The sequence below is a fragment of the Paenibacillus sp. MMS18-CY102 genome (genome assembly GCF_009789195.1).
GTDB lineage: Bacteria > Bacillota > Bacilli > Paenibacillales > Paenibacillaceae > Paenibacillus_T.
The window spans coordinates 57,672-115,342 of the sequence record NZ_WSTC01000015.1 but is presented as its reverse complement, the minus strand read 5'-3'; the positions used below and the strand labels follow the sequence as shown (position 1 = coordinate 115,342).

Sequence of the window (57,671 nt, the reverse complement as noted above, 5' to 3'; positions counted from 1 at the left end):
GGAGCGGCGTGCGCATTTGATTGTAACGGCGGCCGTGCTGCCGGCAGTTTTGTTTGCCGTGGCGATGAATTACATTTTGCCCGTACTCGGCGTTTATCGGATGTGGCGGTATAACGTGTGGTCCATCCCGGTTGGGTTCGGCATATTTGTCGTATCCTTGTTCAAATATGGGTTTCTCGGCGTCCAGCTCATGATTGAGCGCCGCCGTTTAGATTCCTCCATGCGGGCGATTACGAGCGGGACGGCGATGATGAATCATGCCATTAAGAATGATATCGCCAAAATCAAGCTGTTCGCTGAACATATGGGACGGTCAACCGCGGGAGCGGGCAACCGGGAGGATGCAGCGGTCATTGTACGCGCAGCAGAGCATATAGAGGCGATGATTCGAAGCGTTCACGAGCGGACGCAGGAGCTTGTTTTAAGCCCGGAAGTTGTGAATGTGGAAGAGCTTGTGCGAAGGCAGACCGAAGCCGTTACAGTGGCGGCTGAAGCTGCTGGCGTACATATCATCTATCAAGAAGAGCATGCTGGGATTGAAGTATTTGCCGACGTTGCGCAGACGGAGGAAGCCATCCACAATGTGCTCCGTAACGCGTTGGAAGCGATGCCTAGAGGCGGGCAACTGACGATTATAGTTTCAGGCGGCAAACGAGGGGCGATGGTCGCTATTCGAGATACGGGCAGCGGCATCGAGCGGCATAATTTGCTGAAAGTAACGGAGCCGTTCTTTACGACGAAGAGCGGCAAAGAAATGAATTTTGGGCTCGGCCTTGCTTATAGCAGCCAGCTTATGAACCGACAAGGCGGAGAACTGCGCATTGCGAGTGAATGGGGGAGCGGAACAGAAGTTACCTTCTCGTTCCCGTCGTTGAAACGTTCAATCAAGCGCAGGCAGGCGGCTGCAGCAGGGAAAAGCGCAGAGAAAGCCAGGGGATGCGAAGAAGGAGTGAGGCAATGAACGGGCAGCAGCAATCCATGCAGGCGAAAGAAGGGGAAATTCGTGTCATGCTCGTTGAGGATGATCCCGAGTGGCGGCGAGGGCTGTCCCTTTATTTAAGTGCGGAACCTAATCTTGCGGTTATAGCAGAGACAGGCGATCCTGAGCAGGTTGTGGCATTATGTACGAGCGCGAATCCTGATGTGATTTTACTCGATATTATGATGGCGGATACTCCAGCGGGGCTACGGCTAGCGTCGGAGCTGCCGGCGATTACCTTTGCACGAATCATTATGCTGACATCGATGGAAGATGGCGCGTTCGTGTCGGAGGCGCTGCGCGCAGGGGCTGTTAACTATATTGTAAAGTCGAATTATGCGGACATTCCACATGCGATTCGCCAAGCGGCGGCGGACCGTTCGGCCATTGATGCCTCGGCGGCAAGGCTGGTGTTAGAGGAGCTTAGGCGACTTAAGAAAGTAGAGAGAGAGTACGAGGTCGACCAATTTAAGCGTCAAGTAACGCCGGCCGAGGCGCAGGTGCTATCGATGATTCATGAGGGTTATAGCCAATCGCAGATCGCTGAGCGGTCGTTCTTATCGCTTCGTACTGTGAAAAATCACGTAGGCAATATTTTGCGCAAAATCGGTGTAGGAACCAGTAAAGAAGCGGCTGAGAAAGCGAAGGATATGGGGCTGTTTTAGCTGCAGAATCAACTGGTACCAGGCAAAGTTAGTACTATTCCCATTGGCAGGCGCGAGTAGAATAGGAAGTGTTAGGACTTGGTCCTAAACTTTCATCCCGAACGGGAGGCGCTTGTAATGGAACTATGGAAAAAGCATTGGACGACAGCGTTGGGCGCGCTGTTCGTATTGGCAGCGTTCATTTCGCTCTTTAAATATTCGGCGGATCAAGGCTGGCTCACAGACCCGATTAAAGTAGGAGCTGGCTTAATCATTGGTGCAGCGGCTGCTGCGATTGGCGTGAAGCTTCATCGCAATGGAACGGCATATGGGCTAGCCGGAGAGCTTGGCACGGGGCTAGGGGCAGCAATCGGATACACAACAGCAGCGTATGCGGGCATCTACACGACGTTATGGGAATCGATGACGGTGTTAGTCGTTATGACGGCGATAACGACTGCCGTTGCCGCTTATGCATATCGGTTTAATTCCCGCATTTTGATGATGGTATCGCTGCTTGGATCAATGGTTGCGCCGCTCGCCATGCGCCCTGAGACGGATCAAGTGCTGCAGCTGTTCCTTTATTTGCTCGTGATGAACAGTGTTGTGTTTGCCATTAGCGTCATGAAAGGCTGGATTGAGCTGCGTTTAACGGCATTCGTATTTACTTGGCTGTTGTACGGCGTATATTATATTCATTTCTTGCCAGAGTCGGATAATTGGTGGAGCATGCTGATGCGGTATGCGATTGCAGCATTTGTGTTCTACTTGATAGCGTTCTACATTGCGGCATGGCGGGAGCGCAGCAGCCTTGCAGGCGTAAATGTATATTTCAGCTTCGCAAACACAGTACTGTTTGGGGCATGGGCAGCTGCGCTGCTTCCTGAGCAAGGTGCGATGACGGTTCTATTGCTCCTAATCGGCGGGTTATACGGTGTGCTTGCGCTTGTTATCTATCGTTTCCGAATGGCAGCTGTATCTGCTGCTACAGGCCATATCCATGCGGCGTTAGCAGCCATTGCATTGCTGCTTGGGCTGTCGGGCCTTGGATCAGGCTCCGATTACCGCCCGCTCGTAGGCGCTTTCGTATGGACAGCTATCGCAACCGTTATGGTACTTGTGGGCCGTAAGCTTCGCTCGGATTGGTTAATTCTTGGCGGCTCGTTCGTATGGTTCTTTACGGGCATTTATTGGTTTGCCCATGCATGGGATGTGCCAAGGCTCAATCCGCTGGGCGGCCTCTATATTCCGTTCTTGAACGGTGGAGCGATTGCTTGGGTTGCGCTAGCAGCCTTTGGCTTCTATGTATCCAGACAGGTTAAATATAAAGCGCTCGATCAAGAGTCGGCTTCAATCGTTGCTGTGATGTACGCTGTCTTCAGCCATATTATCGTTGGTGGCTTGCTGACGGTTCAGATCACCAATGTATATGAGGAATACGACGTGGCAGGCAGTGTTCAGCTGGCATTGTCGGCCGCATGGGGCATCTACGCATTGCTGCTGTTTTTATGGGGAGCCTACAGCCGCCAACGCCCGTTCCGATGGATTGGTTCGATTGTAATCGTACTGGTCGCGCTTAAAGCGATTCTGATCGATCTAAGCGGCGAGAGCTCGCTGTACAAAATCATCGTGTTCCTGTTGCTCGGCGCGATTTCGTTCGGCATTAGCTGGGTTAATGGGAAGTGGCAGGCGAAGCCGGAGCAGCAATAGGCATAAACTATAATTCCGATAGCATTTATATCTTTGTCTTCAACGGCCATTTGTGGTACAACTGATAATAGATTGAGAATTTATTGTGTGTATAGAAGAGGAGTGTCAATTACTATTATGGCAGACGTAAAAAAAATCGCAGTTCTCGGCGGCGACGGCATTGGACCAGAGGTAGTCGGGGAAGCGCTTAAAGTGCTCAAAAAAACGGAAGAGCTGTTCGGCTACCAATTCGAGACGGAGCACGGCCTGTTCGGCGGTATCGCAATCGACGAGAAAGGTACGCCGCTTCCGCAAGAAACGCTTGAAATTTGCCAAAAAGCGGACGCTGTATTGCTCGGAGCAGTTGGCGGCCCTAAATGGGATAACAATTCAAAAGAGCTTCGTCCAGAAACAGGCCTGCTCGGCATTCGTAAAGCGCTTGGCTTGTTCTCGAACATCCGCCCTGCGAACGTATTCGATTGCTTGAAGGAAGCTTCGACGCTGAAACCAGAAGTGCTTGAAGGCACGGACCTAATCGTTGTGCGCGAGCTGACGGGCGGCATTTATTTCGGCGAGAAATTCCGTCGTGAAACTGCGAATGGCGAAGAAGCAGTCGATACTTGCGCATATAACGTACAAGAAGTTGAGCGTATCGTTCGCCAAGCGTTCGAAATCGCACAAACACGCCGCAAAAAGCTGGCGTCGGTTGATAAAGCAAACGTACTTGAAACGTCCCGCCTGTGGCGTGAAGTTGTAAACCGGATCGCGCCAGAATATCCAGACGTAGAGCTTGAGCATGTACTCGTAGACAACTGCGCAATGCAATTGCTCCGCCGTCCGTCGAGCTTCGACGTTATCGTAACAGAGAACATGTTCGGCGATATCCTGAGCGACGAAGCAGCAATGCTGACGGGCTCGATCGGCATGCTCTCCTCTGCATCGCTGGGCGAAGGCAGCTTCGGCCTGTACGAGCCAGTACACGGCTCGGCGCCTGACATCGCTGGACAAGGCATCTCGAACCCAATCGCTACGATCCTGTCTGTAGCGCTCATGTTCCGCCTGACGTTCGGTTACCATGAAGCAGCACAACGCATTGAAGATGCGGTTAAATCGGTTCTCGATGCGGGCCACCGTACAGGTGACATCGCAGTCGATAAGAGCAAAGCGATCGGCACGGCAGCGATGGGTGACCTGATCGTTGCAGCGATGGGCAACTAATATTTAATTATAATAATTATTAATAAATAACGAATACAATATTGACTTCATTCCATTCTGGTGGTACCATTCATCTAGGAAGCAAGTCAATAGACATTCACTCAAATTACGCCACTGGCGTCAAGGAGGTTCTTTTATTATGGCAGATCGTTTGGTAGGTCGTTTGGCACCAGATTTCACGTTGGAAACAGTATCCGGTGATGGAGAGCAATTCGGTAAAGCATCCCTGTCTGATTACAAAGGCAAATGGCTCGTATTCTTCTTCTATCCGCTTGATTTCACGTTCGTATGCCCAACGGAAATTACAGCACTTAGCGATGCATACGCACAATTCAAAGACCTGAACACAGAAGTGCTCGGCGTTAGCACGGACAGTATCCATAGCCACCGCGCTTGGATTCGTACGGACAAAAACGACAACGGCCTGGGCAAGCTGAACTTCCCACTGGCTGCTGACATCACGAAGAGCGCAGCACGCGATTATGGCGTACTGATCGAAGAAGAAGGCATCGCATTGCGCGGCCTGTTCATCATCAACCCAGAAGGCGAGCTCGTATACCAAGTGGTTAACCACAACAATGTAGGCCGCAGCGTAGAAGAAACGCTTCGCGTTCTGCAAGCTCTGCAATCCGGTGGCCTATGCCCAATCAACTGGAAGCCAGGCGAGAAAACGCTCGTAGCACAATAATATCGGCTTATGCCACGAATAAAAGCCCGCGCCTTGTGTGCGGGCTTTTTTATAACCTGTCTATTATTGGTTCCCGTATTTTGCAGGAATTTCGTGGGTGAGGATCGAATACGTTAGGGGTAAGTTTCAATAAAGTGCATATCGGGTAATCGCTGTACAACTGCTAAGCCAATGAATGTCCAGTGAACGTATACCTTTAAGGGGTGAGATGCCGATGAGTTTCTGTTGTGGAGCCAGCATGATTGGCACGAAAGGAACGCTTAAGCATTTCCGGACTCATATTCATAATGTACCGATCTTGTTCTGTCCGGTATGCCAGTCAGTAGAAGTTCACCATATGATTGAGAACGAGTACGAAATTCTGGCAGAATTCGCGCATGGCGATGGCGCGTCCGAAATTGATTTTCAAGATTATGTCGAGAAGGATACGAATTTATTGTTCGAGAACTGCGTGAACAACGAGAATGAGGATCCGCTTGATGTAGTAATCAGCCAGATCGACATGGCGCTTGATTTGCTCGCCATTGCGAAGCAGATCGACGATACGCAGTGGAGTAATGACCTGAAGAAGCGACTAGGCGTGTTGAGCGCAAGACGAACGAAATTACGCCAACGGCAGACGTCCTAAGGTAAAGTTCAGAGCCTCCGGTTGCGGAGGCTTTTTTTTATGCTATGAGCGCTGCACCCCCTCAAGGGTGAGGGGGCAGACGAAAGATATGGATGAGGTGAAACGGTTGCTGCTTGTACTATTCAAACGGTTCATCAGCAAGATAAGCGGCGATCGTCCGTCTACGGACAGTTCAGCCACGTCGCCAGAAGAAACCATCGAACAGATAAGGCGTGGTGACGAACAGCTAAGAGCGGCGTTCATCGCGCAATATGAGCCTTATATCCTCAAAGTAACGAGCCGGTTTTGCAAGCGATATATTGATCCAATTCAAAATGAAGAATATAGCGTAGCACTTATTGCTTTCAATGAAGCTATTGATGGTTTTAATGAGGCCGCGGGCCGTTCCTTTCTTGGGTTCGCTGAGACGGTTATTCGCCGACGGCTTATTGATTATGTGCGCAAGGAGCAACGCCACTGGCAGTCCGTGCCTTATAGCGCGTTTGACCGCGAGGACGAAGACCAACTGACTAGCAATCCGATTGAGACGGCACAAGCAATGCATAAGCATGAGCAGGACCGTGTCAAGGAGGATCGCAAGCAGGAAATTCAAACATTCGCTGCGTTGCTTGGCCAATATGGGATTTCGTTCTCCGACTTGGCTGACCAAGCGCCTAAACATGCAGATACACGGGGAATGCTGTTTGCTATTGGCAAATTGGCAGCAAGCGACCCGCTCTTATATAACCCGATCCTCGAGAAGGGGCGCCTGCCGGTTTCTGAATTAGCCGGGCAAGCGGGCGTTTCCCGCAAAACGATTGAACGCAATCGTAAATACATAATGGCACTCGTCTTGCTGGTAATGGGCGAGTATCCCTATTTGAGAGCCTATATCACGCATACGGACGCGCCGCAGGTTTCTTTGGCAGGCCGAGCACAATCGTCGAAGGAGGTGAAGCTGTGAGCAGCAAAGGGATTGTAATGGAGATATCCGAGAAGCATTACATTATTTTGACACAAGATGGGCAGTTTCAAAAAATTTCACGCGCTCCCGGCTCCGGTTTCGATATCGGCGATGAGGTGGAAGGCATCCGGAGAAGAAAACGTCCACGGCGCGCCATCGGCGCTTGGATCGCAGGAGCAGTCGCACTGCTGCTGTTGTTCCCGATGTTCATGGTGCCTAGAACCCAAGCAGCGCCAGTCGTCGCTTATGTAACGTTGGATGTAAATCCAAGCATTGAGATGGGAATCGATAATAAAGAACGCGTTCGCGAGTTGAGGGGCCTAAACGTTCAAGGTTCTCAGGTCATTATCGATGTTGCGTATAAAGGGCTAAACGCTGCAGCGGTAGCAGCGGAAATTGTCGATTTGGCATCCAAATCGGGTACGAACGGCTCAAGCGATGGCCGCGACATCGTCATTACAAGCATTATGCTGGATGGCAAAGCAAAGGATCCCGAGCGATTCGAAGCGGAGCTCGATTCGGATATTCATAAGGCGGTAACCGAGAAGCTGCACGCTGGCGAGCCGCAAGCATTGGCAGGCGGCATGCCTAACGATGACGGCGTGACGGTGCTTTCTGCCCCCCAAGAAGTTCGTGAGGAAGCTGAGAAAAACGGTGTTTCAGCTGGGAAAATGGCGGTTTATTTATTAGTGAAGAGCGAGAACCCGGACGTGCAGCTAGACACTCTTAAGACGCAATCGATCAAGGAGTGGACAGCTCCTGTAGGCGGCATTCATCGTATCGTTCACCCCGAGCTGCCAGCGAATGCGGGCCAACAATCCGATCTTCCGACTAATAAAGGAGATGAACCGCCGAGCAAAGAAAAGAGGCTCCTGCATGCAGAAGCTCGCCAGAAGTGGGAAAAGCAACGTTTGAAAGCGCTCTTGAAACAAGAAAAAACCAATGCTGCCAGCAATGGGGACAATAAAGATACAAAAACAGATAACGGCAAGAAGGAGGAACAAGGGGAAAAGGAGAACCTTAATACAAACAAGCAGGCGCCAGCACAACCAAAAACTACCGGTAAAACAGATCAGCCCAAAGGCAACGGGAAAGACACAAATCCAAAAAATCAAAACCGTGATGATGGCCGCTCAGATTCCAATCACACGAACAACAGCTCTACGAAGGCGCAGCGGCCCCATCATAACGAGGAGGGCCGCCCGGACAACCAGCAACGCGGCTATGGCAGGGATAACGATCACAGCAACAGCTCCGGCCGCAATAATGATCGCCAGAATTCCAGCAGGGATAAGGATAATGACCGCGGCGACAGTGACAACAAGGATCAAGGCAACAACCGCAATGACAGCAATAGCAATCGTAACAACGGCAATAATAAAAATAATCATAACGATAAAAGCAAGGAGAATCGCCAAGACAAGCGAGATTGAAAAGCAAATGCCTAACAAGTTATTATAAAATACGATTTCTTCCATTGTTTTTCGACAGGATCTCCGATTGACAACGGTTACAATTTCATCCATCATATTGATTACCAAGTTTATGGCTATCGTGGTGGTGTCCTGCTGGAATGGCTTGAATTGGCGAGGAGAGCGGAGGCGAATGGGGATGGACATGTTCCTTATTAAGACGCCGTCTGATGCAGTAAGCGTCCGTCAACAAGGACGGGAGATTGCGAAGAAGATCGGCTTTGGCACGGTGGATCAGACGCGAATCGCTTTTACCATATCAGAATTGGCTATGCAGCTCGTAGATTCACCTGCACAAGGCCATATGGTTATTAAAGCCATAAACCGCAACAAGCTGGAGCTTGGCATAGAGGTCAGGCTCTACGACCATGAAACTGGCGCCAAACGATGGGATTCGGACTGGATGAACAAGTGGGTTGATGATCTCGAAGTGAAGCATGACGATACGAGAGGAACGACGATTACGTTTCGCAGATGGTTGCCGCCGTCCTACGGTTATGAAAGACAGGCTGGTCCGTCCGTTCTTGCTGCTGGGGAGGAGTAATTATGCAGGCTATTCGAAAGCGCTATTTTCCGGCGCTTGCCGAATATATTCGCAGCGGGAGTGAAGCTTCACTATTTCAAGCAACTGAGCTTGGCAAGATGCTTGGCAATGTTCATCCCGAGGAGATTATTGCGGTACACGACGAATGTATGCAGACACTAGTCCTTAATGTAGAGTCCGAGGAAGGCATTCGGCTCTATAATCGCTCGTTTATGTTTTTGATCGAGCTGATGGTCGCTTATCGATTCAGGAACGATACGGAAAAGACAACTGAGCAGAAGTTTACAGAAATGAGGGAAATGCTATTTAAGTCGCATCGCTCATCAGAGCGGGTGAAAAACAAGTATGAGAACGTGCTGCAGCATATGGATTCTGGCATCGCTTTGTTTGATTCCAATGGAACGTTAACCTTCGTGAACCTGATGCTGGCGCGCATGCTGGACATTCCACGAAAGACGCTGGTCGGCCGTACGATTCGCGGGCTTATGCTCCATCCGAAGCTCACGCGCAGCACGCGCAAAATGATTGTTCGGCTGTACAAGGAAGCGATTTTGCGCCGGAACCGGTATTTTGAGTTTCAGGATAACGCAGGCAGGCATTTCCTTGTGACAGTTACATACGGTGACCAGCTTGAAGGCGATATATTAATTAGCATCAAAGACGTGTCGGAATACAAGCAGATTGAGCAAACGGCATACCAGAACGACAAGCTTGCAATGCTAGGCAAAATCGCTGCCGCCATCGCCCATGAAATCCGCAACCCACTCACGTCGATACGTGGATTTATTCAGTTGCTAAGGCCGCATCTGTTGCAGCTTGGCAAGGACGAATATGCGCGCATTATCGTCGCGGAGATCGATCGGGCGAACGACATTATTTATGAGTTCCTTAATTCCTCGAAGCCAACTGCGCCGATGAAGCAAGAGGTATCAATAAATGCGCTTCTTAAGGAAGTCATTTTGTTGACGGAGAGCGAGGCGCTCATGCGGGGATGCCTAATCCAGCTAGAGGCATACGAGGAGACGCTGCTCGTGTCGATTGACGTGAAGCAGGTGAAGCAGGTTATATTGAACATTATGAAAAACTCGCTGGACGCCATTGAAGAAATCAACGGTTCCAGAAATGGCCGGATTGATGTTATCGTACAGCGAACGCCGGAAGGTGTCGAAATTACGCTGCGCGATAATGGCAAAGGGATGGACAGAACGACGCTCGGAAGGCTGTTCGATCCATTCTTCACGACGAAGGAAGCGGGGACTGGGCTAGGGCTGTCAGTAAGCTATCGAATCATCCGAAACCACGGAGGTACGATTCGAGTCGATAGCGTGCCGGATGAGGGAACTTCGTTTATGATCCATTTGCCATTGATCTCATAAAGCATTAGAATCGGGATAGTATTCCCCCGATTCTTTTTTTTATAGCTTGAGTACGAAAGGATGAAGATACGATGGGCTTTACGTTTACATACGGTGCGGATTCGGCGAATGCCAATCAAGTGAATGTTGTTGTTAAATTAATTAGCAGTGAGGAGCTCAATCAGCCAACTGGCAATAAGGTATGGGTGCATGCCAAAATCGACGATGAGCTTCGGAAGCTGCATGGCCGCGGCTTGTTTAAGGGGAACCGTGGCCAGAAGGAGACGATCGCAACGCTAGGGCTGCATACGGGCGACTACGCCGTTTTCGTGGGCTACGGAGGGCAAGCGACGGCGGATGGATTGCGCGAAGCGGCAGCAAGCGCGTCGAAGGCGATCCGCAAGCTGCGGGCGAAGACGGTTCAAGTGCTGCTGCCTAAGCATGTCATTGACGGTACAGCAGATTGTAATCCGGAGCGGGCCGCCCAATCGCTGACAGAAGGCTTCATGCTAGGGTGGTATGAGCGTCCAAAGCGCAAACGCGAGCATGAAGTGGGTTCAGATTCAATCGGCGTTCGTTTCGTGCCAGAGGAAGGCATTGAGCAGGATGATGCTGCGGCAGCACGCTGGTCCTATGGCATTAAGCGCGGCCAGCTATTCGCAGACGGCGTTATATTCGCTCGTGATTTGACCAATATGCCTGGCAATGAGCTTATTCCAGAAGGGCTTGCGGAATATGCGGAGGAGATCGCACACCGCTATGGCTTTGATGTAGAGATCATTGACGAATTTACAGCAATTGATCAAGGGATGGGCGGCCTCATTGGCGTCGGCAAAGGCAGCGTTCATCCGCCGCGCATGATTGTGCTTCATTATCAAGGGGCAGAGGACAGCAGCGATGTATGGGGAATCGTCGGCAAGGGCATTACGTTCGACACAGGCGGCATCTCCTTGAAACGCGCAGAAGGCATGGAAGAAATGATTGGCGATATGGGCGGCGCAGCGGCTGTTCTTGGCACGATGCGAATTATTGGCGAGCTGAAGCCGCGTGTGAATGTGCTCGCAGTTATCGCGGCTGCTGAGAATATGCCTTCAGACAGGTCCATGAAGCCGGGCGACGTTCTAGTGACGATGAGCGGGCTGACCGTAGAAGTCGTTAACACAGATGCAGAGGGCAGGCTGGTGCTCGCGGATGCAATGACGACGGCGATTCGGCGCGGTGCGACACATCTGGTCGACGTCGCGACGTTAACGGGAGCGGTTGAGGTTGCGTTAGGCAATGTTGCAACAGGCGCAGTAACGAACAACGAGGCGCTCTTGCAGGAAGTTATCCGGGCGGGCCGTTCGTCGGGCGAACGAATCTGGCCGTTCCCTTCCTATCCGGAATATCGCAAGCAGATCGAGAGCGATGCAGCGGATTTGAAAAACAGTGGCGGCCGTTACGGCGGCACGATTACAGGCGGCCTGTTCATCGGCGCATTCGTCGAGGATCGCCCATGGGTGCATCTGGACATCGCAGGCACCTCGTGGCTGAAGGCAGCCCGCGGCTGGGAGTCCAAAGGCGCGACGGGCGTCATGGTTCGGACATTGGCCGAATTGCTGGCTACCCGCCAATAGTTAAGAGTAGGGATCGTCTGCAGCGTGTAGGCTGCGGACGGTCCTTTTGCTATAAAAGGCAGGATGGTCGCGCATAAGAGCCTAAGGAGGTAACGATGAAAGGAAAGTATAGCGTATTGGCCAGCATTGTTATGGCGATGTTGGTTGCTTCAATGGACAGCACGATTGTGAATACAACGATGCCGGTTATTGCGGAGGAGCTTGGCGGGATCGAGCTTTATGCTTGGACGTTTGCAAGCTATATGATTTTATCGACGGTATTGGCGCCTGTTGCCGGGCGGTTGTCTGATTTGTTCGGGCGCAAAAAGGTGTTCGCGGCAGGCATCGTCCTGTTTCTGCTTGGTTCGATGTTGTGCGGCAGCGCAGATACGATGCTGATGCTCGTTTTGTTCCGCGCAGTCCAAGGCATTGGGGCAGGGATTATGAATCCGTTTCCGATTATTATCGCAGGCGATTTGTTCCCGGTAGAGAAGCGAGGATCGATCCAAGCGATGTTTACGGCAATGTGGGGGTTATCGGCGGTCATTGCACCGCTGCTCGGCTCGGTCTTTGTGGAATTTTCGAGCTGGCGATGGGTGTTTTATGTAAACTTGCCGATCTGCATTCTGTCTTTGCTGCTGCTGTTGCCTTACCAAGAGCAGTACGAGCCGAAGCGGGCAAAGATCGATTATGGCGGAGCTATTATTTTTACGGCGGCGATCGGGCTGTTACTACTGCCTACCGTTGTCGAATCGGGCAGATACTTGTACCTTGCAGGGGGGATTTTGCTGCTCGTTCTGTTTTATTGGCATGAGAAACGCCAGGCCTCGCCGCTTATCCCATTCACCTTGTTCCGCAACAAGCAGGTGGCCTGGATGAACGTGAACTCATTGTTGACTTATGGAGCGTTGTTCGGCGCTTCGAGCTACTTGCCGATGTTTTTGCAGCATCAAGGCTATTCGCTTTTCCTGAGCGGTGTAGCGATGCTGGGCATGTCATTCGGTTGGATGGCTTGCAGCGTCCCGGCAGGCAAGTGGATCGGGCGGTACGGCTACCGAAAGCTCATACTAGCCGGCAATGCTATTCTAGTCGTGTCAGGCCTCTGGTTTATGCTGTTATCGGCCTCCACGGGATTTTGGTTTGTGTTTCTCGGATCTATTCTGTTCGGCTTAGCCTTCGGCATGCTGTCGACGGTGTCCGTCATTGGTTCACAACAGCTCGTTGGGCCAACAGAAAAAGGCATCTCGGCATCGTTGCAAATGTTTTCCCGCAATATCGGGACTGCGGTCGGCGTGACCATTATGGGATCGATGCTTTCGGGCGCAACGGATTTGCTTGTCGGCTATCGCCATATGTTTATTTATGGGCTCATTTTTAGCATGCTTGCCCTGCTATGCGCGATCTTCGTAAGCGGCCGCATTGCAAAATCTGTCATTACGGAAGTCTAAAAGAGTCGATTAATGTTTTGCGTTCCGCACTTATTTCAAGTATGATGATAACAAAAAGAACTCATGTTCAACGATAAGGAGTAACAATCGGATGACTTCGAAAACTAGCCACTGCAAAATTGTCGACTGCACGATCCGTGATGGCGGACTCGTTAATAACTGGGACTTCAGCATTGAGTTCGTTCAGCACTTGTATAATAGCTTGAACGAAGCTGGCGTTGATTACATGGAGATTGGTTACAAAAACTCGCCTAAGCTGCTGAAAGGTGCAGATAGTGCTGGCCCTTGGCGTTTCTTGGACGATGATTTCCTTCGGAAAGTTATTCCGAACAAAGGCCACACGAAGCTTTCGGCGCTTGTCGATATCGGCCGCGTAGACGAGAACGATATCTTGCCACGCAGCGAGAGCTTGCTCGACCTGATCCGCGTAGCTTGCTATATTCAAGATGTGGACAAAGCGCTTGAGCTGGTAAAAGTATTCCACGATCGCGGTTATGAAACGACGCTCAACATTATGGCGCTCTCCAACGTTATGGAGAACCAACTAATCGAAGCGTTCGAGCTGATCCGTGAAAGCGTAGTTGACGTTGTTTACATCGTTGACTCGTACGGCAGCTTGAAGCCTAACGATATGGCATACCTCGTTGACAAGTTCAAGGAGCACCTGCCGAACAAACGCCTCGGCTCGCATACGCATAACAACTTGCAGCTTGCATTCGCGAACACGATTATTGCCGCAGAGAAAGGCGTAGAGCTGCTCGACGCTTCCGTATACGGCATGGGCCGTGCAGCAGGCAACTGCAACACAGAACTTCTCGTAGCGCATCTGCCTAACGCGAAGTACAACGTGCGTCCTGTGCTCGACATGATCGAGAAGCACATGCTTCCGCTTCGCGAGAAAGAAGAGTGGGGCTACATTATGGAGTACATGGTAACAGGCATGCTGGACGAGCATCCGCGCTCGGCTATGGCACAACGCGACAGCAGCGACAATCGTGATAAAGTGGTCGACTTCTATGATCGTCTGACGACGCCAGAAATCGCACACAGCAAATAAGCACGAAACAATAGAAAAAGGACACATCTGCCGCTCGACCGAGCTTTCTCGGTGAGTTGGCGGGGTGTCCTTTTTTGTATGAATCGGAAATCGGGTTGCCGGGGCTTAGAGCGCAATAAGCTCATCGTCGCCACGAAGCACGCAGGCTTGCTTGGGGACATTAGCATGAAAATAAGCTTTCCCCTGGAACGTGCGCCCATCAGCCGCGAGGGCGGTTACCGATACTAAGATATGTTCACTGCTGTAGTAGTGGTCAAGCAGTGACGCCGGCCCTGCTCCCGTTACGTCGATATACCATAGTTTAGAACCATGCTCCGTGATGAGCACAAGCTCAGCTGACGTTAGTGCTAGCTCTATTGTTGTTGCTTCGCTGTGATCAGCGAGCGTAATTTGTTGAATTTGGAATGTTTCCATCAGGCTTCGCATGCCCCTCTCCGTTGTTTATTCGATTGTATAAGCCCCTTCATGTTTTTGCAACATATGCAATTGGCGTCGCGTCTAACGATTGTAGACCAAATATAGGGGGTTGTCTTAAATGATGGAAAGGGCTAAACGAGGCGGATTGTTCGTGTTGCTGATTGTGTTCGTCATGCTGGTGCAAGCTTGCTCTTCTTCTTCAGAAGAGGACAAATCGGATAATGGCACATCATCCGAAGCAACGGCAACCGATTCTGCTTCCGTTTCTAAGGAGTTAGAGAAAAAGAGCGATTCCCGCGGCGAATCAGCTCCAGCGACAGAGGAAGCAGCTCCGGACCGAAGTGAAGAGCCGACGTCTGCCGAAGGATCGACGAACGGGGAGCAAGGCAACCTGCCAGATGCAGGAACGCTAACGGCAGGTGAGTGGGATGATAATGCGAAGTGGAGCACATGGAACAAGCTGATGGCGTCGCATGAAGGGGAAGAGAATCGCCCGTATTGGCGGTTTTATGATTTTCGCAGGCTGGAAGTGAAGGTAAAGGCAGACGGCAAGCCGGTCGCTGATGCAGCTGTTGTGCTAACTAGCAAGGATGGGCAGCAGGCATGGGCGGCACGGACGAATGCAGCAGGCGTCGCATATATGTTCCCGACTATATTCATAGAGCAGGGCGGTGACCGTAAGTATTCCCTGACTGTCACGGCAGGCCAACAAAAGAAGCAGTTCGAGAATGTGGAGCTAAAGCAGGGGCGTTCGATGGACGTAAGCTTCGACGAGGCGATGAGGCCTTCCGCGCTCGTTGATTTGATGCTCGTCGTCGACACGACGGGGTCGATGTCCGATGAGTTGCGTTACTTGGAATCCGAACTGAAGGATGTCGTCACGCGCGTATCCGAGCAAAATAACGGGCAGCTCGACATTCGAGTAAGCCCGAACTTTTATCGGGATGAGCATGATGATTATGTTGTGCGGCCATTCCCGTTTACGCGAGATATTGATAAAGCAGTTGGGCAGATTGCGGAACAAGAAGCGTTTGGCGGCGGAGATTTCCCTGAAGCGGTGGAGTCAGCGCTCGGCAATGCGATAGAGGGCCATGAGTGGAGCAAGGAGGCGCTCGCGCGGCTGATGTTCGTCGTCTTGGATGCGCCCCCGCACCATGAGCCACAGGTGTTGAAGAAGCTGCAAAGCCTAACGGAGAAAGCAGCAGAGCAGGGCATTCGGATTATTCCGATCGCATCGAGCGGCGTCGATATTGCGACAGAACATCTGATGCGTTATATGGCGGTATCGACAGGCGGAACGTATTTGTTTCTGACGGACCATAGCGGGGTTGGTGGCGAGCATTTGAAGCCGGCTGTTGGGGAGTACGAGGTGCGCGCGCTGAACGATTTGATGGTGGATATTATTACACGCTATTGCCGTTCTTAAGAAGAACGGCGGCGGATGAAGTAGGCATCCTCTAGCGTCGGCTGCTGCTCTTCAAAGCATGGCGATGGCGGTTCAGCCGCCATAAACCGGACAATAAAGCCATCGTCAATGGAAGGCTTAACATCAATGATGCTGGTGGGGGCCATCTTGCGGTACGTATCGGCATCAGCTGGCCCTTCCCAGACGCGAAGCGGGAGGCTGGCAAGCCAGTCAGCAGCAGAGCTGTCGAACTTGGGGCGGCCTTCGTCCATCCACACGATGCGCTGGGCCCAGCCTTCCCATTCGTTCAGCTCATGCGTAGACACAATAACGACGCGGTCTCGCGCATAAGCAGCGAGATAGCGTATGAACCGGAGCCGTTCGATTGCATCCATTGCATTGAGCGGCTCATCGAGCATCATGTAGGAAGGATTGCCAATCCACGCTTGCGCAAGAGCGATCCGTTGACGGATGCCGTGCGCAAGCGTTTTGATTTTGCGGGAGCGGTAAGGCTCCAGTTGGAAGGCTTCTAGCACGCGGCTAGCTTCGACAGAGCCGCTGAACCCTTTGAGCTGCTCCATATAGCGAAGCAGCTTGGAAGCCGTCAACTGCTCGTACAGCTCAACGCCAGTAGGTACGAAGCCGATCTGGGAGCGGATCTCCGGCAGATGGCGGGACGTGGTCCAGCCATCGTAGCTGATCGTTCCGCTCAGCGGCAACTCTGCTGTCGCGAGCAACTGAAGCAGCGAGGTTTTGCCTGCACCGTTGCGTCCGACCAACAAGGTAATGCCAGGGCGGAATGTTAATCGCGGGATGTTGAGGCGAAACGGCGACTTGCCGCCCCGTCGCCAATCGACGTGATGCAAATCGAGCAGCATAGGGCTGCACCTCCTTCGGAAATCATTTAATTTCGCGGATGCCGAGGCTGCGGCGATAAGCCATAACGAGCAGCATAAGGCCAGCGGCCATTGCAGCAAGCTGGATTTTATCTTCCCATATGCGATACAACTCGAAGTCGGCGAATCCAAGGCCATAGTTCCAAATAAACCAGAGTACTAGCCCCCAAGCGAGTGCTGGCTTTAATCCTTTGCGAAGCATAACATTGGCGACTACACCGCTAATCAACAGATAAAGGGACATCCAGCCCGTTAGAAAAGCTAGCGCATTAAACCGGTGGTCTGTCCACTCCATATAGACGGTTGCTGCTAGGCCGAGAATGACATTAAGCGCGGTAACAATGAGCGAGCGGGTTAGCAGCAGCAGCGCTGGCGGGTATGGCGAGATGCTCTCGATCATTCGCATTTCGCGGTTCCAGGTTCGGAAGCTATACAGCATGCCGCCTAGTAGTGCTGCTGGCATTAGAATTGTAAACCAGCCTACTGCACGGTCGGCTGCTGCTAGCCCAAGGCGGTCCACCATAAATAGAAGCATCACGAACAATGCGGCACTCGCTGCCCAATACGCACGGGAGTAAGCGATAATTTGGCTTCTCATTAACCGGCCGAGCGATACGGCCTGCTTGCGGGAAGTGGCGATTGGCTGCTCTTTTACAGGCTGCGAAGCGTGCATCACTTCATTGAATGCGGGTTGAAGTGAAAGCAGCAAGCGAGCAGTATCACTGGACGTCACTGGCTTCACCGTATAAGGCGCCAAGGTGCCATCCATTTCGGACTCAAGCTGTTTTAATTCATCATCGTTTGGCATGCTCATGCTGTTTTCCCCCTCTCGATGGTTGGGTATTTTCTTTGTCTGGCTTTAGCCTGTCTTTCAGCTTGCGAAGCCCTTTATACAAATGGGTTTTGACAGAACCAAGCGGAAGCTGAAGCGTCTCTGCGATGTCTTGCAGCTTCAAGTCTTGGAAGAAACGAAGCATGACAACCTGCTTCTGTACATCAGGCAGCTCATCAAGCGAACGGATGATTTCTTGCCTTGTCTCTTGCCGTTCGGCTAACTCGACTACGGAAGTTTGCGTATCCCGCTGTTCTGGCATTTCGGCCATTAGGCGATTATCCGTATGGTACTGCGCGCTTTTCCAATAGTCACGGCACAAATTAAGGGCGACTCGGTAAAGCCACGCTTGCGCGTTATCGGGTACGGAGCGTTCCTTGAGTTGCTTGATGAAACGAAGAAACGTTTCTTGTACGAAGTCTTCCGCCTTCTGGACATCCCGCAGCTGGCGCTGCAAGTAACCGGATAACGGTGCATGATGGCGCTGAACGAAGGCTTCGAAGCAGGCTTGTTCGCCACGCGCCATCCCTTGTACTAATTCGTCGTCGGTCATCGGTTCATCTCCTCGTTCCAAGCCATATTCCAGTCCTCCATCGTAATTGTCAGGTTGCCCGGAAGCGTTAGCCCCCGCGTCCATAGTTTGCTTAGCACTTGCTTCACCTGGTTCGTGCGGCCAGCTTCAAGTGCTTGGTCGATCTGTGCTTTAATAGCAAGCCATTGCTCGGAATCAGATAATAGGCTAATTGGCCGTGCATCGGGCTGTTCAGCGTCGTGCATATACCGAACTGCGTTTCGAATGTCATAGATCATCGACAGCGGCTGCGATGTTGCTGGATCCAGAAGCGTCCAGTCTGCCGCGTTCGTATCGAGATCATGAAATAAGAGCATGTTTGCTGCGAGCCGCAAATCAGAGTCATACATGCCGTTTACTGAGCCGGAGAGCAGAAGCGTATCGTTTTTGAGCATTTCGCCATATCCTCCGCCGACAGGCATTACTGTGAAAATAGGCGCTGTCCAGATTTGCTGGACAGGGTGCAGGCCCGGCAGCCAGCCGGCGTAATAATGCTCAATTTGCTCCAGCTCGAATAGCAGCAAGCTGCTGCGCTTGAAATCGCCATCTGTCGTAACAATCGTGGTAGCATCGCTGTTGTGCCGAAGCTCCTTGAAATGCCCGCCGATGATGTCAATGGACTGGGCGCGGGAGCCTTTGAACCGTTGCACGTTGGCGAAAGCGGATTTTGTGCCGGGAGCATCCGATGCATGTGCCTCCCATGCTGGCAGTGTGGCAAACAGCTGTTCATCGAATCCTTTCATTGTGACGTCGAAGTCTGCTGAGAGATGCGAGGTAACATCCGTCCGATTCACGTAATTGCCAGGGCCTCCGCGTGCCGTACTGCCTTTATAGAACAAGCTGTCTCCTCCTGGGAGCGGATACCAGCCCACAGTTCCAGGCAAGTAAAGCGAGCCGCCGTGGATGAAACTCCAATAGCCTTCTGAGTTATTCGTTCTTGCCCAGTCCAAAAGCTTTCCTTCATATCGAAATTCAATCGTGCCAACGGATGCATTGCCAGCAATTGGCGGGATGGTCACGAATACGCGCTCGCCGCTACGGTTCCAATCTACGGGATGTCCGTCCCATTGAATCGACTGGATTGCCATAGCGGGGTGGAGCAGGAATGCTAAGCGATTCGGTTGAAGCCAAGCGACCTTCTCCACCTCGGGCGAAGCTGGCAACGGTGCGCCGTTGTGCAGCGGGACAGTAACTGTCACATCGCTCCGCAAACGATCAGAAGGCATCCGTTCCGCAACAATCGAGACGGAAGATAGCTGAAATTGATACGGCTCATGCGGCGAAATTGCCTCGTACGATGGAGCAGTGCTCCTTATTAGAGCGACGCGATCTAGCCGTTCCATCCATAAATGGGCGTAAGGCAGCGCGGCGGCGATCGAGAGCAGCAATGCAACGGCCGCAGCTGTGGCCGGATGCCTTCGGTTGTGCATGCTTGGGCGTACGCGGCGAACAGCCGCTGTAGCCAGCGTAAGGAGGAACAAGCCGAATGCCGCTACAAATAGCGCGAGCTTGGCATATTCACTCCAATATAGGGACGGCGTCCAACCGTCATTACCGAATGAGGTGCTATCGTTAAGGAGATGCGATAGCATGAATGCTTTGAGCATATACCAGTCGGTTTCGGGCAAGGCATAGATTTGCAGGAAGAATGCGCCGAATACCCACCCGAGAAAGGCGACAGGCAGGGCGAAGCGGGATGGCATTAGTGCACCGATTGCCATGCCGAGCGCAAGCGTGATGCCGTAGGTCATTCCGTAATGCAACAGTATCCATCCCAGCTCATAGGCGATGGCGTTTCCCGAGAGCCCGAATCGGGCGGCAGCAATCGCATCCCCTGCTGAGATAAAGCCGATAAATAGGCCCATATACAGGAGACCGGCAGTAAATTTGGCGGCGACGAGCAAGGCGTTAGGCAACGGCGAACCGAACGACCAGTCAAAGTTGCCGCTTAGCAGGTCACGGCGCATAAGCAGCACTCCTAGCAAGGCAGGCAATACGGCAGTCAACGACTGTACGACAGCATGCTGCTGGGAGGCATCGCCATAGAAATTAGGCGGGATGTCCGCGCCAGCAGGAAGTGTGAGTGACATAAACACCCAAATGCCTGCTCCAAGCGGAAGAATCATCGGCCAGCGCAGGCGAAAAAGCAGCTTGCATTCCAGCGCGACGTGCAGCATAGCCGACCGAATATAAAGGAGTAAGAGGCTAGCTAGCGTATAAGAGTGATGATTTTCTCTGTTCATAATCATTGTTGTAATTTACTTGAACTGATCAATGCCAAGTAGCCTTCTTCCATGGATGGTTCTGTTTCTATCGCATAGGGATGGGGCATCGACATCGATAACGCGCGGCATTCTAGCCCTTCGAAGGTGCGTTTGGCTGCAATAATGCCCGCAGCAGGCTGCCGCCGCCATTCCGATTCCGATGTTTCCCAGCGCCATACCTGCCCTTTGGCGTGAGAGGCAAGCTCCTCTTTGCCTCCGCTATATAACAGTCTGCCCTCGCAGAGCACATGGATATCGCGGCAAATGCCCACATCGCTCAGGACATGCGTCGAGAGAATAACGGCTTTCGTCTGGGACAGCTCAGCCAATACGCTGCGCAGCTTCACTCGCTCCTCGGGATCGAGCCCTGCGGTTGGCTCATCGACAATTAGCACATCAGGGCCGCAGGCGATTGCTTGCGCGATTCCGAGCCGTTTGACCATGCCGGACGAGTAGTTGCGTACCGCCCAGTCCATTGTCTCGGTGAGCCCGACCGCCGCTAAGGCGGCTTCTGAGGCCGAGGCGGCAACGCGTGCGGACACGCCGCGCATCATAACCGAGTGCTTAACGGTCTCGATGCCGGACAGCTGGGCGTGCATGCGGAACGCTTGTGGGACGAAGCCGATATGCTGGCGCGAGCGGTAGCCATGCCTTACGGACAAGCCGTGAAGCTCGGCGTCGCCTGTCGTCGGTGCGAGCAAGCCTGCAAGCATGCGGAGCAATGTAGATTTGCCGGCGCCATTGGGCCCTAACAGCCCGTGCATGCCGGGACCGAACGAGACGGAAATCGGGTGAAGCGCCCAGCCGGATTTATATCGTTTGCCAAGTCGATTGGCGGTTAGCATGTAATCCCTCCTGCTTCATTCAACGAGAGGTTCAAGCAAAAAGATTCGAGAAGAAGCTTCTTGAGAAACCGAATAGTGGGAAACGCTTCTAGACAATGTGTTTGGTTTACGCCAAACTTAATTATATCAGAGGAAATCAGGATGTTGAATCTTAGGGAAAGACGGAGAAATGAGGGGCATGAAATGGGATGGAACATCTCGCCGCTGGGTGATCGAGCGCTTATCGCGGAGTGGGAGGAAGCGGGGGAAGCTGGAGACTGGAGACTGATGGCTGCTGCAGCAGATATGCTACGAGACAATAAGCTACACGGCATTATCGACGTCATTCCTGCTTATGCCACAGTTACGGTCGTATACGATCCGATCTTAATTGCTTTAGGGAGGCCAGATGGCTGCGAACCATACGCGCTGATAGCGAGCATGATAGGCAAAATGCTGGCGAATGTGGCTGCCGTGCAGCGGCCAGATGTTCGCCACATGGAAATTCCGGTCTGCTATGGCGGCAGCATGGGACCGGATCTGGAGGAGGCGGCCGCGCGCAGCGGATTGCGCGCGGAGCAGTTTATTCGAGCGCATGCGGAAGCCGTGTATACGGTAGCGCTCGTCGGTTTTGTGCCCGGCTTCCCGTATATGGCGGGATTGCCGGAGATTCTTGCTCAGCCGCGCCTAAGCAGCCCAAGGCCGCGGGTCCCCGCGGGCTCGGTCGGCATTGGCGGCGGGCAAACGGGCATTTACCCGCTGGCTGTGCCAGGCGGGTGGCAGTTGATCGGCCGAACGCCGCTACGGCTGTTCGATGCGAGGCGGGAGCAGCCAGCGCTGCTGCGCGCTGGCGATCAGGTGCAGTTCGTGCCGATTGATGAGGCACGCTTCCGCGAGCTGGAGCGGGAAGGGGGAGGAGAATGAGCTTATACATCGCTAAGCCTGGGCTATATACGACGATACAGGACTTAGGGCGCGACGGGCACCGGGCAGCCGGCTTGTCCAGCGGCGGCGCAATGGACCCATATGCAATGCGCGTAGCGAATATGCTCGTCGGTAACGATGAGTCAGCAGCAGGCCTTGAGCTGACGCTTATGGGACCGACAATGACAGCGGCGACGGACCTGCTGGTCGCCGTTACCGGCGCCGATATGGCGCCACAGCTAGACGGCCGCGAGCTTGCGATGTGGCGGCCGGTACACGTGCCGGCCGGCGCGACGCTAACGTTCGGCGCGGCGCGACTTGGCTGCCGCGCATACGTCGCGGCAGCCGGCGGCATCGGCACGCCGCCGGCGCTTGGCAGCCGCAGCACGGACGTGCGCGCCGCCATCGGCGGCATCGCCGGTCGGCCGCTGCGCGCCGGCGATGCCGTGCCCTGCGGCTCCGCCGCAGGGGCAGCCGCCCCATCCGCGTGGGCGGCTGCATGGCTTGCGGCGCTGGCGAAGCCTCGCGCCGCCTCAAGCATAGGCCGCCCAGCAACTGGGGCGGCCTGGTACGCACCGCCGCAAGCTTATGGCGGTGCAGGACCTGGCGGCATCGAGCTGCGCGTGATGCCGGGCAGCGAGTACGGGCAGTTTACAGAAGCTGCCCGTACCGCCTTCTTCAGCGGCCGCTATCGCGTATCGGCAGCTTCCGACCGTATGGGCGTGCGGCTCGAAGGCTCGCCTCTTCCAAGGGCAGAGCGATCCGAGCTGCCCTCCCACGGCATCGTGCCGGGCGTCGTTCAAGTGCCAGACGGCGGTCTGCCGATCGTGCTAGGCGCCGATTGCCAGACGACAGGCGGTTATCCAAAGCTTGCGCATGTCGTTTCCGTCGATTTCCCGTTGCTGGCTCAAGCCAAGCCGGGCGACTATATAAGCTTTCGGCCTATTTGCCTGCGAGAGGCACAGCGCCTTCTTCGTATCCGAGAAGCGGAGCTTCGTGCCTTAGCGGCAGCAATCCATTTGCGCCAGCCATAGATAGCGGAGCTAATACTAATAAAGGAAGGTGCAAACATGCCTCAACAGTCCGTCGATTTAAACGCTGATTTCGGAGAAGGCTTTGGCTCGTACACATTTGGCCAAGATGAAGCGCTCCTGCCCTATATAACAAGTGCAAATATTGCTTGCGGATTCCATGCTGGCGATCCGCATACGATGCGAAATGCGGTCAACAGCTGCATCGAAGCAGGCGTAGCCATCGGCGCCCATCCAGGCCTACCTGACCGAATGGGCTTTGGCAGGAGGGAAATGGCGATAACGCCGCAGGAGGCTTATGATTTTGTTCTCTATCAGACAGGTGCGCTAGAGGCATTCGTTCGGTCCAAAGGTGGACGGCTCCGGCATATAAAGCCGCATGGCGCACTATATCATATGGCTAATCAGCAAGCGGAGATTGCCCATGCCATCGCGCGCGCTGTGCGGGATATGGACCCGCAGCTGCTGCTTTACGCCCAATCAGGAAGTTTATTGCTTGAGGCTGCCAAATCGGCTGGTTTGCGTACAGTTTCCGAGGTTTTCGCCGACCGTACGTATCAATCCGATGGCAATTTGACGCCGCGCTCAAAACCGAATGCTGTACTCACAACCACAGATGATGCCTTGCGCCAAGCGATTCGCATGGTTACACAAGGAACCGTTCAGGCAACAGATGGCCGTGAGGCTGCAATTGTGGCGCACACGATTTGCTTGCATGGCGATGGTCCGCATGCCGCTCAATGGGCGGCAGCGATTCGGCAAGGGCTTGAAGCCGAATCGATCCGCATACAAGCGCCATTTTAACGCATGCCTTTTACATTCAACTTGAAGGGAGAGTTTGGGCATGGATGTGAACAAAAGAATAATCAGAGTATTCATCTATGGCTCACTGCTGCCAGGACAGCATAATCGGCATGTCGTTGATTCTTTTGTACTTCATGCGGAGGAAGGGCGAATAGCAGGGCGGCTCGTTGATTTTGGCCCATATCCCGCGTTAGTAAGAGATACCGCAGCAAAACAAACCGCCGCATTTGTTACTGGGCAGTGGATTACAGTAGATCGGAACGGATTAGCGGCAATGGATGAACTGGAAGAGTTCATAGGCTATGAAGAGAATAATGATTATGACCGAATTTGGGTCCGTGATTTGGACAATCCAGGCCTCTCTGGCTGGGTCTATGTGTGGCCTGATGACCGAGGATTTCCGCCTATTGCTGCTACGTTTTGGCCAGACTTTTATGCTGCCAAAATCAGCCGGCAGTCCCTTGCGTAATGGAAAACGAATTCGGTCCGCCGCCGTGCCAGATTAGCGTGTGAACAGCTTGCTTGTTTCATGAACGTTCTGATAATGTTCAAATTATAGAACGGAATGCTGCGGCATAATTTTGTAAACTAAGGCTGGACACGCTTTTTTTGACCCGAAAGGATGTGCCGGATTTATTATGAAACGTTTTTTGCTCAGTACGTTGCTTCTTATTTCTTGGCTGCTGTGGACGTCGCCTAATGCGGATGCTCATGCCCAATTGCTAGAGACGGTTCCAGATGCAGGGGAGCAGCTTGCAACAAGCCCGTCTTCCGTGCAGCTAACGTTTAACGAAGCGATCGAAACAAGCGTTGGAGCGATTGAAGTGCTCGATTCGCAATCGCGCCCCATTGATGCCAATGCGGCTATCCAAACCAACGCCGATCATACACGGGCAACGGTTGCGTTGCCCAAGCTCAAGGAAGGCGTCTACACGGTTACCTACCGCATCATTTCCGAAGACGGGCATCCGGTAAACGGATCCTATGTATTCATTGTCGGCAATCCGCCGGAGGCTAAGGATGCCTCGACCTTCGATCTTCATGCGCAAACCGGACATGCCGGGCATGAGGCGACTGCGGCCCAATTGTCGCCTGCTGAATTTGTATTGTATGCCGTACGCGTATTTTATTATGGAGCGTTGCTCCTTGCGGCAGGAATTATGCTTTGGTCTGCGTTCGTGCGATTTGAGCGGACAGAAGCGAAGCCCATCGTTCAACAATGGTCGCTTGCGTCCATTCGTGCACTCTTATTCGCATCGATCCTGTATGTCTTCTTCCATGCGCGCGAGGTAATGGAAGGGCAGCCGCTCGACGAGTGGGCGCGGCTGTTTACCCGTACAGGGGTAGGGATGACATGGCTGTTTACGGTCGTCCTTACATTGATCGGGTTTGTTATTTTGCGTGGAGGGCGCTATGTCCGTATCGCATGGGTGATTGCGCTGCTAGCTGTAGAAAGCTGGAGCGGTCACGCAGCCGTTAACAACCCTAAAGCACTCACGGTTGCGTTAGATGGCGTACACTTAATTGCTGCATCACTTTGGGCAGGTGGCCTGGCGCTGCTGCTCGTTCTTTGGTTCAAAGACCGCAAAGAAGCGGGCAGATTCGCCACTCGATTCTCAGGAGGTGCGGTGCTGTCATTAGCGGCGCTGGTGTTATCGGGCGTAGGCATGACGCTGCTCTTCTTGCCGAAGCTCTCTTATTTATGGCTGACGGCTTGGGGCGTCATGTTGGCAATAAAAGCTGGATTAGCACTCCTTGTCATCATTGCTGGCGTATTCCTGCGGCTAAGGGTTAGGCGAGGGGATTTGCCGGCACCAGGGCTTTTAAAAATGGATGGCCTGCTTATGGCTTGCATCATTATCATTACGGCTTTGTTTACGTATGTAAGCCCTCTGCCACCGAACGAACCGGTCAGTTACCATCAAATGGGCGCCAAAATGCACTTATCGCTCCGCGTAACGCCTAATAAGCCTGGCGATAACAAGGTTACGCTCAAAGTTTGGCTTCCGGAGCAGACGGGCCAACCCAAATCAGTTGTGCTTCGTTTCCGTTCAGAAAAACATCCGGATGCGCCGATCGACATTCCACTAGAAGCTTACGAAGATGATGAGGTTGACGCGTTCGATGGTTATGTAAAATCAACCTACCGGACGGAGGGGCCGTATATTCCATACCCTGACCTGTGGACAGCTGAGATTCGTGTGATGGATAAAGAAGATAATGAATTGGTCGAGACCACGACATTCCGTAATTACTGAGGTGGGCAACGATGTCCTATACAAAAATCAAATGGTTAATCCTTCTGCTGCCGACGGTAGCAACAGGGATTTGGGAATATGTGCGGCATCAAGTGCTGCTGCCTTATTTATCTATGGAGCTTGGCAATGTGCTAACTCCCTTTATCGTGTTGCTCGTCACGCTTACCTTGTTAACGAAACTATTCCGGATGCTGGAGGAGACGCTTAATCAGCTTCAAAGGGGCCAAGCGATGAAGGCTGCCTTTGAGGAACGGGAACAGTTGGCCCGTGAGCTGCACGACGGCATCTCGCAATCCCTTTTTCTGATGTCCGTTAAGCTGGATAAGCTGGAGCGGGCACAAGATAGCGGCGGCCGGGCAGTTGCAGCGGAACAGATTAGGGCGACAGTCCGCCATGTTTATGAGGACGTGCGCCAATCGATTGCAAACCTTCGAACAGCCCCTGTTACGACGGATGTGCATTGGATGTCTGCCATTCGTGGACTAGCGGATGAAGCGAACGCCAATGGCATTCAGGTTAGGCTGGACTGGCGGCTGTCTGATGGCTTGCTTACTGGCAAAGAGCAGGTTGAGCTGTTGGCGATTTTGCGCGAGTCTGTCATGAATGTTCGCAAGCACGCGAATGCTAACGCCTTAATATTGGCATGCGAGCCGATTGGCAATGGTTTTCGAGCTGTTGTTCAGGATAATGGGAATGGAAGTGAAGAGACCGATTTCTGGGCAAAAGGCAGGTTTGGCATACGCATGATGCGCGATCGGGCAGCCGGAATGGGCTGGACGTTTACAATCAAAGGAAGCAAGGACGAGGGTACAACAGTCGAAATCGTCAACAATCGAGGTGACGGGCGTGAAAAATAAAGAAACAGCCATTCGTGTGCTGCTGGTTGACGATCACCCGCATGGGCGAGAGGGAATGCGCGATATTTTGTCTGCTGACTTGTCTTTCGAAATTGTTGGGGAAGCGACGAGCGGTGAAGAGGCAATATCGCTTGTTGAATATTTAGAGCCGGACCTTATCCTGATGGATATTCGAATGCCTGGAATCGGCGGTCTCGAAGCGACACAGCGCATTAAGGAGAAGCTGCCATCTGCCAAAATTGTGATGGTCACGGTATCCGACGATATTACGGATCTGTTTGAAGCGATTAGGCGAGGTGCACAAGGCTATTTGCTCAAAAATTTAATGCCTTCCGCGTGGCTTGAATATTTGCGTGCAGTAGCAATTGATGAAACGCCAATGTCTAAGGAGTTAGCCGCACGGTTGCTACAAGAGTTTACGGGAGCGACTGTGGCTTTAGGAACGGCGCCTATGCCTTTGGCACAGCAACCGGCCCGATCTTCCAATGTGCCTATGCAGGGCAGCAAGCCAGCATCCAATCGCCATGCCGCGTCCACGCCTCTTACTGAACGGGAGAAAGAAATATTAGAGCGTGTAGCATACGGCGATTCAAATAAGGAAATCGGTGTGAAACTCGGCATCTCCGAGCATACGGTGAAAAATCATTTGAAAAATATTCTTCAAAAGCTGCATCTCGACAATCGTGTTCAACTGGCAAGGTATGCGCACGAGCAAGGCATGTGAATGCAATTGAGTTTGCACAAATTTGTCACAATGGATAGCCCTTTCGAGTCATGCCGACCGGCTATTGCTGAGGCTATACTTAGTCCAGGTCAAAGAAGCGGTCCGTATTAAAGAAGGGATGTCGATTGAAAATGATAATGAAAAACACAATGAAAAAAATTGCGATAGCTGCAACAATGGCAGTAAGCTTGCTGATGTTCGCAGGCATTGCCAGTGCGCATGTAACGGTTCAGCCACAGCAAGTTCCTGCTGGTTCCTATCAAGTGATGTCCGTACGCGTACCAAGTGAAGAGAAGGATACGAATACGGTCAAAGTGCAAGTGAAAGTTCCAGATCAAATCAAGGTTAGCCGCGTTGAGCCTAAAGCTGGCTGGAAATACACGCTCGAGAAGGATGCGGAAAGCAAAATTACGAGCATTACGTGGACGGCTGACGGTCCAGGCCTGAGCGATACGGAATTTACTGAGTTCCGCGTTAACGGCAAGGTTGCAGACGATGCAACAGAGCTTGTATGGAAAGCTTACCAAACGTATGCGAACGGCACGCTCGTCGAATGGGTGGGCGGAGATGGGGCTGATAAACCTGCTTCCGTCACGGCTGTCACGGCCGCAGAAGCTAGTAGCGATGGCCATGGTCACGGCTCCTCAGCAGGGGCTTCCTCTGGCAACGCGGAAGGAGATAAGTCTGTATCGTCTGGCGATTCAACGAAAGCTAATGACGGTACTGAAGCAGGAACGGACGGCAAGAACACGCAATCGGCAACCGAGACAGCTGCATCGGCAGACAAGAACAACGACGGCGGCAACGGAACGGCATCACTCGTGTTATCAATCGTTGCTGTAGCGCTCGGCGCAATTGCACTTCTAATCGCATTAACGCGCAAAAAACGTTAAGACGCGTTCCACTGCCCTAACAAATCTGAGATAGAAAGTTGCGGTGCCTCAGGCCGTTATCTTGTTAGCATTTGGATCAAATGCATCAAGATAACGGTCTTTTTGTTTGTGTAATGTGACCAGCTGAATGCTCGACTGTTAAACATCCCCTCATATTGTCGGCTCCCAGCTGACCGCTCTGCCGCCAGCTATGTCACGTTAATTCACTGTCCCTGAGTGAAATGCCTATATCGTTGAAAATGCATGTTTTTAGATTTAGGTTACCCTATGCCTGATTTGATTTTAATTTTTTCTGAAGTGACTCGGTGGATAAGAGCAATTTGACTTTCTCACATAATGAGAATAACTTGTCCATCGGCTCCACTTATTCCAAAATCAATATAGGCATTTCACTCAGGGAAGTGTGTTTATTGCGATAGATGGTGAAAGCAACTCTGTTGAAGAGCAAAATGAAGTGTTTTTTGTTAATCAGTAAATTGAAGTAGTTGATACAGCAGTGGCCGGGGATAGAGTTGAAAAGATGGTGCTGTGGGGTGAAAATGTGAAATAAGCAAATACGTGAGAAAAAAGGATTGAAATAGGAACGTTTGTTCGTTATGATAAAAAAAGAGAACAAATGTTCTGGCGTTTGATAGGAGGTGTGCTTAGTGACTGCGTGTATTACTGAATTCATGTCTCAGTTTCCGGATGAGGCAGCTAGTCGGCAATATATGTTTCAGCTGCGCTGGCCAGATGGCTTCTGCTGCACGAGATGCGGCCACGACGCTGCTTCCTATATAACAACACGTGATTTATATGAATGTGTCTACTGCAAGACACAGATATCGATTACATCGAATACGCTTCTTCATCGCACGAAACTGCCGATGTCCTACTGGTTATTCGTTTTTTATTGGTTTACGACGGAGCAGGATTGTTCGGCACGGAAATTGTCTGCCTTGCTTTCTATTCATTATCGAACAGCCCTTCGCATGGTTCATATCGTGCGTGAAGCGATGCGTGATTGGAATGGAGCGGCTACTGGCATGCCGCCAGCTCTGGTATGTGACGAACCTTTACCGCAGATGATGGTCGTTCAAGATGCAGTAAATAGGCTTGGGGTACGTGCGCGGCGGGTCATGGCCTCTCAATATCGCCGCATTCGTTATTGGCAGCGGTATGTGGATGAATTTATTTTTCGTAAGCAAGCAGGTGTATGGCGGTTTGAAGTGGTAGAGCCTATGCTGTATCATGCGGTTGCGTTTTCTAGTGCTAAGCTGTGTTTTTGGCGCTGTAATGCGCGTTAAACGGAGGAGTGTGCCTAATTCGCTGCTGATTCGCTGCTTTTTGCTTGCTTTGCTGCTGGCGAGTTGGATATAATAAAGGGCAATAGATGGATTGCTATGACGGAGAAGAGTACGCAGTGCCGAACGAACAGGGAGAAGACGCCGGAGATTGAGAGCGTCTTTACGAGGGCGGGCTGCTGAAGTTCACTCCTGAGCAGGCTTTTGAACGCGTGCCGATTGAATGGCCGTATGTAGGGAGCCCGGCGCCGGCCGTTACCCGGTAAGAGAAGCTTAATCGTTCCGTTCTTGTGGTCTTCACATAGATACGGGGGATGCACAGCTCAAAATAGGGTGGTACCACGGTCCTTTCGTCCCTAACGGGGAGGAAGGGCCTTTTTTGTATTTGGAGCCATTGGGCTCTGATCACGATGGAGGGATTTAGGCATGAAAGAACGTTTAGAGGCGCTTCGGACAGAGGCGCTACAGGAACTGCAAGGAGTTGCTAATCAACAGCAGTTGAACGATTTGCGGATAAAGTATTTAGGGAAAAAAGGTGCATTGACGGAAATTTTGCGTGGAATGGGCAGCTTGAGTGCTGAAGAGCGCCCAATCATCGGCCAAGTTGGCAATGATGTTCGTGCAGCGATTGAGTCGGTCATCAACGAGAAGCAAGAAATGTTCTTGCGCGAGGAAACGGAAACAAGGCTGCGTGAAGAAACGATTGACGTTACGCTGCCAGGAAATGAGCTGCCGACAGGCGCGGTGCATCCATTAAATAAGGTTGTACAAGAAATCGAAGACATTTTTGTCGGCCTTGGCTATTCGGTTGCTGAGGGACCGGAAGTTGAGACGGATTATTATAACTTCGAAGCGTTGAATTTGCCTAAGAATCATCCGGCACGCGATATGCAGGATTCGTTCTACATTACAGATGAAATCCTGATGCGTACGCAGACTTCACCGGTTCAAATACGGACCATGAAAGCAATGAATGGCAAGTTCCCCGTTAAAATCATTTGCCCAGGCAAAGTATATCGCCGTGATGATGATGACGCGACGCATTCGTTCCAATTCAATCAAATTGAAGGGTTGGTCGTTGGGCCAAACATCCGAATGAGCGATCTCAAAGGAACGCTGCTTCAATTCGTTCAATTGATGTTTGGCAAACAAGCGCAGATTCGCCTTCGCCCAAGCTTCTTCCCGTTCACGGAGCCGAGTGCAGAGGTTGATGTAACCTGCTCACAATGTGGCGGCGAAGGCTGCCGGATGTGCAAGCATACTGGCTGGCTTGAAATTCTTGGCTGCGGCATGGTTCATCCACGCGTTCTTGAGATGGGCGGCTACGATCCGAACGAGGTGACTGGCTTTGCATTCGGCATGGGTGTTGAGCGGATTGCCCTCTTGAAATATGGAATCGACGACATCCGTCATTTCTATACGAACGATCAACGGTTTTTGAATCAATTCGGGCGTATGTGACGCAGAAGGGAATAGAAGCGAAATGAATGTATCCTATCAATGGTTGAATGAATATATCGAGGTTACGGACCTGACAGCCCGCGAGATTGCTGAGCAAATGACTCGCGGGGGCATCGAAATCGATGTTGTGGAATCGTTGAATAAAGGCGTATCCGGTGTTGTCGTTGGTTATGTCGTATCAAAGGAAAAACACCCTGATGCAGACAAGCTGAACGTGTGCCAAGTCGATGTTGGTACGGGCGAAAACTTGCAAATCGTTTGTGGAGCACGCAACGTGGATGCAGGTCAAAAGGTGCCAGTAGCCGTAATCGGAGCTGTTCTGCCGGGCGATTTCAAAATCAAGCGCGCGAAGCTGCGCGGTGTTGAATCCCAAGGGATGATCTGCTCCGCTAAGGAGCTCGGGCTTAACGATAAGCTGCTTCCGAAGGAACAGCAGGAAGGCATTCTCGTGCTTCCAGCTGAGACGCCGGTTGGCCAATCGATTGGCATCACGCTTGGCATCGATGACGAAGTGTTGGAGCTGGATCTTACGCCTAACCGTTCGGATTGCTTGAGCATGCTTGGCGTTGCATATGAAGTTGCAGCATTGACTGGCCGTGAAGTGAAGCTTCCCGAGACATCCGTGATGCACTCAGCTGATCAAGCATCAGCTCATATCTCGGTTTCGATTGAAGCAGCAGAGCTGTGTTCGCATTATTCAGCGCGTTACATCCGTGGCGTAAAGGTAGCGCCATCGCCGCAATGGCTGCAAAATCGCCTGATCGCTGCAGGAGTTCGGCCGATTAACAATGTCGTTGACGTTACTAACTATGTCATGCTGGAGTACGGGCAGCCGCTTCATGCATTTGATGCAGCGAAAGTAGCTGGCGGCCGTATTGTAGTGCGCCAAGCTAAACCGGGCGAGACGCTAACTACGCTTGATGATCAAGAGCGTACGCTTGAGGAGCAGATGCTCGTTATTGCAGATGCTGAGAAGGCTATCGCATTGGCTGGCGTAATGGGTGGAGCAAATAGTGAGGTATCGGCAGATACGACGGATATTTTGCTTGAATCGGCTCGCTTCGATGGCAGCACGGTTCGCAAAACTTCGCGCCAGCTCGGCCTTCGGTCGGAGTCTAGCGCCCGTTTTGAGAAAGAAGTAGATCCGGGCCGTGTGATTGCTGCTTTGAACCGCGCTGCTTATTTGCTTGAGCAATGTGCGGACGGCCATGTGACAGAGGGTATCGTGGAAGCTATCACGTCGAAGATGGAACCCGCTGTCGTGCAGGTTGCACTGAACAAGATTAACCAATACCTCGGAACTAACTTGTCGAAGCTGGAAGTCGAAGCGATTTTCCTTCGTCTTGGATTCGAAGGCTCGATCGATGAGAGCGGCGTATTTACGATTACGGTACCGACGCGCCGTGGAGACATTACGCGTGATGTTGACCTGATCGAAGAGGTAGCTAGGCTGTATGGTTACGATAATATTCCAACAACGCCGATTGAAGGCAGCACGACGCCTGGTGCATTAACGAAGCCACAAGCAATTCGCCGTGATCTGCGCAAGCGCCTCACAGATTCGGGCTTAAATGAGGTTATCAGTTACTCTTTCACGGGTCCGGAACGTACGAAGCTGTTCCCAGCGCTTACAAATGGCGCTTCGCCTATCCGCTTAGCTATGCCAATGAGTGAGGATCGCAGCGTGCTGCGTACTTCGCTGCTGCCACAGCTGTTAGAAATGGCTGTTTACAATCGGAATCGCAAGAATGAGAATATTGCCGTATTTGAGCTCGGCAGCGTATTCCATACGGAAGAAGAAGTGTTAACGCATCTGCCGCAAGAAAAACACCGTTTTGCACTGTTGCTGGTTGGCAATGCCGTACAGGCGCAATGGAACCGTAAAGCGGAGGCGTATAACTTCTACCATGCTAAAGGCGTTGTTGAAACGATTGTAAACACGCTTGGCATTAGTGGATTGGTTCGTTTTGAGGCTGCCCAGCCTGAAGGGTTCCATCCTGGCCGCACAGCGGCTGTGCTGTTGCACACGGAAGCGGGAACGGTAACGCTTGGTTATGTAGGGCAACTGCATCCTACGCTTCAGCATGAATCGGATTTGCCTGATACCTATGTGGCAGAGCTGGATTTAGCGCCGCTGTATGAGCATGCTGATTTTGCGATCAAGTATAAGACGTTGCCGCGTTACCCTGCGATGGAACGGGATATTGCGGTTGTTGTTGATACAGCAGTTGAAGCCGGCCGCCTGATGGAGACGGCGCGCGAAACAGCTGGCGGATTGCTTGAGTCCATTCGCATCTTCGACATCTATACGGGTGAGAAGCTTGGAGCGGGCAAAAAGAGCGTCGCCTTGTCGCTCGTTTACCGCCATGCTGAGCGGACGCTGACAGATGAGGAAGTAACCGAGCTGCACGGCGTGGTTATCGCGAAAATCGAACAAACTTTTGGTGCAGAATTGCGAAAGTAGGCAGGAAACAAACAAAGCCACATCGAAATAGTTCCGAAAGGAACAGCGATGTGGTTTTTTTTCGCCTTATCTATGCTGGTCGCGACGTTGTTAGCTGCTTGTGACATCAGGAAATGCGACTTTAATTACTACTAGGAGGACAAGGTTTGATGGATGCCGATCGGACTCGCGTAACGGTTGACATATACGGACATCAGTATAAGCTTGCAGGACGCTCAAGTACCGACTATATCAAGCGGATCGCAGCACTGGTCGACGAGAATATGCACAAACTGGCCAAAGGATATCCAAGGCTAGATATGCCTAAGCTGGCAGTTCTTGCGGCTGTACATATGGCTGAGGATCTCCTGCGTTTACAGAAGGAAAATGATCGCTTGCTCATTGAAGAAACACGTAATGCTGTACTCGTAGAGGAAATTGAACGGGTGCGCAATGAAGCAGGAGCATTGCAAGATATAGTTCTTAAAGCTGAAAGCCAACTGGAGGCTGTGGAGTCGGCAGCGAAGGAAGCGTTGGCATCTCAACAGCAAGAACAAGCTGAACAGATCGAAGCGCTTGTTGAACAGCAGCGTTTAGCGCTTGAGCAAGCAGCAGAAGCTGCAAATGTGCTGCTTGCTGAGGCTATTCAAGCGAGCGAAGAACAGCTGCAGCTAATGAAGGAGCAATCGGAGGCAGAATTAGCTTCACTTCAAGAGAGCCATTCCAAAGCTTTAGCATCGCAGCGGGATGACTTGGGGCGGCAATTAACATCGGCGCGTGCAGAAGGCGAGCGGAAACTGCAGGAACAGCGGGTATCGTCTGACCGGCTTCTTGCGGAGCAGCGGACTTCCGCGGAGAAGAAGCTGCAAGAGCAGCGTGCGGACAATGATCGTAAGTACCATTCGCTTCGCGAGCAAGCGGAGCAAAAACGCCAGCAAATGGAGCAACAAAGCCAACTGCTAGAGAAACAGATTGTGGAGCTTCGCCAAGCACAGGAGCAACGGGTTGCTGCGAGCACAGCAGCGATTGAACAGCGGGATGCTGCGCATAAAGCTGCCATTGAGCAGTTGGAGGCTTCGCATCAGAGTACGATTGAACAGATGAACATTGCACATCAAGCTGCGCTCGAGCAGCGGCTTGAAGAGCAACAAGCGAAATATGCCCAGCTATTAAATGAGCAAAAGAGTGCATTGGACCAGCGCCGAGTAGAGCAAGCAGCTGCGCTAGAACGTATGCAACAAGAGCAAGCGGATGCGTTTACGCTAGAATTGCTAACACTGCAAGAGGCGCATAGCCAAGAGCTACAAGCGCTTGAAGACGCCAAAGCGGCTGAGCGGATTCACGGTGAACAATTGCAGCGAAAAGTTGCACAGCTAGAACAGGCGGCCCGAGAATCCGCAAGCAAGATGGAGCAGCAGCTGGCAGTACTTGAAGCGGAACGTGTGGCAGCTTTGCAGAAGCAAGAGGAAGCCCATCAGGAGCACGAGTTGGCGTTGCAGGAGCACGAGAAGGCACTGCAGGAACAAGAGCGGGTTCTGAAAGAGCAAGAGAAAGCTTTGCAAGAACAAGAGAAGGCTTTGCGAGAACAAGAGCAGGTTTGGCAGAAACAAGTGAGGGTAATACAGGAGCAATCCGAGCAAGCGCAGCTAGAATTGCTGCAGCATGCGGATGAACGTGAGCATGCATGGAAAGCTGATTTTGCCCAGTTGGAACAATCGTTCAAGAGTGAGCTAGAGCGCAAGAAAGCAAGCTGGCTCGAAGAGCGTGAGCAGATCGCAGATCACTTTGAGCAGGAAATGGCTGCGATGTCCTCCGGCTATGAACAGTCCAAGCAGCAGCTGCAAGCAGAGTTTGCAGCTCTGGAAGATGAGCTTGCTAAGACGCGGGAAATGTTTGGGGATCAAGCTGCTGAAGGGCAGCGGCGCTTCGAACAAGCGAAGGTGCAATGGGAGAGCAGGCTAGCGGAATTAGAAGAGCAAGTTCTCATTGCGATGGAGCAGGAAGAGGCGCTGCGCGGCTCAATTGGACAGCTGGAGATCGAGCTGCAGGATCGGGAGCAAGTGTCCGGCAATGCTTTTGAGCGTCTGGATGCTGTACAAGAGCAGATGAAGAAACAACAGGCTGAACTAGAGCAATTGTATGCAGAGCTTGCACAAGAACGCGAAGGCAAAGAGCTAGCGTCCAAGAGCAGCGTGCAGCACGCGAATAAAGCGGAAGTGCTTGAGGGGCAACTGAATCATCTGGCAGATCAACTGCAGCTGCAGATTGAACAGGCAGCTGCAGCTTCTAGGCTGCTTGCGATTCAGCAGCAGGAGCATACGCGGCTGAGCGGACGTATTGCTGAGCTGGAGCAGTCGCTGCAGCAGCATAAGAAGCGTGAACAAGAGCTAGAAGATTATGCGGAAGAGCTGCAGGCCGAAGCGGAACAACAGTTTAAGCACAAGCAAGCGGAGCTTGAGGAGCAGCTGCGCAAGCATCACGAGAAGCTGGAGCAACAGCTATTCGAACGTGAAGAAGAGCTGTCCGAGAAGCTGCAAGGTTATGAAGCCCATATGCAGTCGGTTACTCGCGAATTAGAGCAGTACCGGGAATCAGCTGCTGCTGGAGCAGATTATGCCGAGTCGCTTAGCGACCAGGTGCAGTTGCTTGAGCAATCCCGACAGAATGCGGAAGCTGAGGCAGAGGCACAACGCAGCGAGCGTGCGCGCCTGCAAGAACAGCTTGAGAAGCTGCAGCAGGAATATTCGAAGCTGCAGACCGAATATAACGAGTGGATTGAATTAATTGAATCCAGTTAACAAAAGCAAAGCGGATGCCTTCCGATTGCAATCACTGTACAAGTTGATTGCTTCACCAGAGGGCATCCGCTTTTTTTTCATTTCCCGCTACTCGACAATAATTTTTGCTTTCATTTTCGAGTGGCCGGATCCGCAAGCGATGTTGCAGTAAATATTATATTCGCCTGCCTTATCGAAAGATAATACTTTGGATTCATTCGTTTGGATGGAGTAGCTTGTGTCTTCGATTTTAATGCCGTGGAAGCCAGACGATGACTTGACGGACAGCTTGATCGCTTCGCCTTTTTTGACGCGATACTCGGTTTTGTCGAACTCCCAGCTCTTTGCTTCAATGACAACCTCTTTCGTCGCCGAAGAAGGTTCGGAAATGTTCGAATTCAGCGTTGTTGAGCTGGCTCCGCATGCGCTGACAATCAGGACAAGCATTGCAACAATTGCGGATCCGACTAATTTGTTTCTTAATCTCATTTGGAATAAACTCCCCTTTCTGTGCCATAGCATACCATGAATGACAGCATGTCTCCATTCTATTGTATACGAAAGCGGCAGCAGACGGCAGTTACAATATGGTGAAGTTTCCCTGCCGCTGTCATAACAATCCCCTTGCTGCTCAAAGCGCAAGGGGGATTGTTGACTGACAAATAGCCGGTTAGCGGCGGTCGTAGTCGCGATGGCGATCACGGCCAGCTTCGAACGGCGTGCTAACTGGGATGAACAAATCAATGATCCCGATCGCAAGCGCTGCAAGAATGGCGCCGAGCCATGTAACCGTTACGCCGCCAACGATAAATTGCGCCACCCAAATGACGACAGCACTGGCGATAAACCCGACGATGCCGCGGCCAAAAGGCGTTACTTTTTTGCCGAAGATGCCTTCGACAATCCAGCCCAATGCAGCGATGACTAAGGCCAGGAATAGCGCGCTCCAGAATCCGCCAACACTAAATTGAGGAACAATAAAACCGACTACCATAAGCACGAGCGCCGCAACAATGAACCGTACGACATGGCCTAAAAAGTTCATCAGAAATGCCCTCCTCGATTATTAGATCTCATAAACCGGCTGATTGCCGGCTATGAGGCTGTTCACCCATAGCGTACCCGAACAGGGAATTCGCATGTATGGAAGGTTACGTCATGGCATCCAGTTCCCGCATCGGCTATAATGGACGATGAGAGGAGCTGTTCGAAGCCTTGGATCACAAAATTTTAAATACGATGGATTATTATAAAATGATACAAAAGCTGGCGGGCCATGCATTAACCTCGCTGGGAAAAGCAGTGGCTGAGCAGCTAAAGCCAAGCTCGGACCTGTCGTTCGTGAAGCATTCGCTGCAAGCGACAGATGAAGCGACCAAAGCGTACCGGCTGAAAGGCACGCCGCCGTTTCGCGGCATCGCTGATTTGACGGCTTCGCTGAAGCGGGCACGTATCGGTGGCACGCTTAATCCTGCGGAGCTGCTGGAAATTGCAGAAACAATTCGAAGCGGGCGCCGTGTGAAAAAGCATGTGCTGCAGCTGCACAGCGATGATCCGATCCCGCTCTTGCATGATATTGCGGACTTGCTGACGGAGCATAAGCCGACGGAGGACGCCATCTTCGCATGCATTGACGATAATGCGGAGGTGATGGACCAGGCAAGCCCAGAGCTTGCTTCTGTTCGCCGCGAGCTTCGCAATGGGGAATCGCGCATCCGTGAGAAGCTGGAGCAAATGATTCGGTCAAGCTCCGTTCAAAAAATGCTCCAGGATGCCATCATCACGCTTCGAAATGACCGTTACGTCATTCCGGTCAAGTCGGAATACCGCTCTAATTTTGGCGGTATCGTGCATGACCAGTCGAGCTCGGGCGCAACGATGTTCATCGAGCCTGAGGTTATCGTATCGATGAACAACAAGCTTCGCGAGCTGAAAGCATCGGAGGAGCGTGAGATCGAGAAGGTGTTGCAGAAGCTGACGGCGGCTGCTGCTGAAGTCAGCGACGATTTGTTAGCGGACGGGGAAGGCTTAGGCGCGCTAGACTTTGCATTTGCCAAGGCACGGCTTGGCCATGAGATGAAGGCTACGTTGCCATTCATGAACGACCGCGGCTTCCTGAAGCTAAAGCGCGGACGGCATCCATTATTGGCGGCAGATGCTGTCGTGCCAATCGATGTTGAACTTGGCAACTCATTCTCTACGATAATCGTAACCGGGCCGAATACAGGCGGCAAAACGGTATCGCTCAAGACGATCGGCTTGCTTAGCCTGATGTCGATGTCTGGCCTGTTCATTCCAGCGGAGGATGGCAGCCAGATGTGTGTATTCGATGCGATTTATGCGGATATCGGCGACGAACAAAGCATTGAGCAAAATCTAAGTACGTTCTCTAGCCATCTGACGAATATCATCCGAATTTTGAATGCGATGACGCCAAAAAGCCTTGTGCTGCTCGATGAGCTGGGTGCCGGCACGGATCCAGCAGAGGGCTCCGCGCTTGCAATCGCTATTTTGGAGCATATTCATCGCAAGGGCTCACGTATTGTGGCGACGACGCACTATAGTGAGCTGAAGGCATATGCCTACAATCGCAATGGCGTTATCAACGCAAGCATGGAGTTTGATGTTGCGACGTTGAGCCCAACGTACCGGCTGCTCGTAGGCGTACCGGGACGAAGCAACGCTTTCGCGATCGCCGAGCGGCTTGGGCTTAGCCAACAAATTATCGATCACGCGCGCGGTGAAGTCAGCGAAGACGACATGCGCGTAGAGAATATGATTGCATCGCTGGAGGAAGACCGGCTCAGCGCTGAATCCGAACGGCAGAGCGCGGAGTCGCTGCGCAAAGAACTGGAGCAGCTTCGCGAGAAGCATGCGGCTGAGCAGCAGCGATTCGAGGAGCAACGTGATAAGCTGCTGCTAAGAGCGCAAGAGGAAGCACGCGAAGCGGTAAGAAAAGCGAAGCTTGAAGCGGAGCAGATTATTTCGGACCTGCGGAAGCTGGCGCTGGAAGAGGGGGCTTCGGTCAAGGAGCATAAGCTGATCGAGGCTCGCCGTAAGCTGGATGAGGCTTCGCCTGAGCTGCACAAACCGAAACCGGCAGCTAATCGCAGCGGCAAGTCGGCTAAGATTGGCCCTGGGGATGATGTTCGCGTGTATAGCTTGAATCAAAAAGGCAGCGTTATTGAGCTGTCGGGTTCGGAAGCTCTTGTCCAGCTCGGCATCATGAAGATGAAGGTTTCGCTAGATGATCTGGAGTTGCTGAAGTCGACGGAAGCTGTGGCGAAGCAGCAGCAGCCGAAGCAAGCGGCAAGCTTGAAGCGTACGCGTGACGAAAGCGTGGCAATGGAACTTGATTTGCGCGGCGCTTCACTTGATGAAGCATTAATAGAAGCAGACCGTTTTCTTGATGAGGCGTTCCTTGCAGGTTTTGGCAGCGTACATCTCATTCACGGCAAAGGAACGGGCGTCCTTCGTACCGGCATTCAAGATTTCTTGCGCCGCCATAAGCATGTCAAGAGCTACCGGATTGGCCAATACGGTGAAGGCGGCACTGGGGTGACGGTGGCCGAGCTTCATTGACGGGAGGAAACGGATGGAACGCGAAATCGATCGGCTTCTCGACATTCCGTTTGTCGCTTCGTTAGCTTTTGTATCAGTCGCTGTGATGGCGCTTATTTTGTTTTTATATATTTTTGAGCTGGTTACGCGCTACAATTGCTGGGAAGAAATTAAAAGAGGCAATCTAGCAGTGGCTATGGCTACAGGCGGCAAAATATTCGGCATTTGTAACATCTTTCGTTTTGCGGTCGAAGCAAATGAATCGATTTATAAAAGCATGGGTTGGGCAGGATTCGGTTATGGAATTCTGCTCGCGGCCTACTTCTTATTCGAGTTTCTGACCCCTGTTTTCCGAATCGATGAGGAAATCGAGCGGGATAACCGGGCAGTCGGCTTAATTGCAATGCTCATATCAGTGTCGTTATCTTATGTAATTGGCGCGACCATTATCTAACATGGCCAAGGTGATGTGACGGATGAAATATTTATGGGGTACGTTGTTTGCACTTGCGGTTTTATTTGTAGCATTCGGGATTTTTTATATGAAAAATATTTAGTTTAAGAAATTAGAGGTGAGCCAATATGGCTAAAAATGATCAAATCGAAAATAACAATGTTTGCCCATGGTGCCATTCCGAAATTGTATGGGATGAGGAAATCGGTCCAGAAGAACATTGCCCGCACTGCAGCAATGAGCTGTCTGGTTACCGCACGCTGCAAGTTGGCATTGATCAAGAGGATTCGGAGCAAGCATACGATGACGAAGTAGCAGGCCAGCATCAGCAGCAAGCTGAAGAAGAGGATGACTGGGCTTCGGAAGATAACAAAAAACAGGCTTTGTCAGGCGATGGTTATCGCCATGCAGGCCGCGTGAATTTTGCAATCGAAGAGTCGGTTCAACGCGTGCTTGACGATCAGCTCGAAATGCCGGAATGCCCTTCTTGCCGTAACTACATGATCGAATTAGGCGTACATAACGTTAGCCGTGACTACTTTAACCCAGCAGTGCCACTTGCAATTGGCAAACCGCTGCTCGAACCGCCATTTGAAACGGTCATGTTCGTATGCCCTGCTTGCTTCGAAACATCAACGAAGCTGACGCTGGAAACGCGTAAGCGGTTAACGGACCTGCTTAAGGAAGAAGCGGATAAGCAATAACAGGCAAGCATGCCTTCCCCCGATTTGGGACAACTTAGCTAGACATGTCACGATTCGGGGAGGAAATGCGGATGGGGACACAAGCCTCAGCCTTGCGTAAGGGCAAGCCCGGCACCAGCACGAAACTGGATAGCCAATCGAAGACGCTAATTGTTGTACATGGGCTTTATGCCGTTGCAAGCGCGCTGTCGGGCACCTTCATTCCAGCGTATCTATGGAAAGCGAAGGAATCATTCGCGAATATCGGTTGGTTTTGTTTAAGCCAATATATTGTAAGCGGGTTGATTTTCTGGTTAGCTGGCAAGTGGGTGAAGGAATACAATAAGATGAATGCTCTGCGGCTCGGCGTTGTGCTGTCGGGCTGCTTTTATTTTACAGTGCTTATGCTTGGGCCTTCCGCCTACAAATGGGTTATTCCGATTGGCATTCTAGATGGCATTGCGCTGGGGCTATTTTGGCTTTCTTATAATATCGTTTATTTTGAAGTAACCGATCCGGGCAATCGGGACCGCTATAATGGCGTTGCCGGGTTATTAGGAGCGGCAGCAGGCATTATTGCACCGTGGGTGTCTGGGTATATCATCACCTCGCTGAAGCAAGAACGGGGATATCAAGTCATATTTACTTCGTCGCTGATCATATTGGGAATTGCCGTCGTCTGTACGTTCTGGCTCAAGCATCGCCAATCATCTGGCACTTATGAATGGCTGCATGGGATTAAGCAGCTTCGCCAGCGAGGCAATCCTTGGCGCAAGTTCACGCTTGCGATTACGATGCAAGGATTAAGGGACGGCGTGTTTATGTTTTTGGTGGGGCTAACGGTTTTCATCGCGACTCGCAACGAGCAGAAGCTCGGCAACTATGCGCTAATTACTTCGTTTGTAGCGCTTATTAGCTTCTGGCTGGTGGGCAAATGGCTTCGGCCGCATCGCCGCAAATACGGGATGCTTGCCGGAGTGCTGTTGCTGACAGCCGCGATTATTCCGCTGTTTTTCGGCATTAGCTTTAAGACATTGCTCATGTTTGGCATTGGGACATCGCTGTTCATGCCGTTGTATATTATACCGGTAACATCAACTGTTTTTGATCTCATTGGCCGAAACGAGCAGTCTGTTCGGGAACGGGAAGAGTTTATCGTGCTTCGCGAAATGGCATTGACGCTCGGGCGTACCATTGGCATGATCGCCTATCTCGTTGTTCTGTCGCGCAATCATTCGCCAGCAGCGATTACGTGGCTGCTGTTTGCCGTAGGCAGCATGCCGATTATTGGCTGGTTTGCGACAAGAAATTTATTGAATCTACAGCCTGAGAAAGGAGAGGATCGACAAGATGCCGAAAACCGTACAATCGATAACGGAGCTAATCGGCGAAACGCCGGCCGTCCGCATTAATCGGTTAACGTCTGAGCAGGATGCGGAAGTCGTCGTAAAGCTGGAAAAATTTAATCCGAGCGGCAGCGTGAAGGATCGTGCGGCTGCTTCCCTTATTGCAGATGCAGAGCGAAGGGGATTAATCCAGCCTGGCAGTACGATCATTGAGCCAACGAGTGGCAATACGGGCATCGGGCTCGCGATGAATGCGGCAGCCAAGGGCTACCGCTTGATTCTTGTTATGCCGGATAACATGTCAGTGGAACGCATTAAGCTGCTTCAAGCTTATGGTGCAGAGGTTGTGCTGACGCCCGCTGCTGAGCGGATGCCAGGCGCACTGCGCAAGGCGATGGAGCTGCAGTCGGAGCGGCCTGGCAGCTTCATTCCGAATCAATTCGAGAATGCTGCCAATCCGGATGTCCATCGCACGACAACAGCTTTAGAAATTTTAAGGCAAACGGAAGGCCATTTGGACGCATTCGTGGCAACAGCAGGAACCGGAGGGACGATAACGGGTACGGGGGAAGCCCTTCGGGAGCATTTGCCCCATCTGCATATTGCAGTGGTTGAACCGCAAGGATCACCGGTGTTATCGGGTGGGAGCCCTGGACCGCACAAGCTTGTTGGAACAAGCCCGGGCTTTATTCCTTCGATATTGAATACAGCCATCTATAATGAAATCATTCAAGTGTCGGATGAGCATGCTATTGAAACGATGCGGTCGCTCGCAAGGCTGGAAGGCTTGCTAGTTGGCCCGTCCTCAGGCGCTTCTGTATGGGCGGCGATACAAGTTGCGAAGCGGCTTGGTGCTGGCAAACGTGTATTATGTATTGCACCTGATACGGGGGAACGGTATTTAAGCATGAACTTATTCGATGTGTAAGGCATGTTTCATGATGTGTAGGGCATAAAGGCAAGGCAAGAAGGTGATGCAGAGGGGGAGGCCCTGCATCACCTTCTTTTTTGCATGTGTTCGATAAGCATGAGCCCGCTGCGATTATTCCCAGTCTTCGAGCTCATTGCGAATAATTTCCTGCCGTTCAACGATATATCTGAGCATAAGCGATGGCTCAGCTGCGAAGACTTGGTATGGATGTTTTCGGGTATAATCCCCACGGATCGCTTCGGCGATCGATTCATGCATCGATTCGATGGCAGGCGTTAAAGCGTCAAGCGTGAAAGCTGTATCCATCAGCTTGAGCAGCAGCGTTTTGTAACGTGAACGGTATTTGCTGAAGCTGAGCAGTTTCTCAGTCACTACATTATAACCCCGGATGTCGACCAGATCGCTGTCGCAGACTCGGCCATAGCAGTTGCGACCCCATGTGCCTTCATAATCCCATGGCAGGATCCGATATCGGCCGTAAGTAGGCGTTTCGTATAAAGCATAATTTTGCTCGAACCCATCATAATTGCCTGTCAGTACCGCACCTGCGAGCCATTTTAAGTAAAAATTCGTATCAAGCCGGTTGCTTAGCAACTTCGCTAAATTGCTGCTTTCGTAACGATTAACCCTGCGAATAAAGGTGACGAGCCGGGTCTGCGTGCTGTCATCGCCGAGCTGCTGCTCGTAGCCGTTAAATAACGAGGATTTGGTTTCATTCGTATCGGGGTCAATGAGGCTGAAATTCGCGTCATCGTTAATGGCATAGATAAGGGATCTCCAGCCAAGACCGCGCGCTTTGAAGAAATTGCGATCAACCGATTCGATTTCCAAATAAACCCCTTGCGGCTCTCCATTCCATGTCAGCTCCATATGCTTTGTCTTCGGTGAGTACACGCCAATTTGGTTGAAAAAATGGAAGGAAAGCGCGTTGCGCATTAATGAAGGGTCATCATATTCGGCGTTCCAGTGCAAAATTTGCGTCGTGCCGCTGCTGCTGCCATAACGAACCTCATACGATTTTTTGGAATAACTCAATGTATGCCCGCCTCGATGGCGCAGCTGCGCATTGTAGCTTTTTCCGTCGAGCTCCAGCTTTACTTGAACGAACTGCTTGCTTCGGGGATACTCCTGCAACTTTTCCCACTCGGACTGTTCAATTGTGATGGAACGTTGCACGACGCCCTGTGACGACGACATAACGGCACCTCCGGACAAAAGATAAAGCCTATCGATATCGATAGGCTTTTGTGCTTACTTACACTATGCAGTTCGTGCTTGTCGCGTCACTGGGTGCAAGCAACTATACTTCGCCGGAACTGCCGCCTGTACGTCCCGGCGAGCCGCCAGTTTGACCGCCGGATTGTCCTGGAGAACCTCCGGATTGACCGCCCGAACCGCCAGTTTGATGCCCTTCAGATCCACCTGTTTGGTGGCCGCCGCTGCCTCCTGTTTGATTGCCTCCCGTTTGGTCTCCAGTTGAATTAGCCATTGCAATTCCTCCTTTATTTGTACATACCTCAATCTATGAAGCGAATCTATTAATCGCGCGGGCGTTCCGTCTATTCTCTCAAAAATAGATCATAATCTAGTACCGCAAGCATACGAGATACATATAAATAGAGTATAAATCGTCACCAAGGATAGATGAACCTAAGGCGAGGTAATGGAGGGATGCAGAACACTTAACGGGGAAAGACAATTAAACGGGCATTAGGTTGGCGTGAAGGTTAGTCGGTTTCTCTGTTCTCGTTCTAAGGTTATCTATCTATCAATTATTTGGAGGGACTTATCTAATGATGTATGGAAACATGTATAACAACTATTGCCGCAAACCGCATCGGTCTTCCGGACACCGGCCAACGCCGGAACAAGAAAACTTCTTAAACGCATTGATCGGCAAGAAAGTTAAAATCAACCGTGGCGGCCCTAACTCGATCGTTGGCCGGTTGCTCGCAGTAAAAAGCGACTACCTCGTTGTAGCAACTTGGGAAGGCATCGTTTACGTTAAAACGGCCCATATCAAATCGATCACAGAGCTTGACGGTACGAGCGGCAGCCGCTCGGGCGGGCATTCGAGCGGACACTCCAGCGGACGTACAGGTGGACGTACGGGCGGACGTACGGGCGGACGTTCTGGCGGACACGGCAGCAAGAAATATATTAATGCAGACAACTTCATGGGCGTACTCAAAGCGCTCAACCAACATTTCGTACAAGTGAACTGGGGCGGCCCTGAGAAAGTAGTCGGCTTCCTGTCCGAAGTGAAAGGCGATCACATCCTCGTCGTTTCGGATCACAAAATCATCAAAATCTTCATCGTGCACATCCAATCGATTAAACTTGAAAACATGCGCTCGCGTGGCAGCCGTTCTGGCCGCTCCGGCGGTTCTGCAGGTGCACAAGGCGTTCAAGGCCAAAAAGAAAACCCAGCAACGAAAGCGGCAACTCCTGTACTCAAAAAACGGACGACGCTCAAACGGCGCATTAGCCGATAATTCGGCGATGTGTCGGTAATGGAATCCGGGTTGGATGATTGTGAAGTCCGGCCCGGATTCGATCCGACGACCTCCTATATGCGGACGACGATACAGGGTGAAAGGAGGGGCCGTATTGTGACGAAACAGCAGCATCCACTAATGAACACCTATGTAGATCTCGAAGTGTCAGGCAAAGCGCTGCCGCTGCGCGGCAAGCTCGTGGATATGGGGCAGGATATTCTTGTCATCCATAATGGACAGCAGTTTGTTTATGTGCCAATTATCCATCTGCAGCAGCTAAGGGCGGTTAGTACGCAGGAAAACTTGAATATAATTGTGCCGCCAGAAACCGTATTTGAACATCCGAACGATCCAATCTCATACCGGAAAATATTGATGAACGCCAAAGGAATGTTCTCCGAGCTTTATATTACAGGCAATCAATCGATCCACGGTTATTTGACTAGCGTCATGAATGATTTCTTCGTATTCTACTCGCCAGTATACCATTCTGTAATCGTGTCATTAACGCATCTGAAATACTTGATTCCTTATAATCCGAATGCAACGCCATACACCTTAACGCCGGAGCAGTTTCCGCTGAAGCCATCGCCGCTCACGCTTGCACGCACGTTCGACCAACAGCTGCGTAAGCTGGTTGGAGAGTTTGTTATACTTGATCTTGGCGAAAACTCGAACAAAATCGGTGTGTTAAAAGGCTTGGACCAAAACATGGTAGAACTCGCAACTGCTGGAGGAAATCCTGTCTTTCTTCATCTGGATCATGTCAAAACGGTACATTTGCCATAACCTTTCTATATTCATGAAATGAAAAAGCCAGTGAAGGTCATGCCTTTCATTGGCTTTTTGCCATACATAATGCACCAGCCCTTGGACATCCTACGAGAGGTGTTCCGATCCATATGAACATGCCAAATAAGAGGAGTGAGTGATACGTGCTGCAACCATTGACAGCCAAAGAATTGGAATATATCGCAGATTCCATGTCCAATGAGGATTTGTTATTGAAGCAAAATGCGGTATTGGCTTCTGCCAGCACCAATCCAGGGCTTCGCCAAACGGCGCAACACTTCATATCCGTTCACCAGCAGCATTATCAAACGCTGCTTCAGGCCCTGCATCAGCATGCTAGCATTGCGCCAACACAGCCCCAAAACTAACAGGCAGGAGGTATAGGAGAAAATGAACCATCATCAATCGCTATTGCCGGACGAGGATTTGGCCAGTACGATTTTATCAGATTTGAAGCGGGTTGTTAGGGAGTATGCGACAGCTGCTACCGAGTCAACTTGTCCGGAGATCCGTAAGCTGTTCACCACGCTGCTAGACAGCACTTTGCAACTGCAAGGCCAAATGTTCACGGTCATGCAGCAAAACCAGATGTATAACACGTCATCGCCTGCGCTTCGCCAAGAAATTGACAAGCAAGGCAGGCAATATGACCAGACGCTGCAAAAAACGTACCAATTCGTACAGCAGCGCCTTAGCCTTCCGCAGCAGCAGCCTGTTTATTATACCGGGCAGCCGCCGGCTGGCCAGCTGCCTTTCCAACAGCAGCCTGTTCCGATCCATCCAACGCCTGTCCATTACAGTTAGCGCCAATTAGCAGCTTCCATATGCCGGAAATCCGGAGTGGGAGCTGCTGTTTTTTGTTTTGCAGTCGTGACGGATTCATTGTAAAATTAAAGCATACGTAAATTGATCCAGGTGTAACCTATGCAACAGTAAAGCATTTTAATGGTTGGAAGGCAGGCTAGAAGGAGGCTATGACGATGAGCGATTTGAAGATGAAAATTTTGGAATTGTTAAAGGAAGACGCTCGGCGTGATGCCGAATTGTTAGCCACAATGCTCGATGTCCAGGTCGACGTTGTCAAACAGGAAATCAAGGAGATGGAAGACGACCATCTTATCGTAAAATATGCTGCCGTTGTCAATTGGAGCAAGGTGCATGATGAAACGGTAACGGCGCTTATTGAAGTCCAAATTACGCCAGAACGCGGTCGCGGTTTCGAAGGCATTGCTGAGCGCATTTATTTGTATCCAGAGGTGAAATCGGTCTATCTGATGTCCGGCGCCTATGACCTGCTTGTTGAAGTGGAAGGAAAGACGTTGAAGGAAGTCGCGTCGTTCGTCTCCAATAAGTTGTCCCCGATTGATTCGGTGCTATCGACCAAAACATTTTTCATACTTAAAAAATATAAACAAGACGGCATCATCTTCGACGAAACCGTTGGTGACCAGCGCTTGATGATTTCGCCGTAAAGGGTGATTGCAAATGATTAAGGACGAACAACAGGCGCCGGTTGCACGGCGCGCATCGGTAAGCGATTATTTGGCGCCACAAGCGAGAGCTTTGAAGCCCTCGGGGATTCGGCGCTTTTTCGATTTGGTGAGCGGGCGCAAGGACATTATTACACTTGGCGTGGGTGAGCCTGACTTTGTAACGCCTTGGCATGTGCGAGACGCATGCGTAGCATCGCTTGAGATGGGCAAGACGCAATATACGTCAAATGCCGGCATGCCGGAGTTGCGGGATGCAATTGCTTCGTATCTTAGCGGACGTTTCCAAGTGAACTATAACGCTTCTGATGAGATCCTCGTAACGATTGGGGGCAGCGAAGCGATCGACTTAGCGCTTCGCGCATTGATCGCTCCGGGCGATGAAATTCTCATTCCGGAACCATGCTATATTTCGTATTCCCCGATCACCTCATTAACAGGCGGCATAGCCGTTGGCGTTGAGACGTTCGCCGAAGATGCGTTTAAGCTTCGTGCACAATCGTTGCAAGCCGCGATTACCCCTCGCTCCAAGGTGCTCATTTTATGTTATCCGAGCAATCCGACGGGCGGCGTCATGACTTACGAAGATTGGCTTCCAATCGCGAAGGTTGTGGAAGACAATGACTTGATCGTCATTTCCGATGAAATCTATGCGGAGCTTTCATATGGCCAGAAACACGTCAGCTTTGCTGCAATGCCAGGGATGAAAGACCGCACGATTCTAGTTAGCGGCTTCTCCAAAGCGTTCGCGATGACAGGCTGGCGGATGGGCTATGCTTGCGGCCATCCTGACTTGATCTCGGCCATGCTGCGCATTCATCAATACACGGTCATGTGCGCGCCGATTATGGGCCAAGTGGCGGCGCTTGAAGCGTTGACCAACGGGATCGAAGAGATGGAACGCATGATCGAATCGTACAATCAGCGCCGGCGTTTAGTGGTGAAAGGCTTCCGGGAGATCGGATTAGAATGCCATGAGCCACAAGGTGCGTTCTATGCATTCCCTTCGATCAAATCAACAGGGTTATCGTCAGAGGAATTCGCTGAGCGGCTATTGAATGAAGCGAATGTTGCAGCGGTTCCCGGCAATGTATTCGGCCTTGGCGGAGAAGGCCATTTGCGTTGCTCCTATGCAACAAGCGTAGCGCAATTGACTGAAGCAATTGAGCGTATTGGCAAATTTGTTCATGGAATCAAGGTTGCAGGCAGTTGACTGACAAAATTTCCTATAAGATCTCAAAAAAGTGTATATTCAATTTGATGCACTTTTGATATAATTTAACATAGGATTTACAATTCTAATTGTGGAATTCGATTACATTGAAAGCAACTTACCAGTAGCAGGGGAGGGAAGGCATTGACGATTGCGGAATCAGGTTTGACGTTGCAAGAGCAACCAAGCACATATCGTACGCGAAAACTGCCCCCATCCGTTCAACTGTTGGAGGAAGAAATCTTCAAGTTGCGGGAAGCGATGGAGCGTACTTATGGTGAAGAAGACACGTTCCAATCCGAAATTGTAATCGAGATGAGCAAAAAGCTAGATATCAAAATAAACGAATATATGAATTATTATCGTTTTAAATGGAATTCACTTAAATAAAGTGATGCAAGCCCCGAAAGGGGCTTTTTCTTTTTTTGGGTGAAGGGAGGTTTGTGATATAGTAGAGACAGTCTGTTATACGCTAGATTGACATCTATTAGTGGAGGGATTTTGTTGTTCAAACGCATGAAAAAAGTGAAATGGATCGCGGCGTTAATGTCGGTTTTATTAACGGCTGTGCTGTTAACAGGTTGTGGAGATGAAGCGGATATTTCGGTATTCGTCATTCCGCCGAAAGGCATGCCGGAAAATCTGGCAACGAAGCTGCAAGAGGAGCTTCAACCGAAGCTTGGAGATAAAACAATCAAGGTGGTCGGCAGCCCAATCTATAATGCGCAGAAGCTGCTTGTTGAGTATATTGCTGGAGAGCATGGCGTTATCGCGCTTCCGAAGCCTGATTTTGAAGCCATGATTGGACAAGGCGGCGGCGTTCCGTTAGAAGGCATTTTTGATGAGAAGGCTTATCCGGATGGCGTTGTGGATGGCGTGATATTGAAGGAAAAGAATGAAGAAGTGAAAGAGAAGCATTTGTTCGGAATCCCTTTGAAACAAGCGGGCATGTTTAAGGAAGCAGGCTTCCCGGCGGAAGATATGTTCCTGATCATTCCAGCTAATGCGCCGGATGTAGCGTTGTCCAAACAGGTCATTAAGGAGCTGGTCAATTCATGAAGTTATATACGAAAACAGGAGATCGCGGCCAAACGTCAGTGAAGGGCGGCCGAGTCATGAAGAATGATCCGCGTGTCGAAGCTTATGGTACGCTGGACGAGCTGAACAGCTTCGTAGGCGTTGCAGCAGCGCAGGCTGCGGCATTGGAGCCGGTGCAAGCATTGGCTGCTGAGCTTGTGGAAATTCAGCAGGAGCTGTTCGACTGCGGGTCCGATCTGGCCTTCGCCTCGCCGGCGGAGGATCATTATAAAGTGACGGCAGATATGACGGCAAGGCTGGAGGGCTGGATAGATGCGCATACGGAGGCTGCGCCGGAGATCCGCCGGTTTATTTTGCCAGGAGGCAGCCCATTATCGGCTTCGCTTCATGTATGCCGAACCGTGTGCAGGCGGGCAGAACGCCAAATCGTGACGGCAGCGGAAGCCCACCAAATGTCGGAGGAAGTGCTCAAGTATGTGAACCGCTTGTCGGATTACTTCTTTGCGGCCGCCCGTTCGGCGAATGCGGCACTCGGTGAAGCGGATACCGAATATGTACGCTCTGCGGAAGTATTTCGCTTGGCACCGCGCAAGGAACAATGAGCGAATCGGATTATTACAAGCCGCTATCGGTGACGGTTGAAGAACGGGATCATGGTCAGCAAGTTCGGACCGTGCTCGAACGCAGATTAGGCGTATCCCGTAAGCTGCTGTCGCGCGTAAAGCTGACCGAGCTGGGGTTGACCGTTAATGGTGAGCGTGTATATACCTCCGATCGCGTGAGTACGGGGGATCTTGTACAGGTGAGGATGGAGAAGGAGCGGTCCGACGATATTTTGCCGGAGCCAATTCCAATTGAGGTTGTATTCGAGGACGATGACCTGCTAATCGTAAACAAGCCCGCTGGCATTATCGTTCATCCTACGCATGGGCACTATACGGGTACGTTGGCCAATGGCGTCGTCCATTACTGGCAGGAACGTGGGGAGATGGTTCGGTTTCGCCCGATTCATCGGCTAGATGAGCATACATCCGGGCTTGTTGTCATTGCCAAAACGCCTTATGTGCACCAGCAGCTATCGGAACAGCTGCAAGCGGGGACGATTGAGAAACGTTACCTTGCATTCGTCTATGGCAATCCGGAGCCAAGCGAAGGAACGGTCAATGAGCCGATTGACCGTGATCCGGAGCGGCCGCATATTCGGATCGTTACGCCGGAAGGCTACTCGTCCATTACACATTATGAAACGGCTGCGAGTTATAATGAAGGAAACGCTTCTTGCGTACGATTAAAGTTGGAAACAGGCAGAACGCACCAAATTCGGGTACATATGAAGTTTTTGGGCTGTCCACTCATCGGTGATGAGATGTATGGCAGGGAAGGTGGGCATGGACCCGCTGATGAAGTGGCTGGCCGGCAAGCGCTGCATGCCGAATCGATTGCGTTCACGCATCCGATGACAGGGGAATGGATGGCATGGAAGGCTGCCCTGCCGGAGGATTTGCAGAGGCTGGCTAATTTTTTGGAAGGATAGGGATATGCGATGGGGAATAGAGGAACGTTAAAATTATATGGATATGCCAAATGCGGCACTTGCCGTTCGGCGGTCAAATGGTTGCAGGCGAAAGGATGGGAGCTGGACCAACATGACCTGTTTGATCAGGCACCAACGATTGAGGAATTGCGGCCGATTGTAGAGCGCAGCGGCCTTGAACTGAAAAAGTTTTTCAACACATCTGGCGAGGTATACAAGGAGCTTGGCTTGAAGGATAAGCTGCCTGGCATGTCCGATGAGGAGCGTCTCGCCCTGCTCGCTTCGAACGGGCGTTTGGTGAAGCGACCCATCGTTACGGATGGTGAACGCGTAACCGTTGGTTTCAATGAAGAGACGTTTGAGCAAGAATGGGGAGCGTAGGGCAGATGGCGGCAAAAAGCTGGCGTTCAGATAAGCTGGGGCGCCTCGGCTCCTCCATATTTGCAGAGGTGGCAGGCTGGAAAGCAGAAGCATCGGCTGCTGGCATCCAAGTCATCGATCTGGGCATCGGGAGCCCGGATTCACCGCCAACGATAGGCGTTCGCAAAGCATTATCGGAAGCTGTGCTGCAGCCGGACCGGTATGCTTATCCATCTTCGCAGGGCAGCATCGCATTCCGGGAACAAGCGGCGGCTTGGCTTGCGCATCGCTTCGGCGTAAATGTCGACCCGGACCGAGAGCTCGTTACGTTAATGGGTTCGCAGGATGGGCTTGCTCATCTTGCACTCGCCGTTTGCAACGCTGGAGATGTAGCGGTTGTGCCGAATCCAGGTTACCCGATTTATTCCGCGGCATTAGAGCTGGCGGGCATTCGTACGGAGCTGTTGCCGCTACGGGCGGACAATGGCTTCTTGCCGGACCTGGACCAAGTACCGGAACGCGTGTGGGAGGAAGCGAAGTTCGTCTTGCTCGGCTATCCGGCGAACCCGGTGACGGCAGTGGCGAACGAGGCGTTTTTCGTTCGGATGATCGGGTTAGCGAAGCAATACGGATTTCTGCTCGTTCATGATTTGGCTTACTCCGAGATGGGGTTTGATGGCGTACAGCCGATGAGTGTGCTGCAATTCGAAGGCGCGAAGGAAGTAGCGGTCGAATTCCACTCCTTGTCGAAGAGCTTCAATATGGCGGGCTGTCGCATCGGTTTCCTCGCCGGCAATGAAACGGCTGTCGGCGCGCTACGAGAGCTGAAAGCGAACATCGATTATGGTGTTTTCGGCGCTGTGCAGGAAGCTGGCATCGTTGCACTGCAAGAAGGAATCTCAGGTTTGATGGAGCCGGTTGGCAAGCTATATGAGCATCGCCGAGATGTGTTTATCGCAGCATTAGCGGCAGAAGGCTGGCAGGTCGAGAAGCCGAAGGCGACGATGTTCGTCTGGGCGCCGCTTCCTCCGATGCAGTGGAAGTTGCCAGATGGCACCGAATGGGACGCTAGACGGATTTCCCGGGAAATGCTTGTCCGGGCTGGCGTTGCTGTCATTCCTGGGGATGCTTTCGGCAGCGAAGGCGCTGGCTTCATCCGAATTGCGCTCGTGGAAGAAGAGGGCAAGCTTCTGGATGCGGCGAAGCGTATCGGCCGGTTTATTCGGGGGGAATAGGCAGGCCAGATCACATATAATGAAGCCTTCGTTCCGTAAGTGGAACGGAGGCTTTTTTGATATGAACGGCAGCTATTTTGCGATGAATGGTCGCATTTTCAATAGAGACCGGATGCTAGACATGATAGAATAGACGACAGGAGGCGAGTGTGCGTGCAAACAAGCAATAAAGTATTAATCGTCGATGGAATGGCCGTGCTGTTCCGTGCTTTCTATGCGACGTCTTATAGCGGTTATATTCGCAAAACATCAACAGGCATTCCGACCAATGCGGTGTACGGCTTTATTCAATATTTCTATGATGCAATTAACACGTTCAATCCTACGCATGTCGTGTGCTGCTGGGACATGGGAAGCAAGACGTTCCGTACGGAACAGTATCCGGCATATAAAGGCAATAGGGGCGAAGCGCCGGATGAGCTAATTCCGCAGTTCGATCTCGTGAAGGACGTTGTGGCTGAGATGGGCATCCCGAACATCGGCATTGTAGGCTATGAAGCGGATGATTGTATCGGGACGTTGGCAACGAAGTTGTCCGTTGCCCATCCAGATGCAGAAGTACTGATTTTGACAGGCGATCATGATATGCTCCAGCTGGTGAGCGAGAACGTGAAGGTCGTTATTATGAAAAAAGGCAAGCTTAATTATGCGGTGTATGATGTTGAGCTTTTAATGGAAGAGAAGCAGTTAACGCCGCTTCAGGTCATTGACATTAAAGGGTTCATGGGCGATACGAGCGATAATTACCCTGGGGTGAAGGGCATCGGCGAGAAATCTGCCCTCAAATTGCTTCTGGAGTATGGCTCGGTTGAAGGCGTATTGGACAATTTGGATAAGCTGCCGAAGGGCGTTAGAAGCAAAATCGAAGCGAATCTCGATATGCTGCACCTATCCCGTGACTTGGCTACGATTCGGTTGGATGTTCCGATTGCGTGCGAGCTTACGGAATGTGTCTGGGAGGTTCAGGTCGAAACGGCAACCCGGAAGTTTGAGGAGCTGGAGTTCGGAGGCTTAGTGAAGCTTCTGGTGCAGGCGTAACTAACGTAGCCAGAGTTCCGCAAGGGTGAAATGAATTTTTCTAACGGACCTCAGAGCCGTTATCCCCCTGCAAAAGTGCGTGTTGCAAATGTAACGGACTCCACAGCCGTTATTTAGCCATTTTGCTGCCTTGTGAGGACGATTTTGACCGAATAGCGGATGCTGAGTCCGTTAGCGCACAAATGTGGCTGATTATGGCCAAATAAGGGCTGCTCAGTCCGTTAAAGTATCCAACAAAACGGGTTTACAAATGAAAGAAGGGTGCCCCACATTATGCATGGGACACCCTTTTTTTGTGCTTTATTGTAACGATTCGATCCTGTTTCTTCTATTATAAATAGATTACGCTTGTGACGTCTCTCTGGCGGATGAAGTCGTAAACTTTCGTTTTGCGAAATTGGCTTTGTTCGTCATGTAATAGCCACAAGCGACGAGTACGCAAAGCGCACCGTTTAAGATGAGCAGCATCTGGTAGTTGCCGAACATATCGTAGAAGATGCCACTTACCAATGCGCCTATAATGCCGCCCGCTTGGTGGAACATGATTAGAATGCCTGTTGCTTTGCCTTTCTCCTCGAACGCGTCATTGGCAATGAGCAGCCCACCTGGTATAGCAGAGAGGTAGGTGATGCCGAACAGGATGGCAAACACATGTGGCGACCAGCTGAGATGGAGGAACAGGACGAAGAAAGCGGCAATCCGTACGGTGTATAGCAGGGCCATGACCATGTTTTTGTTCATGCGGTCCAGCACATAACCGTAGGCGAACACGCCGGTAATTTCCATAATGCCAAGGAGGCTCATGACGAATGCGATGACGGCTGGGGAAACTTCGTTTATTTGATGAATCGTGACAAGGTTCATTTCGACGGTACCCATGTTAAAGCCGCAAGTGAAGAGAGCCAAGCTGATGATGAATAGGAGCGGGTGTTTGAGGAAGTTAGCGAGCCCGACGCCTTGTTTCTTCGGCTTCTTCGTTTTGTCTGCTGGATTAGCGGCAGCTTGTGAAGGTTTAGCCGTTTCATCGGGCGTTCGCATAGCGACGATGAACAACGGAAGTGTCGTAATAAGGCCAAGGACTGCTGTTACGAGGAACGCATCCTGCCAAGTGAGCCACGTATTGGAGACGAAGATAGGCGTACAGATCGCAAGCCCGATGGATGAAGCGCTAGTTAGAATAGCGGTTGCTTTGCCCCGATGGTGTTTGAACCATTGGAAGAGCAAGACGTAGCTTGTCGAAGCGCCGATGCCGGCAAAGCCACTGATAACCCCATAGCCGACATAGAACCAGATCGGGCCGCTTGATAAGCAGACGACCGCAGCTCCTACGATGTTGAAGAGACTGCTAAGAATCAGCACTTTTTTGGCTCCATACTTGTCGACGAGCATGCCTCCGATAGGAGCACAAAAGGCTGTAATCAATAAGTTCGTTGACCAAGCCCCTGCCACTAAACTTCTGGCGATGTGAAAATCATCGGCAATTTGCACTTGAAACACTGCCATAACGAAGCGTGACAGTTTGCCCGAGAAGGCAATGAACCACAAGATCGAAAGCAACATCCAGGCTGACCGTTTTTCCTGAAACCACATTTTCTCCAATTGTAGCATCCTCCCTCATAAAAAGATACTGATCGGTATCTTTATTTTCGAAGTTTAAACATATATGCTGTTAAAGTCAAGTATAAATTTGCAAGCCCAGAGGGGAGGTGTGGGATGAAGAAAGGAGAGCACACGAGGGATCGCATTATCCAACTATCGGCTGCTCTTTTTAACAAGCATGGCTATTCAGGTGTATCCATGAATGAGATCACGCAATCGACAGGCATTCAGAAGGGAGGCATTTATCGGCATTTTGCTAGCAAGGATGAAATCGCGCTGGAGGCATACGATTTTGCTGTGAGCGTGGTTAAAGAAAAACTTCAAGCAGCAATGGAGGGCAAGGTTTCTCACTATGAGAAGCTGATCGCTTTTTTCGAAGTATATGGAAATGTTGTAGACAATCCTCCGTTTGCCGGAGGCTGCCCAATGTTGAATACGGCTGTGGAAAATGATGATGGCAATCCATTGATGCTGGACAAAGCAAGGCATACGTTATGTGCGTGGAAGCAGATGATGAAGGATATCCTTCATGAAGGAATTGAGGCTGGGGAGTTTCGGCCGGATATAGAGGCGCAATCGTTATTTTCTTTCATGATTGCTTCACTGGAGGGCGGCATCATGCTTAGCAAGCTTGAAGGGAAAAACGAACATATGGGGTATGCTACGGAGCACATCTCCGCATATCTCAAACATTACCTGCTAAAGAATAGCAGCGATCCGGTTGAATAAACCGGATTTTTTTTATGCCAATTGAGCGCTAATTCCGGCGGCAATTGTCCCTTTGGGTGACCGCAGTACCCAACCAGTACCCTATATTGGGTATATACGGGAAGTGAAGTCATTCAGTACTATGCAATATAGAAAGTCAAAAGGAGGTAGTAAAATGGCGACTGCTGTAAAACTAGGTATGGATGAGATTATTTCGGTGGTGAAAAGGGTTGTCGAATCAGAGTTTAATTTGGAGCTGGGATCGGA

Annotated in this window: 57 protein-coding genes (2 of these 57 cut by a window edge); 46 read left to right on the top strand and 11 right to left on the bottom strand. The window is 51.4% G+C overall.

What is annotated here, in order from left to right; genetic code table 11:
- The 13 genes from GON22_RS13110 to GON22_RS13050 all read left to right on the top strand — a co-directional run.
- Positions 1-961, top strand: the 3' portion of a protein-coding gene (locus GON22_RS13110) for a sensor histidine kinase (RefSeq protein ID WP_160396546.1). 464 nt of this gene lie to the left of the window's left edge; only the last 961 of its 1,425 coding nucleotides appear in the window; its start codon lies beyond the left edge, outside the window; its stop codon occupies positions 959-961.
- Entirely contained in the window at positions 958-1,644 is a 687-nt protein-coding gene (locus tag GON22_RS13105; protein ID WP_160396545.1) for a response regulator, read from the top strand. The genes GON22_RS13110 and GON22_RS13105 overlap by 4 nt, the downstream gene beginning before the upstream one ends.
- A gap of 117 nt (positions 1,645-1,761) precedes the next feature.
- Positions 1,762-3,333, top strand: a complete 1,572-nt coding sequence (locus GON22_RS13100; protein ID WP_160396544.1) for a DUF2339 domain-containing protein — start codon at positions 1,762-1,764, stop codon at positions 3,331-3,333.
- Positions 3,334-3,450: 117 nt separating this feature from the next.
- On the top strand, positions 3,451-4,530 hold the full coding sequence (leuB, locus tag GON22_RS13095; protein ID WP_160396543.1) for a 3-isopropylmalate dehydrogenase: 1,080 nt from the start codon (positions 3,451-3,453) through the stop codon (positions 4,528-4,530).
- 139 nt (positions 4,531-4,669) lie between these two features.
- Positions 4,670-5,218 (top strand): peroxiredoxin, encoded by a 549-nt coding sequence (locus GON22_RS13090; protein ID WP_160396542.1) that lies wholly within the window; start codon positions 4,670-4,672, stop codon positions 5,216-5,218.
- Positions 5,219-5,432: 214 nt separating this feature from the next.
- Complete coding sequence (locus GON22_RS13085) at positions 5,433-5,846, top strand: hypothetical protein (RefSeq protein WP_160396541.1); 414 nt, start codon at positions 5,433-5,435, stop codon at positions 5,844-5,846.
- Positions 5,847-5,934: 88 nt separating this feature from the next.
- Positions 5,935-6,789 carry an RNA polymerase sigma factor SigI gene (gene sigI, locus GON22_RS13080; RefSeq protein ID WP_237179139.1) on the top strand — a complete coding sequence of 285 codons (855 nt, stop codon included), beginning with the start codon at positions 5,935-5,937 and terminating at the stop codon, positions 6,787-6,789.
- Positions 6,786-8,222, top strand: coding sequence for an anti-sigma-I factor RsgI family protein (locus GON22_RS13075; RefSeq protein ID WP_160396540.1), 1,437 nt, complete (start codon positions 6,786-6,788; stop codon positions 8,220-8,222). Before sigI ends, GON22_RS13075 begins: the two co-directional genes overlap by 4 nt.
- A 172-nt stretch (positions 8,223-8,394) precedes the next feature.
- Positions 8,395-8,805 (top strand): hypothetical protein, encoded by a 411-nt coding sequence (locus tag GON22_RS25750; RefSeq protein WP_202113226.1) that lies wholly within the window; start codon positions 8,395-8,397, stop codon positions 8,803-8,805.
- 2 nt (positions 8,806-8,807) lie between these two features.
- Positions 8,808-10,181, top strand: a complete 1,374-nt coding sequence (locus GON22_RS13065) for an ATP-binding protein (RefSeq protein WP_160396539.1) — start codon at positions 8,808-8,810, stop codon at positions 10,179-10,181.
- A gap of 71 nt (positions 10,182-10,252) precedes the next feature.
- On the top strand, positions 10,253-11,776 hold the full coding sequence (locus GON22_RS13060) for a leucyl aminopeptidase (RefSeq protein WP_160396538.1): 1,524 nt from the start codon (positions 10,253-10,255) through the stop codon (positions 11,774-11,776).
- A gap of 95 nt (positions 11,777-11,871) precedes the next feature.
- A complete protein-coding gene (locus tag GON22_RS13055) occupies positions 11,872-13,203 on the top strand; it encodes an MFS transporter (RefSeq protein WP_160396537.1) in 1,332 nt (443 codons plus the stop codon).
- Positions 13,204-13,294: 91 nt separating this feature from the next.
- On the top strand, positions 13,295-14,260 hold the full coding sequence (locus tag GON22_RS13050; RefSeq protein ID WP_160396536.1) for an aldolase catalytic domain-containing protein: 966 nt from the start codon (positions 13,295-13,297) through the stop codon (positions 14,258-14,260).
- Between the two features lie 105 nt (positions 14,261-14,365).
- On the opposite strand, the gene GON22_RS13045 is transcribed toward GON22_RS13050, so the two are convergent.
- On the bottom strand, positions 14,366-14,674 hold the full coding sequence (locus tag GON22_RS13045) for a hypothetical protein (RefSeq protein ID WP_160396535.1): 309 nt from the start codon (positions 14,672-14,674) through the stop codon (positions 14,366-14,368).
- 121 nt (positions 14,675-14,795) lie between these two features.
- Here GON22_RS13045 and GON22_RS13040 point away from each other — a divergent pair, with 121 nt between their 5' ends.
- Positions 14,796-16,103: a VWA domain-containing protein gene (locus GON22_RS13040; RefSeq protein ID WP_160396534.1), complete on the top strand. Its 1,308-nt coding sequence runs from the start codon at positions 14,796-14,798 to the stop codon at positions 16,101-16,103.
- On the opposite strand, the gene GON22_RS13035 is transcribed toward GON22_RS13040, so the two are convergent.
- From GON22_RS13035 to GON22_RS13015, 5 genes are read right to left on the bottom strand one after another with little or no spacing between them, the layout of a single operon-like run.
- The gene (locus GON22_RS13035; protein WP_160396533.1) at positions 16,100-16,960 is read right to left on the bottom strand and encodes an ATP-binding cassette domain-containing protein; all 861 of its coding nucleotides are present in this window, start codon (positions 16,958-16,960) and stop codon (positions 16,100-16,102) included. The genes GON22_RS13040 and GON22_RS13035 overlap by 4 nt on opposite strands.
- A gap of 22 nt (positions 16,961-16,982) precedes the next feature.
- On the bottom strand, positions 16,983-17,792 hold the full coding sequence (locus GON22_RS13030; protein ID WP_160396532.1) for a hypothetical protein: 810 nt from the start codon (positions 17,790-17,792) through the stop codon (positions 16,983-16,985).
- Positions 17,773-18,363 (bottom strand): RNA polymerase sigma factor, encoded by a 591-nt coding sequence (locus tag GON22_RS13025; RefSeq protein ID WP_160396531.1) that lies wholly within the window; start codon positions 18,361-18,363, stop codon positions 17,773-17,775. Before GON22_RS13025 ends, GON22_RS13030 begins: the two co-directional genes overlap by 20 nt.
- Positions 18,360-20,630, bottom strand: coding sequence for a hypothetical protein (locus tag GON22_RS13020; protein ID WP_160396530.1), 2,271 nt, complete (start codon positions 20,628-20,630; stop codon positions 18,360-18,362). Before GON22_RS13020 ends, GON22_RS13025 begins: the two co-directional genes overlap by 4 nt.
- Positions 20,627-21,490, bottom strand: coding sequence for an ATP-binding cassette domain-containing protein (locus GON22_RS13015; RefSeq protein WP_160396529.1), 864 nt, complete (start codon positions 21,488-21,490; stop codon positions 20,627-20,629). Before GON22_RS13015 ends, GON22_RS13020 begins: the two co-directional genes overlap by 4 nt.
- A gap of 183 nt (positions 21,491-21,673) precedes the next feature.
- Here GON22_RS13015 and pxpB point away from each other — a divergent pair, with 183 nt between their 5' ends.
- The 12 genes from pxpB (at position 21,674) to zapA (ending at position 36,945) form a co-directional block, all read left to right on the top strand.
- Complete coding sequence (gene pxpB, locus GON22_RS13010; protein ID WP_160396528.1) at positions 21,674-22,393, top strand: 5-oxoprolinase subunit PxpB; 720 nt, start codon at positions 21,674-21,676, stop codon at positions 22,391-22,393.
- Entirely contained in the window at positions 22,390-23,427 is a 1,038-nt protein-coding gene (locus GON22_RS13005; protein WP_160396527.1) for a biotin-dependent carboxyltransferase family protein, read from the top strand. Before pxpB ends, GON22_RS13005 begins: the two co-directional genes overlap by 4 nt.
- A 36-nt stretch (positions 23,428-23,463) precedes the next feature.
- Positions 23,464-24,228 (top strand): LamB/YcsF family protein, encoded by a 765-nt coding sequence (locus GON22_RS13000; protein WP_160396526.1) that lies wholly within the window; start codon positions 23,464-23,466, stop codon positions 24,226-24,228.
- A gap of 40 nt (positions 24,229-24,268) precedes the next feature.
- Positions 24,269-24,697, top strand: coding sequence for a gamma-glutamylcyclotransferase family protein (locus GON22_RS12995; RefSeq protein ID WP_160396525.1), 429 nt, complete (start codon positions 24,269-24,271; stop codon positions 24,695-24,697).
- A 169-nt stretch (positions 24,698-24,866) separates the two neighbouring features.
- On the top strand, positions 24,867-26,486 hold the full coding sequence (locus GON22_RS12990) for a copper resistance CopC/CopD family protein (RefSeq protein WP_160396524.1): 1,620 nt from the start codon (positions 24,867-24,869) through the stop codon (positions 26,484-26,486).
- 11 nt (positions 26,487-26,497) lie between these two features.
- Positions 26,498-27,343, top strand: a complete 846-nt coding sequence (locus tag GON22_RS12985; protein WP_160396523.1) for a sensor histidine kinase — start codon at positions 26,498-26,500, stop codon at positions 27,341-27,343.
- On the top strand, positions 27,333-28,067 hold the full coding sequence (locus GON22_RS12980) for a response regulator (RefSeq protein WP_160396522.1): 735 nt from the start codon (positions 27,333-27,335) through the stop codon (positions 28,065-28,067). The genes GON22_RS12985 and GON22_RS12980 overlap by 11 nt, the downstream gene beginning before the upstream one ends.
- A 266-nt stretch (positions 28,068-28,333) precedes the next feature.
- Positions 28,334-28,960, top strand: coding sequence for a DUF1775 domain-containing protein (locus GON22_RS12975; protein WP_442954376.1), 627 nt, complete (start codon positions 28,334-28,336; stop codon positions 28,958-28,960).
- 647 nt (positions 28,961-29,607) lie between these two features.
- Entirely contained in the window at positions 29,608-30,246 is a 639-nt protein-coding gene (locus tag GON22_RS12970) for a transposase (RefSeq protein WP_160396521.1), read from the top strand.
- A gap of 423 nt (positions 30,247-30,669) precedes the next feature.
- A complete protein-coding gene (gene pheS / locus GON22_RS12965; RefSeq protein ID WP_160396520.1) occupies positions 30,670-31,704 on the top strand; it encodes a phenylalanine--tRNA ligase subunit alpha in 1,035 nt (344 codons plus the stop codon).
- A 22-nt stretch (positions 31,705-31,726) separates the two neighbouring features.
- Positions 31,727-34,168 carry a phenylalanine--tRNA ligase subunit beta gene (gene pheT, locus GON22_RS12960; RefSeq protein WP_160396519.1) on the top strand — a complete coding sequence of 814 codons (2,442 nt, stop codon included), beginning with the start codon at positions 31,727-31,729 and terminating at the stop codon, positions 34,166-34,168.
- 149 nt (positions 34,169-34,317) lie between these two features.
- Complete coding sequence (gene zapA / locus GON22_RS12955; protein WP_160396518.1) at positions 34,318-36,945, top strand: cell division protein ZapA; 2,628 nt, start codon at positions 34,318-34,320, stop codon at positions 36,943-36,945.
- Between the two features lie 87 nt (positions 36,946-37,032).
- Here zapA and GON22_RS12950 read toward each other — a convergent pair whose 3' ends face one another.
- Both GON22_RS12950 and GON22_RS12945 read right to left on the bottom strand, forming a co-directional pair.
- Positions 37,033-37,413: a cupredoxin domain-containing protein gene (locus GON22_RS12950; RefSeq protein ID WP_160396517.1), complete on the bottom strand. Its 381-nt coding sequence runs from the start codon at positions 37,411-37,413 to the stop codon at positions 37,033-37,035.
- Between the two features lie 181 nt (positions 37,414-37,594).
- Positions 37,595-37,969 (bottom strand): phage holin family protein, encoded by a 375-nt coding sequence (locus GON22_RS12945; protein ID WP_160396516.1) that lies wholly within the window; start codon positions 37,967-37,969, stop codon positions 37,595-37,597.
- A gap of 170 nt (positions 37,970-38,139) precedes the next feature.
- Here GON22_RS12945 and GON22_RS12940 point away from each other — a divergent pair, with 170 nt between their 5' ends.
- The 5 genes from GON22_RS12940 to cysK all read left to right on the top strand — a co-directional run bounded on the left by GON22_RS12940 (position 38,140) and on the right by cysK (position 43,896).
- Positions 38,140-40,506 (top strand): endonuclease MutS2, encoded by a 2,367-nt coding sequence (locus tag GON22_RS12940; protein ID WP_160396515.1) that lies wholly within the window; start codon positions 38,140-38,142, stop codon positions 40,504-40,506.
- Positions 40,507-40,519: 13 nt separating this feature from the next.
- Complete coding sequence (locus GON22_RS12935; protein ID WP_160396514.1) at positions 40,520-40,939, top strand: DUF350 domain-containing protein; 420 nt, start codon at positions 40,520-40,522, stop codon at positions 40,937-40,939.
- A 128-nt stretch (positions 40,940-41,067) separates the two neighbouring features.
- Positions 41,068-41,643, top strand: coding sequence for a hypothetical protein (locus tag GON22_RS12930; protein WP_160396513.1), 576 nt, complete (start codon positions 41,068-41,070; stop codon positions 41,641-41,643).
- Between the two features lie 71 nt (positions 41,644-41,714).
- Positions 41,715-43,034, top strand: coding sequence for an MFS transporter (locus GON22_RS12925; protein WP_160396512.1), 1,320 nt, complete (start codon positions 41,715-41,717; stop codon positions 43,032-43,034).
- The gene (gene cysK, locus GON22_RS12920) at positions 42,973-43,896 is read left to right on the top strand and encodes a cysteine synthase A (RefSeq protein ID WP_160396511.1); all 924 of its coding nucleotides are present in this window, start codon (positions 42,973-42,975) and stop codon (positions 43,894-43,896) included. The genes GON22_RS12925 and cysK overlap by 62 nt, the downstream gene beginning before the upstream one ends.
- 114 nt (positions 43,897-44,010) lie before the next feature.
- Here the strand turns inward: cysK and GON22_RS12915 are convergent, their stop codons facing one another.
- Together GON22_RS12915 and GON22_RS12910 are read right to left on the bottom strand one after the other, a co-directional pair.
- On the bottom strand, positions 44,011-45,096 hold the full coding sequence (locus GON22_RS12915; protein WP_160396510.1) for a CotH kinase family protein: 1,086 nt from the start codon (positions 45,094-45,096) through the stop codon (positions 44,011-44,013).
- Positions 45,097-45,199: 103 nt separating this feature from the next.
- Complete coding sequence (locus tag GON22_RS12910) at positions 45,200-45,388, bottom strand: hypothetical protein (RefSeq protein ID WP_160396509.1); 189 nt, start codon at positions 45,386-45,388, stop codon at positions 45,200-45,202.
- A gap of 304 nt (positions 45,389-45,692) precedes the next feature.
- Here GON22_RS12910 and GON22_RS12905 point away from each other — a divergent pair, with 304 nt between their 5' ends.
- The 13 genes from GON22_RS12905 to GON22_RS12845 all read left to right on the top strand — a co-directional run bounded on the left by GON22_RS12905 (position 45,693) and on the right by GON22_RS12845 (position 55,097).
- Positions 45,693-46,394: a hypothetical protein gene (locus GON22_RS12905; RefSeq protein WP_160396508.1), complete on the top strand. Its 702-nt coding sequence runs from the start codon at positions 45,693-45,695 to the stop codon at positions 46,392-46,394.
- 117 nt (positions 46,395-46,511) lie between these two features.
- Entirely contained in the window at positions 46,512-47,186 is a 675-nt protein-coding gene (locus tag GON22_RS12900; protein ID WP_336604304.1) for a DUF2642 domain-containing protein, read from the top strand.
- Positions 47,187-47,332: 146 nt separating this feature from the next.
- A complete protein-coding gene (locus GON22_RS12895; RefSeq protein WP_202113225.1) occupies positions 47,333-47,557 on the top strand; it encodes a hypothetical protein in 225 nt (74 codons plus the stop codon).
- A gap of 22 nt (positions 47,558-47,579) precedes the next feature.
- Entirely contained in the window at positions 47,580-47,993 is a 414-nt protein-coding gene (locus GON22_RS12890) for a spore coat protein (RefSeq protein WP_160396507.1), read from the top strand.
- Positions 47,994-48,169: 176 nt separating this feature from the next.
- A complete protein-coding gene (locus GON22_RS12885; protein ID WP_442954375.1) occupies positions 48,170-48,661 on the top strand; it encodes an Lrp/AsnC family transcriptional regulator in 492 nt (163 codons plus the stop codon).
- A gap of 13 nt (positions 48,662-48,674) precedes the next feature.
- On the top strand, positions 48,675-49,892 hold the full coding sequence (locus tag GON22_RS12880) for an aminotransferase class I/II-fold pyridoxal phosphate-dependent enzyme (RefSeq protein WP_160396505.1): 1,218 nt from the start codon (positions 48,675-48,677) through the stop codon (positions 49,890-49,892).
- Between the two features lie 144 nt (positions 49,893-50,036).
- Positions 50,037-50,282, top strand: a complete 246-nt coding sequence (locus GON22_RS26065) for an aspartyl-phosphate phosphatase Spo0E family protein (RefSeq protein ID WP_237179138.1) — start codon at positions 50,037-50,039, stop codon at positions 50,280-50,282.
- A 114-nt stretch (positions 50,283-50,396) separates the two neighbouring features.
- Positions 50,397-50,951, top strand: a complete 555-nt coding sequence (locus GON22_RS12870) for a hypothetical protein (RefSeq protein WP_160396504.1) — start codon at positions 50,397-50,399, stop codon at positions 50,949-50,951.
- Positions 50,948-51,532 (top strand): cob(I)yrinic acid a,c-diamide adenosyltransferase, encoded by a 585-nt coding sequence (locus GON22_RS12865; RefSeq protein ID WP_160396503.1) that lies wholly within the window; start codon positions 50,948-50,950, stop codon positions 51,530-51,532. The genes GON22_RS12870 and GON22_RS12865 overlap by 4 nt, the downstream gene beginning before the upstream one ends.
- A complete protein-coding gene (locus GON22_RS12860; RefSeq protein ID WP_202113220.1) occupies positions 51,529-52,464 on the top strand; it encodes an RluA family pseudouridine synthase in 936 nt (311 codons plus the stop codon). Before GON22_RS12865 ends, GON22_RS12860 begins: the two co-directional genes overlap by 4 nt.
- Before the next feature lie 9 nt (positions 52,465-52,473).
- Positions 52,474-52,845, top strand: coding sequence for an arsenate reductase family protein (locus tag GON22_RS12855; protein WP_160396502.1), 372 nt, complete (start codon positions 52,474-52,476; stop codon positions 52,843-52,845).
- Positions 52,846-52,850: 5 nt separating this feature from the next.
- A complete protein-coding gene (locus GON22_RS12850; RefSeq protein ID WP_160396501.1) occupies positions 52,851-54,059 on the top strand; it encodes an aminotransferase class I/II-fold pyridoxal phosphate-dependent enzyme in 1,209 nt (402 codons plus the stop codon).
- A 153-nt stretch (positions 54,060-54,212) separates the two neighbouring features.
- Positions 54,213-55,097 (top strand): 5'-3' exonuclease H3TH domain-containing protein, encoded by an 885-nt coding sequence (locus GON22_RS12845; RefSeq protein ID WP_160396500.1) that lies wholly within the window; start codon positions 54,213-54,215, stop codon positions 55,095-55,097.
- A gap of 342 nt (positions 55,098-55,439) precedes the next feature.
- On the opposite strand, the gene GON22_RS12840 is transcribed toward GON22_RS12845, so the two are convergent.
- Entirely contained in the window at positions 55,440-56,687 is a 1,248-nt protein-coding gene (locus GON22_RS12840; protein ID WP_237179144.1) for an MFS transporter, read from the bottom strand.
- A gap of 123 nt (positions 56,688-56,810) precedes the next feature.
- On the opposite strand from GON22_RS12840, the gene GON22_RS12835 reads away from it, so the two are divergent.
- Together GON22_RS12835 and GON22_RS12830 are read left to right on the top strand one after the other, a co-directional pair.
- Positions 56,811-57,425, top strand: a complete 615-nt coding sequence (locus tag GON22_RS12835; protein WP_160396498.1) for a TetR/AcrR family transcriptional regulator — start codon at positions 56,811-56,813, stop codon at positions 57,423-57,425.
- A 154-nt stretch (positions 57,426-57,579) separates the two neighbouring features.
- Positions 57,580-57,671: the start of a phosphopantetheine-binding protein gene (locus GON22_RS12830; RefSeq protein ID WP_160396497.1), read on the top strand. 157 nt of this gene lie beyond the right edge of the window; the window shows 92 of its 249 coding nt (coding positions 1-92); it begins with the start codon at positions 57,580-57,582; its stop codon lies off the right edge, out of view.

Excerpts from the sequence above, each read along its gene's own strand:
- GON22_RS13105 (WP_160396545.1), top strand. The coding sequence starts at position 958 with ATGAACGGGCAGCAGCAATCCATGCAGGCGAAAGAAGGGGAAATTCGT.
- GON22_RS13100 (WP_160396544.1), top strand. The coding sequence starts at position 1,762 with ATGGAACTATGGAAAAAGCATTGGACGACAGCGTTGGGCGCGCTGTTC.
- leuB (WP_160396543.1), top strand. The coding sequence starts at position 3,451 with ATGGCAGACGTAAAAAAAATCGCAGTTCTCGGCGGCGACGGCATTGGA.
- GON22_RS13090 (WP_160396542.1), top strand. The coding sequence starts at position 4,670 with ATGGCAGATCGTTTGGTAGGTCGTTTGGCACCAGATTTCACGTTGGAA.
- GON22_RS13085 (WP_160396541.1), top strand. The coding sequence starts at position 5,433 with ATGAGTTTCTGTTGTGGAGCCAGCATGATTGGCACGAAAGGAACGCTT.
- sigI (WP_237179139.1), top strand. The coding sequence starts at position 5,935 with ATGGATGAGGTGAAACGGTTGCTGCTTGTACTATTCAAACGGTTCATC.
- GON22_RS25750 (WP_202113226.1), top strand. The coding sequence starts at position 8,395 with ATGGGGATGGACATGTTCCTTATTAAGACGCCGTCTGATGCAGTAAGC.
- GON22_RS13065 (WP_160396539.1), top strand. The coding sequence starts at position 8,808 with ATGCAGGCTATTCGAAAGCGCTATTTTCCGGCGCTTGCCGAATATATT.
- GON22_RS13060 (WP_160396538.1), top strand. The coding sequence starts at position 10,253 with ATGGGCTTTACGTTTACATACGGTGCGGATTCGGCGAATGCCAATCAA.
- GON22_RS13055 (WP_160396537.1), top strand. The coding sequence starts at position 11,872 with ATGAAAGGAAAGTATAGCGTATTGGCCAGCATTGTTATGGCGATGTTG.
- GON22_RS13050 (WP_160396536.1), top strand. The coding sequence starts at position 13,295 with ATGACTTCGAAAACTAGCCACTGCAAAATTGTCGACTGCACGATCCGT.
- GON22_RS13045 (WP_160396535.1), bottom strand. The coding sequence starts at position 14,674 with ATGGAAACATTCCAAATTCAACAAATTACGCTCGCTGATCACAGCGAA.
- GON22_RS13040 (WP_160396534.1), top strand. The coding sequence starts at position 14,796 with ATGATGGAAAGGGCTAAACGAGGCGGATTGTTCGTGTTGCTGATTGTG.
- GON22_RS13035 (WP_160396533.1), bottom strand. The coding sequence starts at position 16,960 with ATGCTGCTCGATTTGCATCACGTCGATTGGCGACGGGGCGGCAAGTCG.
- GON22_RS13030 (WP_160396532.1), bottom strand. The coding sequence starts at position 17,792 with ATGAGCATGCCAAACGATGATGAATTAAAACAGCTTGAGTCCGAAATG.
- GON22_RS13025 (WP_160396531.1), bottom strand. The coding sequence starts at position 18,363 with ATGACCGACGACGAATTAGTACAAGGGATGGCGCGTGGCGAACAAGCC.
- GON22_RS13020 (WP_160396530.1), bottom strand. The coding sequence starts at position 20,630 with ATGATTATGAACAGAGAAAATCATCACTCTTATACGCTAGCTAGCCTC.
- GON22_RS13015 (WP_160396529.1), bottom strand. The coding sequence starts at position 21,490 with ATGCTAACCGCCAATCGACTTGGCAAACGATATAAATCCGGCTGGGCG.
- pxpB (WP_160396528.1), top strand. The coding sequence starts at position 21,674 with ATGGGATGGAACATCTCGCCGCTGGGTGATCGAGCGCTTATCGCGGAG.
- GON22_RS13005 (WP_160396527.1), top strand. The coding sequence starts at position 22,390 with ATGAGCTTATACATCGCTAAGCCTGGGCTATATACGACGATACAGGAC.
- GON22_RS13000 (WP_160396526.1), top strand. The coding sequence starts at position 23,464 with ATGCCTCAACAGTCCGTCGATTTAAACGCTGATTTCGGAGAAGGCTTT.
- GON22_RS12995 (WP_160396525.1), top strand. The coding sequence starts at position 24,269 with ATGGATGTGAACAAAAGAATAATCAGAGTATTCATCTATGGCTCACTG.
- GON22_RS12990 (WP_160396524.1), top strand. The coding sequence starts at position 24,867 with ATGAAACGTTTTTTGCTCAGTACGTTGCTTCTTATTTCTTGGCTGCTG.
- GON22_RS12985 (WP_160396523.1), top strand. The coding sequence starts at position 26,498 with ATGTCCTATACAAAAATCAAATGGTTAATCCTTCTGCTGCCGACGGTA.
- GON22_RS12975 (WP_442954376.1), top strand. The coding sequence starts at position 28,334 with ATGTCCGTACGCGTACCAAGTGAAGAGAAGGATACGAATACGGTCAAA.
- pheS (WP_160396520.1), top strand. The coding sequence starts at position 30,670 with ATGAAAGAACGTTTAGAGGCGCTTCGGACAGAGGCGCTACAGGAACTG.
- pheT (WP_160396519.1), top strand. The coding sequence starts at position 31,727 with ATGAATGTATCCTATCAATGGTTGAATGAATATATCGAGGTTACGGAC.
- zapA (WP_160396518.1), top strand. The coding sequence starts at position 34,318 with ATGGATGCCGATCGGACTCGCGTAACGGTTGACATATACGGACATCAG.
- GON22_RS12950 (WP_160396517.1), bottom strand. The coding sequence starts at position 37,413 with ATGAGATTAAGAAACAAATTAGTCGGATCCGCAATTGTTGCAATGCTT.
- GON22_RS12945 (WP_160396516.1), bottom strand. The coding sequence starts at position 37,969 with ATGAACTTTTTAGGCCATGTCGTACGGTTCATTGTTGCGGCGCTCGTG.
- GON22_RS12935 (WP_160396514.1), top strand. The coding sequence starts at position 40,520 with ATGGAACGCGAAATCGATCGGCTTCTCGACATTCCGTTTGTCGCTTCG.
- GON22_RS12930 (WP_160396513.1), top strand. The coding sequence starts at position 41,068 with ATGGCTAAAAATGATCAAATCGAAAATAACAATGTTTGCCCATGGTGC.
- GON22_RS12925 (WP_160396512.1), top strand. The coding sequence starts at position 41,715 with ATGGGGACACAAGCCTCAGCCTTGCGTAAGGGCAAGCCCGGCACCAGC.
- cysK (WP_160396511.1), top strand. The coding sequence starts at position 42,973 with ATGCCGAAAACCGTACAATCGATAACGGAGCTAATCGGCGAAACGCCG.
- GON22_RS12915 (WP_160396510.1), bottom strand. The coding sequence starts at position 45,096 with ATGTCGTCGTCACAGGGCGTCGTGCAACGTTCCATCACAATTGAACAG.
- GON22_RS12910 (WP_160396509.1), bottom strand. The coding sequence starts at position 45,388 with ATGGCTAATTCAACTGGAGACCAAACGGGAGGCAATCAAACAGGAGGC.
- GON22_RS12905 (WP_160396508.1), top strand. The coding sequence starts at position 45,693 with ATGATGTATGGAAACATGTATAACAACTATTGCCGCAAACCGCATCGG.
- GON22_RS12890 (WP_160396507.1), top strand. The coding sequence starts at position 47,580 with ATGAACCATCATCAATCGCTATTGCCGGACGAGGATTTGGCCAGTACG.
- GON22_RS12885 (WP_442954375.1), top strand. The coding sequence starts at position 48,170 with ATGAGCGATTTGAAGATGAAAATTTTGGAATTGTTAAAGGAAGACGCT.
- GON22_RS12880 (WP_160396505.1), top strand. The coding sequence starts at position 48,675 with ATGATTAAGGACGAACAACAGGCGCCGGTTGCACGGCGCGCATCGGTA.
- GON22_RS12865 (WP_160396503.1), top strand. The coding sequence starts at position 50,948 with ATGAAGTTATATACGAAAACAGGAGATCGCGGCCAAACGTCAGTGAAG.
- GON22_RS12860 (WP_202113220.1), top strand. The coding sequence starts at position 51,529 with ATGAGCGAATCGGATTATTACAAGCCGCTATCGGTGACGGTTGAAGAA.
- GON22_RS12855 (WP_160396502.1), top strand. The coding sequence starts at position 52,474 with ATGGGGAATAGAGGAACGTTAAAATTATATGGATATGCCAAATGCGGC.
- GON22_RS12850 (WP_160396501.1), top strand. The coding sequence starts at position 52,851 with ATGGCGGCAAAAAGCTGGCGTTCAGATAAGCTGGGGCGCCTCGGCTCC.
- GON22_RS12840 (WP_237179144.1), bottom strand. The coding sequence starts at position 56,687 with ATGTGGTTTCAGGAAAAACGGTCAGCCTGGATGTTGCTTTCGATCTTG.
- GON22_RS12835 (WP_160396498.1), top strand. The coding sequence starts at position 56,811 with ATGAAGAAAGGAGAGCACACGAGGGATCGCATTATCCAACTATCGGCT.